Annotated in this window: 46 protein-coding genes, 1 tRNA gene, 1 other RNA gene and 1 pseudogene (1 of these 49 running past the window's edge); 36 read left to right on the top strand and 13 right to left on the bottom strand. The window is 72.8% G+C overall.

What is annotated here, in order from left to right; all coding sequences use genetic code 11:
• Both ADK52_RS19150 and ADK52_RS19145 read right to left on the bottom strand, forming a co-directional pair.
• Nucleotides 1-1,405: the 5' portion of an ABC transporter substrate-binding protein gene (locus ADK52_RS19150; RefSeq protein ID WP_078988446.1), read on the bottom strand. The gene continues 5 nt to the left of window position 1, outside the view; the window shows 1,405 of its 1,410 coding nt (coding positions 1-1,405); it begins with the start codon at nt 1,403-1,405; its stop codon lies beyond the left edge, outside the window.
• Between the two features lie 118 nt (nt 1,406-1,523).
• Entirely contained in the window at nt 1,524-5,024 is a 3,501-nt protein-coding gene (locus ADK52_RS19145) for an FHA domain-containing protein (protein ID WP_053691053.1), read from the bottom strand.
• Between the two features lie 447 nt (nt 5,025-5,471).
• Between ADK52_RS19145 and ADK52_RS19140 the strand changes: the two genes are divergently transcribed.
• Nucleotides 5,472-7,247, top strand: coding sequence for a serine/threonine-protein kinase (locus ADK52_RS19140; RefSeq protein WP_053691052.1), 1,776 nt, complete (start codon nt 5,472-5,474; stop codon nt 7,245-7,247).
• A 186-nt stretch (nt 7,248-7,433) separates the two neighbouring features.
• Nucleotides 7,434-8,696 carry a serine/threonine-protein kinase gene (locus ADK52_RS19135; RefSeq protein WP_053691051.1) on the top strand — a complete coding sequence of 421 codons (1,263 nt, stop codon included), beginning with the start codon at nt 7,434-7,436 and terminating at the stop codon, nt 8,694-8,696.
• 148 nt (nt 8,697-8,844) lie between these two features.
• Here ADK52_RS19135 and ADK52_RS19130 read toward each other — a convergent pair whose 3' ends face one another.
• Nucleotides 8,845-9,876, bottom strand: a complete 1,032-nt coding sequence (locus tag ADK52_RS19130; RefSeq protein WP_053691050.1) for an isopenicillin N synthase family dioxygenase — start codon at nt 9,874-9,876, stop codon at nt 8,845-8,847.
• 313 nt (nt 9,877-10,189) lie between these two features.
• On the opposite strand from ADK52_RS19130, the gene prfB reads away from it, so the two are divergent.
• Nucleotides 10,190-11,299, top strand: a complete 1,110-nt coding sequence (prfB, locus tag ADK52_RS19125) for a peptide chain release factor 2 (RefSeq protein ID WP_053691049.1) — start codon at nt 10,190-10,192, stop codon at nt 11,297-11,299.
• 173 nt (nt 11,300-11,472) lie between these two features.
• Here prfB and ADK52_RS19120 read toward each other — a convergent pair whose 3' ends face one another.
• Entirely contained in the window at nt 11,473-11,667 is a 195-nt protein-coding gene (locus tag ADK52_RS19120; RefSeq protein WP_053691048.1) for a hypothetical protein, read from the bottom strand.
• Nucleotides 11,668-11,930: 263 nt separating this feature from the next.
• On the opposite strand from ADK52_RS19120, the gene ftsE reads away from it, so the two are divergent.
• The 5 genes from ftsE (at nt 11,931) to ssrA (ending at nt 15,823) form a co-directional block, all read left to right on the top strand.
• Nucleotides 11,931-12,620, top strand: a complete 690-nt coding sequence (gene ftsE / locus ADK52_RS19115; protein ID WP_048476194.1) for a cell division ATP-binding protein FtsE — start codon at nt 11,931-11,933, stop codon at nt 12,618-12,620.
• Nucleotides 12,621-12,637: 17 nt separating this feature from the next.
• A complete protein-coding gene (ftsX, locus tag ADK52_RS19110) occupies nt 12,638-13,570 on the top strand; it encodes a permease-like cell division protein FtsX (protein WP_053691047.1) in 933 nt (310 codons plus the stop codon).
• A gap of 67 nt (nt 13,571-13,637) precedes the next feature.
• Nucleotides 13,638-14,846, top strand: coding sequence for a S41 family peptidase (locus tag ADK52_RS19105; protein ID WP_053691046.1), 1,209 nt, complete (start codon nt 13,638-13,640; stop codon nt 14,844-14,846).
• Nucleotides 14,847-14,864: 18 nt separating this feature from the next.
• Entirely contained in the window at nt 14,865-15,350 is a 486-nt protein-coding gene (smpB, locus tag ADK52_RS19100; protein WP_030866646.1) for an SsrA-binding protein SmpB, read from the top strand.
• Between the two features lie 84 nt (nt 15,351-15,434).
• Nucleotides 15,435-15,823, top strand: a transfer-messenger RNA (tmRNA) gene (ssrA, locus tag ADK52_RS39300).
• Between the two features lie 67 nt (nt 15,824-15,890).
• Here ssrA and ADK52_RS19095 read toward each other — a convergent pair.
• Genes ADK52_RS19095 through ADK52_RS19085 form a run of 3 tightly spaced genes read right to left on the bottom strand, consistent with a single transcriptional unit; the run spans nt 15,891 to nt 17,690 of the window.
• Nucleotides 15,891-16,148: a Txe/YoeB family addiction module toxin gene (locus ADK52_RS19095; protein WP_053691045.1), complete on the bottom strand. Its 258-nt coding sequence runs from the start codon at nt 16,146-16,148 to the stop codon at nt 15,891-15,893.
• A complete protein-coding gene (locus ADK52_RS19090) occupies nt 16,145-16,420 on the bottom strand; it encodes a type II toxin-antitoxin system Phd/YefM family antitoxin (protein ID WP_053691044.1) in 276 nt (91 codons plus the stop codon). Before ADK52_RS19090 ends, ADK52_RS19095 begins: the two co-directional genes overlap by 4 nt.
• A 28-nt stretch (nt 16,421-16,448) precedes the next feature.
• Nucleotides 16,449-17,690, bottom strand: coding sequence for an MFS transporter (locus tag ADK52_RS19085; RefSeq protein ID WP_063783891.1), 1,242 nt, complete (start codon nt 17,688-17,690; stop codon nt 16,449-16,451).
• Between the two features lie 84 nt (nt 17,691-17,774).
• Here ADK52_RS19085 and ADK52_RS19080 point away from each other — a divergent pair, with 84 nt between their 5' ends.
• From ADK52_RS19080 to ADK52_RS19045, 8 genes are all read left to right on the top strand, one after another.
• Nucleotides 17,775-18,746, top strand: a complete 972-nt coding sequence (locus ADK52_RS19080) for a LysR family transcriptional regulator (RefSeq protein ID WP_053691043.1) — start codon at nt 17,775-17,777, stop codon at nt 18,744-18,746.
• 97 nt (nt 18,747-18,843) lie between these two features.
• Complete coding sequence (locus ADK52_RS19075; protein WP_053691042.1) at nt 18,844-20,214, top strand: nitrate/nitrite transporter; 1,371 nt, start codon at nt 18,844-18,846, stop codon at nt 20,212-20,214.
• A gap of 126 nt (nt 20,215-20,340) precedes the next feature.
• Nucleotides 20,341-21,504: a uroporphyrinogen-III synthase gene (locus ADK52_RS19070; protein WP_053691041.1), complete on the top strand. Its 1,164-nt coding sequence runs from the start codon at nt 20,341-20,343 to the stop codon at nt 21,502-21,504.
• An 83-nt stretch (nt 21,505-21,587) separates the two neighbouring features.
• Complete coding sequence (locus ADK52_RS19065) at nt 21,588-22,112, top strand: GNAT family N-acetyltransferase (RefSeq protein WP_053691040.1); 525 nt, start codon at nt 21,588-21,590, stop codon at nt 22,110-22,112.
• Between the two features lie 115 nt (nt 22,113-22,227).
• Entirely contained in the window at nt 22,228-22,797 is a 570-nt protein-coding gene (locus ADK52_RS19060) for a CGNR zinc finger domain-containing protein (protein WP_053691039.1), read from the top strand.
• A 126-nt stretch (nt 22,798-22,923) separates the two neighbouring features.
• The gene (locus tag ADK52_RS19055) at nt 22,924-25,242 is read left to right on the top strand and encodes a HelD family protein (RefSeq protein WP_053691038.1); all 2,319 of its coding nucleotides are present in this window, start codon (nt 22,924-22,926) and stop codon (nt 25,240-25,242) included.
• A gap of 454 nt (nt 25,243-25,696) precedes the next feature.
• Nucleotides 25,697-27,100, top strand: a complete 1,404-nt coding sequence (locus ADK52_RS19050; protein ID WP_053691037.1) for an NAD-dependent malic enzyme — start codon at nt 25,697-25,699, stop codon at nt 27,098-27,100.
• Between the two features lie 363 nt (nt 27,101-27,463).
• A complete protein-coding gene (locus ADK52_RS19045; RefSeq protein ID WP_030161324.1) occupies nt 27,464-27,745 on the top strand; it encodes an HU family DNA-binding protein in 282 nt (93 codons plus the stop codon).
• A gap of 366 nt (nt 27,746-28,111) precedes the next feature.
• Here the strand turns inward: ADK52_RS19045 and murA are convergent, their stop codons facing one another.
• Nucleotides 28,112-29,458 carry a UDP-N-acetylglucosamine 1-carboxyvinyltransferase gene (gene murA, locus ADK52_RS19040; protein ID WP_053691036.1) on the bottom strand — a complete coding sequence of 449 codons (1,347 nt, stop codon included), beginning with the start codon at nt 29,456-29,458 and terminating at the stop codon, nt 28,112-28,114.
• Between the two features lie 288 nt (nt 29,459-29,746).
• Here murA and ADK52_RS19035 point away from each other — a divergent pair, with 288 nt between their 5' ends.
• From ADK52_RS19035 to ADK52_RS18975, 13 genes are all read left to right on the top strand, one after another.
• Entirely contained in the window at nt 29,747-30,307 is a 561-nt protein-coding gene (locus tag ADK52_RS19035; protein ID WP_053691035.1) for a YqgE/AlgH family protein, read from the top strand.
• A 29-nt stretch (nt 30,308-30,336) separates the two neighbouring features.
• A complete protein-coding gene (locus ADK52_RS19030; RefSeq protein ID WP_030161320.1) occupies nt 30,337-30,621 on the top strand; it encodes a DUF3039 domain-containing protein in 285 nt (94 codons plus the stop codon).
• 197 nt (nt 30,622-30,818) lie between these two features.
• A complete protein-coding gene (locus ADK52_RS19025) occupies nt 30,819-32,471 on the top strand; it encodes a beta-N-acetylhexosaminidase (protein ID WP_053691034.1) in 1,653 nt (550 codons plus the stop codon).
• A 585-nt stretch (nt 32,472-33,056) separates the two neighbouring features.
• Complete coding sequence (locus ADK52_RS19020) at nt 33,057-33,959, top strand: FAD binding domain-containing protein (RefSeq protein ID WP_078622453.1); 903 nt, start codon at nt 33,057-33,059, stop codon at nt 33,957-33,959.
• Nucleotides 33,956-36,079 (top strand): 2Fe-2S iron-sulfur cluster-binding protein, encoded by a 2,124-nt coding sequence (locus ADK52_RS19015; RefSeq protein WP_053691033.1) that lies wholly within the window; start codon nt 33,956-33,958, stop codon nt 36,077-36,079. The genes ADK52_RS19020 and ADK52_RS19015 overlap by 4 nt, the downstream gene beginning before the upstream one ends.
• A complete protein-coding gene (locus ADK52_RS19010) occupies nt 36,076-38,421 on the top strand; it encodes a xanthine dehydrogenase family protein molybdopterin-binding subunit (protein WP_053691032.1) in 2,346 nt (781 codons plus the stop codon). Before ADK52_RS19015 ends, ADK52_RS19010 begins: the two co-directional genes overlap by 4 nt.
• Nucleotides 38,422-38,589: 168 nt before the next feature.
• A complete protein-coding gene (locus ADK52_RS19005) occupies nt 38,590-39,135 on the top strand; it encodes a hypothetical protein (RefSeq protein ID WP_234344017.1) in 546 nt (181 codons plus the stop codon).
• A gap of 44 nt (nt 39,136-39,179) precedes the next feature.
• Nucleotides 39,180-40,562, top strand: coding sequence for a WXG100 family type VII secretion target (locus tag ADK52_RS19000; RefSeq protein ID WP_053691031.1), 1,383 nt, complete (start codon nt 39,180-39,182; stop codon nt 40,560-40,562).
• Between the two features lie 21 nt (nt 40,563-40,583).
• Nucleotides 40,584-41,759, top strand: coding sequence for a type VII secretion-associated serine protease mycosin (gene mycP / locus ADK52_RS18995; RefSeq protein WP_053691030.1), 1,176 nt, complete (start codon nt 40,584-40,586; stop codon nt 41,757-41,759).
• 123 nt (nt 41,760-41,882) lie between these two features.
• Nucleotides 41,883-43,025 (top strand): S8 family serine peptidase, encoded by a 1,143-nt coding sequence (locus ADK52_RS18990; protein WP_234344014.1) that lies wholly within the window; start codon nt 41,883-41,885, stop codon nt 43,023-43,025.
• Between the two features lie 25 nt (nt 43,026-43,050).
• Complete coding sequence (locus ADK52_RS18985; protein WP_053691028.1) at nt 43,051-43,479, top strand: hypothetical protein; 429 nt, start codon at nt 43,051-43,053, stop codon at nt 43,477-43,479.
• 10 nt (nt 43,480-43,489) lie between these two features.
• Nucleotides 43,490-45,802: a hypothetical protein gene (locus tag ADK52_RS18980; protein ID WP_053691027.1), complete on the top strand. Its 2,313-nt coding sequence runs from the start codon at nt 43,490-43,492 to the stop codon at nt 45,800-45,802.
• Entirely contained in the window at nt 45,802-46,350 is a 549-nt protein-coding gene (locus ADK52_RS18975; protein ID WP_159045980.1) for a hypothetical protein, read from the top strand. The genes ADK52_RS18980 and ADK52_RS18975 overlap by 1 nt, the downstream gene beginning before the upstream one ends.
• Before the next feature lie 60 nt (nt 46,351-46,410).
• Here ADK52_RS18975 and ADK52_RS18970 read toward each other — a convergent pair.
• Nucleotides 46,411-46,482, bottom strand: a tRNA-Cys gene (locus tag ADK52_RS18970).
• Nucleotides 46,483-46,661: 179 nt separating this feature from the next.
• Here ADK52_RS18970 and ADK52_RS18965 point away from each other — a divergent pair.
• The 6 genes from ADK52_RS18965 (at nt 46,662) to ADK52_RS18940 (ending at nt 52,971) form a co-directional block, all read left to right on the top strand.
• Nucleotides 46,662-48,140 carry an MFS transporter gene (locus ADK52_RS18965; protein ID WP_053691025.1) on the top strand — a complete coding sequence of 493 codons (1,479 nt, stop codon included), beginning with the start codon at nt 46,662-46,664 and terminating at the stop codon, nt 48,138-48,140.
• Nucleotides 48,141-48,268: 128 nt separating this feature from the next.
• Complete coding sequence (locus tag ADK52_RS18960; RefSeq protein ID WP_053691068.1) at nt 48,269-48,460, top strand: hypothetical protein; 192 nt, start codon at nt 48,269-48,271, stop codon at nt 48,458-48,460.
• A gap of 206 nt (nt 48,461-48,666) precedes the next feature.
• The gene (locus ADK52_RS18955; protein WP_053691067.1) at nt 48,667-49,038 is read left to right on the top strand and encodes a type II toxin-antitoxin system death-on-curing family toxin; all 372 of its coding nucleotides are present in this window, start codon (nt 48,667-48,669) and stop codon (nt 49,036-49,038) included.
• Nucleotides 49,039-49,155: 117 nt separating this feature from the next.
• Nucleotides 49,156-50,940 carry a DEAD/DEAH box helicase gene (locus ADK52_RS18950; RefSeq protein WP_053691024.1) on the top strand — a complete coding sequence of 595 codons (1,785 nt, stop codon included), beginning with the start codon at nt 49,156-49,158 and terminating at the stop codon, nt 50,938-50,940.
• 500 nt (nt 50,941-51,440) lie between these two features.
• Nucleotides 51,441-52,082 (top strand): IclR family transcriptional regulator, encoded by a 642-nt coding sequence (locus tag ADK52_RS18945; protein WP_008742627.1) that lies wholly within the window; start codon nt 51,441-51,443, stop codon nt 52,080-52,082.
• Between the two features lie 91 nt (nt 52,083-52,173).
• Complete coding sequence (locus ADK52_RS18940; protein WP_107090110.1) at nt 52,174-52,971, top strand: PDZ domain-containing protein; 798 nt, start codon at nt 52,174-52,176, stop codon at nt 52,969-52,971.
• Here ADK52_RS18940 and ADK52_RS18935 read toward each other — a convergent pair.
• The 3 genes from ADK52_RS18935 to ADK52_RS18925 form a co-directional block, all read right to left on the bottom strand.
• Nucleotides 52,901-54,271 (bottom strand): MFS transporter, encoded by a 1,371-nt coding sequence (locus tag ADK52_RS18935; protein WP_053691023.1) that lies wholly within the window; start codon nt 54,269-54,271, stop codon nt 52,901-52,903. The genes ADK52_RS18940 and ADK52_RS18935 overlap by 71 nt on opposite strands.
• Before the next feature lie 201 nt (nt 54,272-54,472).
• Nucleotides 54,473-55,072, bottom strand: a complete 600-nt coding sequence (locus ADK52_RS18930) for an ArsR/SmtB family transcription factor (protein ID WP_053691022.1) — start codon at nt 55,070-55,072, stop codon at nt 54,473-54,475.
• A gap of 113 nt (nt 55,073-55,185) precedes the next feature.
• Nucleotides 55,186-55,656 (bottom strand): Lrp/AsnC family transcriptional regulator, encoded by a 471-nt coding sequence (locus ADK52_RS18925; RefSeq protein WP_048476218.1) that lies wholly within the window; start codon nt 55,654-55,656, stop codon nt 55,186-55,188.
• 130 nt (nt 55,657-55,786) lie between these two features.
• Here ADK52_RS18925 and hppD point away from each other — a divergent pair, with 130 nt between their 5' ends.
• Entirely contained in the window at nt 55,787-56,944 is a 1,158-nt protein-coding gene (gene hppD / locus ADK52_RS18920; protein ID WP_053691021.1) for a 4-hydroxyphenylpyruvate dioxygenase, read from the top strand.
• 78 nt (nt 56,945-57,022) lie between these two features.
• Here hppD and ADK52_RS18915 read toward each other — a convergent pair.
• Nucleotides 57,023-57,671 (bottom strand): annotated as a pseudogene (locus ADK52_RS18915) (hypothetical protein); the annotation flags it as partial.

The raw sequence follows: 57,671 nt of genomic DNA, 5'->3' as shown, positions 1-57,671 counted from the left end.
TCCCGTAGGCCTTGGCCGCGTCCGCCTCCAGTCTGGCCTGGGTGCCCGCCACGTCCGACGGGTTCGCCAGGAAGTCCTGGAGCGCCTTCCACTCGCCGGCGCCGGGGGTCCCGCCGAACGCCGCCGGGGCCTGGTCCGACATGTCGAAGCGGAAGTCGTCGCCCGCCGCGATCAGGGCCTTGGCGATGTCCCGCTGGATGGGGTTCGGATAGGCGGCCGGATTCACCGCCTTGTTCGGGGAGATGAACCCGCCCTCGCGGGCCTGGATCTCCGCCGCGTCCGGGGACGCCAGGAAGGTCAGCAGCGCCTGCGCGCCCTTCGACGGCTTCAGCGCGACCGCCACGTCACCGCCCGAGATGACGGGCGGCTTGGCGCCGACCGCCGGGAAGTCGAAGACGAGGGCGTCCTCGCCCACCTTCGCCTCCGTCTGCGCGATGTTCACCGCCACGAAGTCGCCCTCGAAGACCATCGCGGCCGCCGGGCGGTCGCCGCCGGTGAACGTCTGCGTCACCGACTTCGGGAACTCGGTGGCCAGCGCCCCGCTCGCCCCGCCCGCCAGGAAGTCCTTGCGCCCGAACAGCTCGCCGAGCGTGGTCAGCGCCTGCTTGACGCTGTCGTCCGTCCACTTGATCTCGTGCTTGGCCAGCTGGTCGTACTTCTGCGGACCCGCCTGGGAGAGGTAGACGTTCTCGAACCAGTCGGTGAGCGTCCAGCCGTCCGCGCCGGCCACCGACACCGCCGGGGTGCCGGAGGCGGAGAGGGTGTCGGCCGCCTCCACCAGTTCCTTCCACGTCTTCGGGGGCTGGACCCCCGCCGCCTTGAAGGCCTTCGCGTTGTACCAGATCAGCGACTTGTTGGCGGCCTTGTAGTACACGCCGTACTGGGTGCCGTCGACCGCGCCCAGCTTCTTCCAGCCGTCCGCGTAGTTCGCGTCGAGCTGCGCCTTGGCCTCCGGGCCGACCGGCTGCACCCACTTGTTCTGCACGGCCGCGGTCAGGGCCCCGACCTGCGGGAGCAGCGCCACGTCCGGCGGCTGGCCGCCCGCGATCTTCGTACCGAGGAAGGTGACGATCGGGTCCTGGGCCGGGACGAAGGTGACCGTGGCACCCGTCCGCTTCTCGAACTCCTTCAGGACCTTCGTGAAGTTCGCCTGCTCCGGACCCGTCCAGACCGCCGCGACCTCCAGCTTCTCGCCGGTCAGCTTCGGTAATGCGACCGGCGGCCGGGCCTGCGGGGACGACTCCCCGCCCTGCGGCGGGTCGGCCTTCTTCTCCCCGCCGTCCCCGCAGCCGCCGAGGGCCAGCGCGCCCGCGGCCGCGAGGGCCGTCCAGGCGGCGGCACGGCTCCTTCTCCGGCCGCCCGTACGGCTACGGTTCTTCGTACGGCTCGTTCCCTGCCTTCGCATGGCTCTGCCCCCGATGCCCGTGGTGTGCCCGTGGTGTGACTCGTCCCACAAGGTCTACGCCGAGCCGCGCACCCCCGCAATACCGCGTCGGACCGCCGCGCGGCGTTTGCGGGCCGTCTCAGGGGGAGGGCGGGAACAGCACGGGTATCGCCGAGACCAGGTGCGAGGCCCGGTCCAGGGCGCTCGCCAGCAGCGCCAGGTCGGTGGGGCCGTTGCCCAACTCGCGCACGGGCCGGCGGGCCGGGGGATCACCCATCCGCTCCCATTCCACCGGCACCACGGTCGGCCGCTGCGTCGCCGTCCGGGGGATCCGGCCGGTCACCCGGCCGCCCTGGAACGGGACCGTCCGCCCGTCGGCGTGGCGCAGCCGGCCGCGGCCGGGGCCCGGCTGGTCGGGAGCGTCCAGCTCGATCCGCAGCGGGTTCGTACGGGCCAGCTCGGTGTCGGCCGTACGGTCGGGGCGGGCGCTGGTGGCCACCAGGTGCACCCCGAGCCGGGCGCCGTCGCGGGCCACCGCCTCCAGCGCCCGTACGACGGACCCGGCGGCGGGGCGGCCCGTACTGCCGAGCCCCGGCGCGACCAGCGCGTCGAAGTCGTCCACCAGCACCACCAGACGGGGCAGCGGGCTCGGCCCCGCCGGGTCGGTGCGCACGGCGGAGGCGCGCAGCCGGAGCGTGCCGGTGCGCTGCGGGTCGAGGTCGCCGAGCGCCTCGCCGGGGCTGGGCTGGCGGGGCGCCACCATCCGGTCGGAGACCTCCCGCCGGGCGTGCCACTCGGCGAACGGGACCCCCTCCAGGAGCTCGGCCCGGCGCTTCAGCTCGGAGCCGAGGGCCTGGGCGAACTCCCGCATGCGGACGGGGTCGGAGGCGACGAGGTGGGCGGAGACGTGCGGGAGCTCGGTGCAGGGCTGGAGCCCGTCGCCGCGCTCGCCGCCGGCCCCGTCGAGGAGGAGCAGCCCGAGCCGGTCGGGCCGGGCGGCCGCGGCGAGCGAGGCCGCCACCGAGCGCAGCAGCTCCGTACGACCGCTGCCTGCGGGCCCCTCGATCAGCAGGTGCGGGCCGTCCTGGACCAGCTCGGCGCCGACCGGGCCGCGCCGGCCGCTGCCGAGCACGAGCTCGGCCCGGCCGCCGACGCCCTGCCCCTGGTCGGTGGCGGCCGCCCAACGGGCCATCAGGGAGGCCGGGGTGGCCCGGGCGAGGCCCAACTCGTCGAGCAGGCGGGCGGTGGTGGGGAGCGCGGCGGCGAGGGCCGGGCGGGGCCCGGCGGGGGAGGGCTCGGCCCGCAGCGGCGCCAGAGCCCGGGCGAAGCGCTCGGCCCAGGCGGCGGAGACGGCGTCGGCGGTGGCGGTGGTTCCGGGCGGGGACGGCTTGCCGCCGGTCACCGTGAACGCCCGCACGGTGGTGGCCACATCACCGCTGAGCAGGGCGGCGGCGCCGCAGCCGCGGAAGGCGGGGTTGCTCGCGCAGGCGGCCTCGTACGTCTCCGTGAGCGGGGAGGCGGGCGTGGCGGGCGGCGTCTCGGCGAGCACGAGGAGGTGGATCCCGGCGGCCGGGCCGTGGGCGATGAGCCGGCCGGTGATGTCGTGCAGCGCGCCGGAGCCGGGATCGCCGTCGATGACGAGGAGCGTGTACGGGCCCTGGTGGGCCTCGCCGGCGGGGCTCCCGCCGACGCCGCCGACGGGGCTCTCGTCGAGGCGGCGGGTCAGCTCGGCGGTGCGGGCGGCGGCCTGGTCGCGGTCGTACGCGAGGAGCAGCCGGCAGTCCTGGCCGTGCGCGGGCCGTACGTGCGGCAGCCAGCCGAGCCAGCCCCAGTCGGCGCGCCGCTCGGCGAGGCCGCGGGCGCGGTCGGCGGCGAGGAGCACGATCTCCAGCTCGCCCGGCCCGTGCAGGCCGGCGAGCTGGGCGACGACGGACCGGGCGACCCCGGTCAGCCGGGCGCGGGGCCCGGCGATGCCGAGCGAGCCGACCTCCTGGAACGCGACCCGGCTCCCGGCCCCGAGCCCGACGTCGAGCCGCCCCCGGCCACGGGACCAGAGCCGCCGGGTGGGCCCCAGCGCGGCGAGCAGCAGTGCGGCCGGATCATCGGCGTCGGGCGCGGCGGCCACGACGGCTTCGGCGGCGGCACTCCCGTACCCGGGGCCCTCGTCCCCCCGCACCCACTTCCGGGCCCAGGCCCCGAGCCCCCGCTTCCGCGCCCGCTGCCCGCCGCCGCTGCCGCCCTCGGCCAGGCCCGCCCCGGGCGCCCCGATCCGCATGCCGCCATCCGAAACGACCCCGGCGCCGCCGGACCCGACCCCCCGCCTCCCGGACCCCGATCCGGCCGCGCCGCTCTCGCTGCCCGTGCCGGGTACCGCCCCGGTTGCACCGGCCTCCGTGCCCCTACGGGGTGCGGCTGCGCCGCCCCATCCGGCCCCGGCTGCGCCGGGCGCCGAGCCCGAGCCTGCCGCGGCCGCGCTGTTCCATCCGGCTCCGCCGGTACGACCGGCCCCGGCTGCGCCGGCGTCGGGTTCGGCGGTCCACCCGGCGCCCGAGGCGCCGGGGTGGGACGGCGAACCCGCGTCGGGGCGCAGCCCCGGGCGGTGCTCGTCGGGGTCGGGGGCGGAGCCCCCGTTTCGGGAAGGGGCGGGGTGGGGGAACGACCCCTGCGCGCCGCCGGGCCCACCGCTCCACCCCGCGCCGGAGGCGCCCGCGGCACCGGGCCCCCGGCCGGAGCCGGCTCCCCGACGCCCGTCGCCCTCGCCGGTCCACCCCGCGCCGGGACCGGCCTCGCCGTGGTGCCCAGGGCCAAGGCCCGCGCCGGGACCGGCCTCGCCGTGGTGCCCAGGGCCAAGGCCCGCGCCGGGACCGGCCTCGCCGGGGTGACGCGTGCCCGGGCCGGCCTCGCCGGGGCGGACCGCGCCGGCACCGGGCGCCCGGCCCGAGCCGGCCTCGCCGTAGTGCCCGGCGGCAGAGCCGGTACCGGGGTCGGCCGGGAGGGACAGGTGGCCCTCCAGGTCCGGGACCACCCGCAGGGGGGCCGGGGTGTCGGGGGCCAGGCGGAGCGTCGATTCGCCGATGCGGAGCAGCGCCCCCGGCACCAGCGGCACCGGCCGCGCGCCCACCACGGCGCCGTCCACCGTCGTGCCGTTCGTCGAGTCCAGGTCGGCCACGGCCACCCGCCCGTCCGGCATCACCGTCACGGCGCAGTGCAGCCGCGAGACGTCCGGATCGTCCAGCGGGACGTCCGCGTCGGCCGAGCGCCCGATCCGGATCGCCCCCGGGTGCAGCAGGTGCACCCCGCCCGCGTCCGGCCCCGCCACGACGTGCAGCTGCGCGCCGTCCGTCCCGTCCGGCAGGACGTCCCCGTCCGGCAGGACGCCCGGCACCGGCGCGTGCAGCCCCAGCACCGCCCCGTCCACCAGCGGCGGCTCCCCGAGCACCCGCCGCTGGAGGTCGAGCCGCTCCGTACCGGCGTACAGCACGACCGTGCCGCCGGTGTCGGGGCCGCCGACGGTCGCCGCCAGCCCGGAGGCCACGGCGGCGAGCGCGGTGCCCACGGGCGCGGTGACGAGCACGTCACAGCCGGCGGGCGCGGTCTGGTGGCCGCTGCGCGACCCAAGGACGGTCAGCCGGATCTGCATCGCCGTCAGCGGTCCCTTCTGCGCGGTGCGCGGTGCGTGCGCCCGGCAGGGGTACGACGGGGCATGGCTGCCCGATCAACCCCCCACCCGGCACGGCGCGTCGTCCGGTCAGGTCTGCCCGGAACGCGGGCTCCCGTCCCGGCCGTTCCGTACGGGTGCATCCTCGCACCTGTCACTGACAACACGCCCGGCACCCGCCAACAAATGATCTTGAATGATCACACCCTTGCGCGTGTCGCGTACACGCCCGGGCGCGGAGCCCGGCCGAAAGTGGAGCAAGGCCGGGGAAAATCGCCCCCGGCATACCCCCCAAACGTCACCCTTCGTACAAATGTGCGGCAACCAACCTCCGCCACCCCGCGTCTTCCCCCGCGACACCCCCTAGAGTGGGCCGGAAAAACGAACCACAAACGAACCACAGCAGGACGACAGCAGGGAGCGCGAGACGTGCGGCCAGTCGGCAGCAAGTACCTGCTCGAGGAGCCGCTCGGACGCGGCGCCACGGGCACCGTCTGGCGTGCCCGCCAGCGGGAGACCGCCGGCGCGGAGGCAGCCGTCGCCGGGCAGCCCGGCGAGACCGTGGCCATCAAGGTCCTCAAGGAGGAGCTGGCCCAGGACGCGGACATCGTCATGCGCTTCCTGCGCGAGCGCTCGGTCCTGCTGCGCCTGACGCACCCCAACATCGTGCGCACCCGGGACCTCGTCGTCGAGGGCGACCTGCTCGCCCTCGTCATGGACCTGATCGACGGCCCGGACCTGCACAAGTACATCCGGCAGAACGGCCCCTTCACGCCGGTCGCCGCGAGCCTGCTGACCGCCCAGATCGCGGACGCGCTCGCCGCCAGCCACGCCGACGGCGTGGTCCACCGCGACCTGAAGCCCGCCAACGTCCTGCTCGACGAGCGCGGCGGCCAGATGAAGCCGATGCTCACCGACTTCGGCATCGCCCGCCTCGCCGACTCCCCGGGCCTGACGCGCACGCACGAGTTCGTCGGCACCCCCGCCTACGTGGCCCCCGAGTCCGCCGAGGGCCGCCCGCAGACCTCCGCCGTCGACATCTACGGCGCCGGCATCCTGCTGTACGAACTGGTCACCGGCCGCCCGCCGTTCGCCGGCGGCACCGCCCTCGAAGTCCTCCACCGCCACCTCAGCGAGGACCCGCAGCGGCCGCCGAACGTGCCCGAGCCGCTCTGGATCGTCATCGAGCGCTGCCTGCGCAAGGAGCCGAACGAACGCCCCAGCGCCGAGAACCTGGCCCGCGGACTGCGCGTGGTCGCCTCCGGCATCGGCGTGCACAGCGCCCCCTCCGAGGTGGAGGCCGCCCTCGGCGTCGGCGCGCTGCTCGCCCCCGACCCCTCGCCGGCGCCCGTCCCCGAGACCCCGGGCGGCGCCGCCGACCCGACCCAGATGCTGCCCGGCCGCGCCGCCGCGGCGTCGCCGATGGGCGCGTACGACCCGAACGGCATGACCAGCGTGCTCCCGCCGGTCGGCGCGGCCGACGCCACCTCGGTGCTGCCCAGCACGGGCGGCCCGGGCGGCCCCGGCGCGGACCCGACCTCGGTCATGCCCCCGGTGCAGCAGCCGGACGCGCCGCACCCGTGGCAGTCGCAGATGCGGGCCGCGCGCGACCGCAACGAGCAGACGCAGATGCAGTACCTCGACCCGGGCGAGGACCCCCTGCGCCGGCGTCCGCAGCGGCAGGCGCCCCCGCCCCCGCAGCAGCGGCCCCAGCAGCCCCCGCAGTACCGCCAGTCCCCGCCGCCGCCCCAGCAGTACCAGCAGCAGCCCCAGTACCAGCAGCCCCCGCAGCAGCCGTACTACCAGCAGCAGCCGCCGCCCCAGCAGTACCAGCAGCCGCAGCAGGCTCCGTACCAGCAGCAGCCCCAGCGGCAGCCCCAGCCCCAGCGGCAGGCGCCCCCGCAGCAGCAGCCCCCGCAGGCCCCGCCGCCGCGCGCCCCCCGGGAGCCGCGCGAGCCGCGGCCCCGCAGCGCCAACCCGGTCAAGATCCCGGGCCTGGGCTGCCTCAAGGGCTGCCTGGTCCTGATCCTGCTGTTCGTGGTGGCGGGCTGGCTCGTCTGGGAGCTCACCCCGCTCCAGGAGTGGGTCGGCACCGGCAAGGGCTGGTGGGACCAGCTGTGGACCTGGGGTTCCGACGTCGTCGACTGGGTCTCCGCGATCGGCGACTCCACGGGCGGCGGCGGCTCGGGCGGCGGCACGCCCTGAACCAGGGCCCCGTAGCGCCGACTTCGGGGACCGGTCCGCGGCCCCGTTCGTAGACTGGGTTGTGGATTTGTCGACTTCTGGGACGTGATTTCGCCCCCAGAAGTGAAGGTCGCCGTGTTCCGGGGCGTTCAACCCCCATCCGGCCGCGTAGCTTTGGTGCGTACGCCAGCCGCTGAGGGAGCAGTCGTGGCACGGAAGATCGGCAGCCGGTACACCGCGCACCAGATCCTGGGGCGCGGCAGCGCGGGCACGGTGTGGCTGGGCGAGGGGCCTGACGGGCCCGTCGCCGTCAAACTGCTGCGCGAGGACCTCGCGTCCGACCAGGAGCTGGTCGGACGCTTCGTCCAGGAGCGCAGCGCGCTGCTCGGCCTGGACCACCCGCACATCGTCTCCGTCCGCGACCTCGTCGTCGACGGCAACGACCTGGCCCTGGTCATGGACCTCGTACGCGGTACGGACCTGCGCACGCGCCTCGACCGGGAGCGGCGGCTCGCCCCCGAGGCGGCCGTGGCGATCGTCGCGGACGTCGCGGACGCGCTGGCGGCCGCGCACGCGGCGGGGGTCGTGCACCGGGACGTGAAGCCGGAGAACGTCCTGCTGGACATGCAGGGGCCGCTCGGACCCGGAGGCTCGCATCCGGCGCTGCTGACCGACTTCGGCGTGGCCAAGCTGATCGACTCGCCGCGGCGGGCGTCCGGGGCGCCGGGCGCGCGGGCCTCGGCCCCGACGACCCGGATCATCGGCACGCCGGACTACCTGGCTCCGGAGATCGTCGAGGGGCTGCCGCCGCGGGCGGCGGTGGACATATACGCCCTGGCCACCGTGTTGTACGAGCTGCTGGCGGGTTTCACGCCGTTCGGCGGCGGCCACCCGGGCGCGGTGCTGCGGCGGCACGTGACGGAGACCGTGGTCCCGCTCCCCGGGATCCCGGACGAGCTGTGGCAGCTGATCGTGCAGTGCCTGGCGAAGGCGCCGGCCTCACGGCTGCGGGCTTCGGAGCTCTCGGCCCGGCTGCGGGACCTGCTCCCGCTCCTGGCCGGGATGCCGCCGCTGGACGTGGACGAGCCGTACGAACCGGACCCGGATCCGGAGCCGGCGGAGTCCGTCTCGGAGGCCGATCCGGTCCGGCGGCGGGGCGTGGTCCCGCTGGTGCCGGGTTCCGCGACGGACTCGAACCGGGACACGCACACCTCGATGCGGGTTCCGGGACCGGACGAGCTGGCCGGGGGCGCACTGGGCACGGCCCGGGTGCCGCGCCCTGCGGGCGGCCACCGGCCGGGGTCGGCCCGCCACCGGGCGGAGACGGCCCGCAAGCGGCGGCTCGCCCTGACGGCGGGGGCCGTGGTGCTGGCCGCCGCACTGGGCGTGGGTACCTGGCTGGCCGCCTCCGGCGACGAGCCGCCGCCCCAGGACACGAAGCACTCGACCCCGTCGAAGCCGAAGCCGTAGCCGAAGGCCGTAGCCGTACCCGGCCCGCAGCCGTACCCGGTCCGCCGCGCGGGGCCGGGTCTCCTACCCGCCCTTCGCCCGTTCCCCGGAGCTCCGTCCCCCGGACCCCGTGCCGGTGCGGGGGCGGGCCCCCGCACCCCGGCCGGGGTTACGCCTCGACCAGTTCCGGGTGCCAGCGGCGGGCCACCGCCGGGTGGGCCCGGGTCCAGCCCTTGAGCTCGTTGCGGCCGTACTCCGCGTGCAGCGGGTTCGACGCGTCGTGCGCGACCCCCGGCGCGGACCGCAGGTACTCGCCCGGCACCGTCTCGATCACCGCGTCCAGCCGCGGGTTGTAGAAGAACGGCACCGAGTACCGCTCCACCGCCCCCGGCGGGCTGACCACCCGGTGGTCCGTGGCCACCAGGTACCCCTCCGTCGCGATCTCCAGCAGCTCGCCCAGGTTGACCACGAAGGCCCCCGGCAGCGGCGGGATGTCCAGGAACCCGTCCCCCTGCCGTACCTGGAGCCCGCCCACCCCGTCCTGCAGCAGCAGCGTCAGGAACCCGTAGTCCTTGTGCGCCCCGACCCCCTGGTCGGCTCCGGACGGTGCGGATCCCGGGTAGCGGATCAGCTTCGTGTGCAGGTGCGGCCGGTCCGCGAACGCCTCGTCGAAGAAGTCGGACGGCGCTCCGATCGAGGTCAGCAGCTCCCGCAGCAGCCGGTGGGCCACCGCCGCCAGCCGGGCCTGCCACTCCAGTACCACCGGCCGCAGCTCCGGCAGGGCCTCCGGCCACTGGTTCGGGCCCTCCAGCCACAGGTACGCCGGGTCGCCCGGCCCCAGTGCGGGCGCCGGGCGCTCGGCGCCCACGTCCAGCTGGTCGCGCCAGTCGGAGGCGCCGCCGGTCAGCTCGTGGCCGATGCGGGTGTACCCGCGGAAGTGCGGTGAGTTCAGATTGCTCACCGCGAGCCGGTCGGCCTCCGGCAGGGCGAAGAAGGCCCTGGTCAGTTCGAGGATCCGGGCGGTCTCCGCCTCGGTGATCCCGTGCCCGGTGAGGTACAGGAAGCCCGTGTCCCGGGCCACGGCGTGCAGCTTCTTGAGGAAGTCGCCCCGCTGGGCCGGGTCGTCGGCCTGGGACAGGTCGATGACGGGAAGGGCGGGAACCGCGGGATCGGCAGAAAGATCGTTGTGCGCGGACGGCATGACTGCTCCGTTTCGGATGTCACGGGGTCCTGTTCCCCAGAGGTGTCGGGGCAGCGGATGGGGAGGGCCGCCGGCAGGGATGGCGCCGGAGCCGCTTGGGCCGCGTACAGGACCAAGTCGGATCGGGGTGGATCAGGCTTGGGGATGGTCCGGCGGCAGACAGCTCGTCGTCGTGACACGCATGTGGTCCACATGGCGGCGCTTGACGAGGAGCAGAGTCATACCGTGAGCGTACGCCCGTTCGTCCACTCATCAGAACGGGTGATCCGGCCTGCCCGGACAGTGCCGCCCGCGGACCGGCTACGCTGGACCCGTGGCAGTCGTCGATGTTTCCGAAGAGCTGAAGTCCCTCTCCTCGACCATGGGGTCGATCGAGGCCGTCCTGGACCTCGACAAGCTGAGGGCAGAAATCGCCGTGCTCGAGGAGCAGGCCGCCGCGCCGTCCCTGTGGGACGACCCGGAGGCCGCTCAGAAGATCACGAGCAAGCTTTCGCACCTCCAGGCCGAGGTCCGCAAGACCGAGACCCTGCGCGGGCGCATCGACGACCTCGCGGTGCTGTTCGACCTCGCCCAGGAGATGGACGACGCGGACACCCTCGTGGAGGCGGAGGCCGAGCTGGTCTCCGTGCGCAAGGCGCTGGACGAGATGGAGGTCCGCACCCTGCTCTCCGGCGAGTACGCCGAGCGCGAGGCGCTGGTCAACATCCGCGCCGAGGCCGGCGGCGTGGACGCCTCCGACTTCGCCGAGCGCCTCCAGCGCATGTACCTGCGCTGGGCCGAGCGCCACGGCTACCCCACCGAGATCTACGAGACCTCGTACGCGGAAGAGGCCGGCATCAAGTCGACCACCTTCGTCGTCAAGGCCCCGTACGCCTACGGCACGCTCTCGGTCGAGCAGGGCACCCACCGCCTCGTGCGCATCTCGCCCTTCGACAACCAGGGCCGCCGCCAGACCTCCTTCGCGGGCGTCGAGGTGCTGCCGGTCGTCGAGACCAGCGACCACGTCGAGATCGACGAGGCCGAGCTGCGCGTCGACGTGTACCGCGCCTCCGGCCCCGGTGGCCAGGGCGTCAACACGACCGACTCGGCCGTGCGCATCACGCACCTGCCGACCGGCATCGTCGTCTCCTGCCAGAACGAGCGCTCGCAGATCCAGAACAAGGCCAGCGCGATGAACGTGCTCCAGGCCAAGCTGCTGGAGCGGCGCCGCCAGGAGGAGAAGGACAAGATGGACGCCCTCAAGGACGGCGGAAGCTCCTGGGGCAACCAGATGCGCTCCTACGTCCTGCACCCGTACCAGATGGTCAAGGACCTGCGGACGGAGTTCGAGGTCGGCAACCCGCAGGCGGTGCTCGACGGCGAGATCGACGGCTTCCTGGAGGCCGGCATCCGCTGGCGCAAGCAGCAGGAGCAGACCGCGTAAGCACGCCACCGCGTGAGCGCGCCACCGCGTGAGCGCGCCACCGCGTGAGCGCGCCACCGCGTGAGCGCGCGCATTGACGCAGGAAGGGCCCGGACACCTGAGGTGTCCGGGCCCTTCCTTTGCCTGCTGTCTTGGTTTCCGTCTCGCGTCGATGATCGGGACGCGGCGGGGAGCTACACCGTCTGCTGGGCCACCAGGGCCAGAGCCGCGACGAGGACCACCAGGAGCACGATGAGCGTCAGGGGGTTCAGGCCGCCGAAGGGGCCTTCCTGCTGCTGGAGGCGCTCCCGGTTCGCCCGGCACACCGGGCAGCGGCCCTGGCTGACGGGCGCGGCGCAGTTCGCGCACACGAGCCGGTCATACGTCATGCGCTCTCCTCCTCTCGTCCCCTGGAACAACGAACACAATGAACAACGCCTGAAGGAACGACTGCGTTCCCCTACCACTGTGCCAGCTCTGGCGACATTCGGCGCGGCCCGTCCGGGCAATCACGGTCGGTCCGGGACGATCCCCTCCCGGACCAGGGGATATATCGGGCAACTCCGGACGCCGGGCCCCCACCCCCCGCCCGTTCGCGTATGGTCACGCACACCGACTCCGCACACCTACTCCCGGCGACCGTGGTGCACCCGTGATCCGATTCGACAACGTCTCCAAGTCCTACCCGAAGCAGAACCGCCCCGCACTCAGAGATGTCTCCCTGGAGATCGCGAAGGGCGAGTTCGTCTTCCTGGTCGGCTCCTCCGGCTCCGGCAAGTCCACCTTCCTGCGGCTGGTGCTGCGCGAGGAACGGGCGAGCCACGGCCAGGTCCACGTCCTCGGCAAGGACCTCGCCAAGCTCTCCAACTGGAAGGTCCCGCAGATGCGGCGCCAGCTGGGGACCGTGTTCCAGGACTTCCGCCTGCTCCCCAACAAGACGGTGGCCGAAAACGTCGCCTTCGCCCAGGAGGTCATCGGCAAGCCGAGGGGCGAGATCCGCAAGGCCGTCCCGCAGGTCCTGGAGCTCGTGGGCCTCGGTGGCAAGGAGGACCGCATGCCCGGCGAGCTCTCCGGCGGTGAGCAGCAGCGCGTGGCCATCGCCCGTGCCTTCGTCAACCGGCCGGCCCTCCTCATCGCGGACGAGCCCACCGGCAACCTCGACCCGCAGACCTCGGTCGGCATCATGAAGCTGCTGGACCGGATCAACCGGACCGGCACCACCGTGATCATGGCCACGCACGACCAGCAGATCGTGGACCAGATGCGCAAGCGCGTCATCGAACTCGAACAGGGCCGACTCGTGCGCGACCAGTCGCGCGGCGTCTACGGCTACCAGCACTGAAAGGCCCTTGAGACGTCATGCGCGCCCAGTTCGTCATGTCGGAGATCGGCGTCGGCCTCCGCCGCAATCTCACCATGACCTTCGCGGTCATCATCTCCGTGGCCCTGTCGCTGGCCCTGTTCGGCGGCTCCCTGCTCATGCGCGACCAGGTGAGCAAGATGAAGGGCTACTGGTACGACAAGGTCAACGTCTCGATCTACCTCTGCAACAAGAGCGACGCGGAGGACAACGGCGAGAGCGGGAGCAAGGCCTGCGCCAAGGGCGCGGTCACTCCCGAGCAGAAGCAGCAGATCGAGACCGACCTGAAGAAGATGGACCTCGTCGAGACGGTCCACTACGAGTCCTCCGACGAGGCCTACAAGCACTACAAGGAGCGCTTCGGGCACACCGCGCTCGCCTCGGTGATCACTCCGGACCAGATGCCCGACTCCTTCCGGGTGAAGCTCAAGCAGCCCGAGAAGTACAAGGTCATCACGACCGCCTTCGCGGGCCGCGACGGCGTCCAGTCGGTCGCCGACCAGCACACCGAGCTCGACAACCTGTTCACGATGCTCGGCTATCTCAACGTGGCCGCCCTCGTCATCATGTTGATCATGCTGATCGTGGCCCTGCTGCTGATCGTCAACACCGTGCGCGTCTCCGCCTTCAGCCGGCGGCGGGAGACGGGGATCATGCGGCTCGTGGGCGCCTCCAGCTTCTACATCCAGGTGCCGTTCATCATGGAGGCCGCTTTCGCGGGTCTCGTCGGCGCCGTCCTGGCCTGCGTGATGCTCGGCGCAGGCCAGTACTTCGTCATCGACCACGGCGCCTCGCTGCGGGCGAAGATGGAGCTGATCAACTTCATCGGCTGGGACTCCGTGTTGACGAAGCTGCCGTTGGTGCTGGTCATCGGGGTGCTGATGCCCTCGCTGGCCGCCTTCATCGCATTGCGCAAGTACCTGAAGGTGTGACAAGCGCCCCGTGTGAGGTCCGCCCAACCCGCCGTTCCTCCACGGGGCTTGTCCTAGACTCGGCGCCATGCCGGGACTGCCCGCCTTCTGTCTCCGGCCCCGCGACCTGCGTCGCGGGGCCGCTTTGACGTTGGCCTTCGTCGCGGCCGTGGGCGCCGCGGCGGGCACCGGCTGCTGGGACCGCGCGGACGCCGTCAGCGCCGCGGGCGGCGCCTTAACGGCCGCCGGTACGCAGAACCCCGCGGCCGCGCCCGGGCCCGAGGCCCCCCGGGACACCGGAACCGCCGACCGCGAGGCCGTCGCCCGCGCCGCGGCCGAGGCCGCCGCCGAGGGCAAGTCCGGCAAGAAGGCCGCCCAGGAGGTGGTCAGCCGCAGCGGCGACCGCTGGGGCATGGTCTACGACCAGGGCGAGTACGCGGCCTTCACCGACGACCTCGACGGCCGCTGGACCGGCGTCGGGCTCTGGATCGAGAGCCGCCGGGACGACCGCATCGCCGTCGAGAAGGTCCAGCCCGGCAGCCCCGCCGCCCGCTCCGGCCTGCGCGCCGGGGACCGGCTGCTGAGCGTCGACGGCCACGCCGTCACCGGCCTGCGCGTCTGCGACGTGGTCGCCCTGCTGCGCGGAGACGCCGGCACCCCGGTCGTCCTGCACCTCACCCGGGACGGCGCCGACCTCACCGAGACCCTGCGCCGCGAGCAGCTGCACACCGAGCCCGTGACCGTACGGCAGCTCCCGGGCGGGATCACCGTCATCAAGGTCGCCTCCTTCAGCCGCGGCTCGGGCGAACAGGTCCGGGCCGCCGTCCGCGCGGCCCCGCCCGGCGCCGGCTTCATGCTCGACCTGCGGGGCAACCCGGGCGGCCTGGTCACCGAGGCCGTGACGGCCGCCTCGGCGTTCCTGGACGGCGGACTGGTGGCCACGTACGACGTACGGGGGGCCCAGCGCTCCCTGTACGCGAGCCCGGGCGGGGACACCGCGAGGCCCCTGGTGGCGCTGGTCGACGGCGGCACGATGAGCGCGGCCGAGCTGGTGACGGGCGCCCTCCAGGACCGCGGCCGCGCGGTGGCGGTGGGCACGAGGACCTTCGGCAAGGGCTCGGTGCAGATGCCGACGCCGCTCCCGGACGGCTCGGTCGCGGAGCTGACGGTGGGTACGTACCGCACCCCGGCGGGCCGCAGCCTCGACGGCAGCGGCATCACCCCGGACCTGGCGGCGGGCGACGGGGTCGAGGAACGGGCCCGCACGGTATTGGGTGGCCTCGGGGTGGGTCCGTAGTGCGAAAATGACCGCACTATGGCTAAGGAAACAGGGCGCAAGCTGATCGCCCAGAACAAGAAGGCGCGGCACGACTACACGATCATCGACACCTACGAGTGCGGCCTCGTGCTCACGGGCACCGAGGTCAAGTCCCTGCGCCAGGGCCGTGCCTCGCTGGTGGACGGCTTCGTGTCGGTGGAGAGCGGCGAGGCCTGGCTCTACAACGTGCACGTGCCGGAGTACAGCCAGGGCACCTGGACCAACCACAGCGCCCGCCGCAAGCGCAAGCTCCTCCTGCACCGCGAGGAGATCGACAAGCTGGACTCGAAGACCGGCGAGACGGGCAACACGATCGTGCCGCTCTCGCTGTACTTCAAGGACGGCCGGGCGAAGGTCGAGATCGCGCTGGCGAAGGGCAAGAAGGAGTACGACAAGCGCCAGGCCCTGCGCGAGAAGCAGGACACGCGCGAGACGAACCGGGTGATCTCGGCCGTGAAGCGCAAGGAGCGCGGTCAGCTGTAATCTCCTGGCATCCCGTGGTCCACTTCGCGTACCATGGCGTCAGCACCCGCCGCTTGCGGTGGGCGCAGCTTGAAAAAACAACATGGGGATGATCGGTTTCGACAGCGGATGTCGATGCAGGGGAAGCGAGCCGAGGAAGCGGCAATGATCTCGCTAACCACATGTCGCAAAAAATAATCGCCAACTCCAAGAGCGATAACTCCCGCTTCACCCTCGCTGCCTAATAACAGTGAGCTGAAGCCTCTGTGAGGAGCGTCAGCCCGGAAGTGGTCCCGGTCCGGATCCTGGCGTCAATTAGGGATCTAAACCTCTAGCCCCGGTCACGGGGGTTGGAGGGAAACCAAACAGTGACTGAGCCCGTCGGAGACTTGTCCGTGTGATCTCCGGGGCCGAGAAAAGCGCAGCGGACTGCGCTCGGAGAAGCCCTGCTTCTGCACCGTTGGACGCGGGTTCGATTCCCGCCATCTCCACTCATCCCATGTGGGCGAAGGCCCCGCAGCCGCCAGGCTGCGGGGCCTTCGTCATGCCCGGGTCCCGGCATCAGTAGTGGTACCGGGCCTTGAGCACCTTCACTTCCTTGTCGTCCGCCCGGTACACGAGGCGGTGTTCGTCGTCGATGCGGCGAGACCAGTAGCCGGACAGTTCGCCTTTCAGCGGTTCGGGCTTACCGATCCCGGCGAACGGGTCGCGCTGGATCTCGCCGATCAAGCGGGTGATCCGACGGGCCATCTTCCGGTCGGAGGAGAGCCGGAACAGGAAGTCCTCCCAGGCGGCCGGATCGAAGTGGACGCTCCTCACTCCTCCCCTCCGGCCAACTGCCTCAGCTCGTCCATGCTCTTGGCGACCGATGAGGCGCCCTCGCGGTCGCGCGCGACGGCTTCCATCAGCCGCTGGGCGTTGGCGGGGGAGCGCAGCAGGTAGACGGTCTCCTGCCACGAGTCGTAGTCGTCGGCGGACATGAGAACGGCGTCACCGTTCTTGGAGGTGATCCGCACCGGGTCGTGGTCGGTGTTGACGCGTTCGATCAGGGGGAACAGGGTCGCCCTGGCTTCACTGGCACTTATGGACACGGTCCGCTCCTCCGGTTGTGGTACGAGTTCACGGTACCTGAGTCGTACCGGAAAGTCGTACCGTCGGGAGGATCGACAGGGCCAGGAGGGCCGCGGCGGTCGGGAGGGCGTAGGGGGTGGTGGGGCCCAGGTGGTCGATCAGGGTGCCCGCCGTGGCCGAGCCCAGGGCTATGCCCGCCAGGATGGCCGTCACCGCCAGGGTCATCGACTCGTTGAGGCGGCCCTCGGGGGCGAGGGCGTGGACGCGGGACATCGCCGTGACCATCGTCGGGGCCGTGGCCATGCCCGCCAGGAGGAGGGCGCCGGCCAGCAGGGGGAGGGAGCCCGTGGCCGCCGCCGCCCAGGGGAGGGCCATCGCCGCGGTCAGGGTGATCAGGCAGGTCCGCAGGGACCGCGGGCGCAGGGTGCCGTAGAGCAGGCCGGCCGCGCAGGAGCCCGCCGCCTGAAGGGCCAGGACCAGGCCGGTGGCGGCGCCCAGGCCGCGGGCGCCGAGGTGGGCGATCGACGTCACCTCCATCGAGCCGAACAGCAGGCCCAGGGGGAGGAACAGCGCCAGCAGCGGCATCAGCCCGCGCAGCGGGGCGCGGGCGCCGCCGGGCCGCGTCGGCGGCGGTTCCGTGGCGCGTTGCGACGTGAAGACCAGCATCCCCGTCAGCAGCAGGGCGGCCGCCGTGAGGGTGCCCGCCTCCGGGAAGGCGGCCGAGCAGAGGAACGCCGCCACCACCGGGCCGAGCATGTAGCAGAGCTCGTCGGCGGCCTGCTCGAACGACATCGCCGTGTGGTGCGCGGCGGGGGAGTCGCGCAGCAGGTGGGTCCAGCGGGCCCGGGACATGCCGCCGATGTTGGGGGTGGTCGCGGTGGCGGCGTACGAGGCGAACAGGGTCCAGGCGGGGGCGTGCGCACGGACGGAGGCGACCAGCGCCACCGAGCCGAGCACCGCGATCAGTGTCGCGGGGACGGCGATCCGGGCCTGGCCGTACCGGTCGACCAGGCGGGCGGTCCACGGCGCGACCAGTGCGGTGGCGGCCAGCCCGGTGGCGGTGACCGCACCGGCGAGGGCGTACGAGCCGCGCTGGCCGGCGATCATCATGACCGCGCTGATGCCGAACATGCCCATGGGCAGGCGCGCCAGCAGGTTCCCGGCCGTGAAGGCCCGGGTCCCGGGACGGGAGAAGAGGCGGGCGTACGGGCCCTGCGGGCGGGGTCGGGGGGGGTGCGGTGCGGGGGCGATCACGAGCGTGGAGCCCGTCACGGTCATCAGCGGCGGCATGATCCAAGGCTCCGCCGCGGGGTGCGGCGGCGTCCAACACCTGTTCCGGAGCCATTCACCCGCTTCCGTTGTTAGTCTCCCCGGGTGATACCCCGTGATGTGGAACCCCGGCTGCTGCGCGGGTTCGTCGCCGTGGCCGAGGAACTGCACTTCACCCGCGCCGCCGCCCGCCTGTACGTCGCCCAGCAGGCGCTGAGCCGCGACGTGCGGCGGCTCGAAACCGTGCTGGGCGCGGTGCTGTTCGTACGGACGACCCGCGCCGTCGAGCTGACCGCCGACGGGGAGCGGCTGCTGCCCCTGGCCCGGCGGGTGCTGGCCGCGCACGAGGCGCTCGCCGCCGCCTTCGCCTCCGCGAGCCCCCGGGCGCTGCTCGTCGACCTCAACACCGACGGGCCGAGCACCGCCCGCACCGTGCTGGAGCGGGCCCGCGAACTCGCCCCGGACTGCGAGCTGATGGCCCGCTTCGAGAGCGGGCTGACGTACGCCGCCGCGGAGGTAGCCGCCGGCCGCCTCGACGTGTCCTTCGGCTACGCCCACGGGCTGGACCCGGCGCTGCGGGCCCGCCTCGCGCACCGGCCCGTACGGTACGAGCCGCTCGCGGTGCTGCTGCCCGAGGGGCATCCGCTGGCCGCGCGGGCCGACGTACCGCTGGACGCGCTGGCCGGGGAGAGCGTGTACGCGGGGGCCGGCAATCCGCGCACCCTGGAGTGGACCGGGCTCGCCCGCGAGCTGCTGGAGGGCCGCGGGATCGCGCTCGCGCCGCCCGCGCCCGTGGCCATCGGGAAGGACGAGTTCAGCCGGGTCATGGCCAAGACGCGCAACCCGGTCCTGGTGACCGTGGACTTCCTCGACCTGCCCGGGTCCGTGAAGCGGCCGCTGGTCGACCCGGTGCCGCTGTCCCCGCTGTCGATGGTGTGGCGCAAGGGTTTCAGCCACCCCGGCCTTGACGCGCTGCACCAGGCCGCGGCCGCCCTCGCCGCCGGGCACGGCTGGTTCGACGTGCCCCCGGCGAGCTGGCGCCCCGCCGCGCTCACAGGCGGCCCCGGCGCCGGGTGAGTGCAAGGTTTCCCACCGGTCATCCGGCGGGGACCGGGGCCGAAACGCGCCGTTCCTACGGTCGTCACCACGGACGCGACAGCTGTGGAGGCGTGTGATGACCGGAACGACCGCACCGCGCAAGGGGGCCCGCTGGATCGAGCGGTGGGAACCCGAGGACGAGACCTTCTGGAAGGAGTCCGGGGAGCGCATCGCCCGCCGGAACCTGCTCTACTCGGTGCTCTCCGAGCACATCGGGTTCTCCGTCTGGACCCTGTGGTCGGTGATGGTGCTGTTCATGGGCCCCGCCTACGGGATCGACCCGGCCGGGAAGTTCTTCCTCATCGCGACGGCCACGTTCGTAGGCGCCTTCGTCCGGGTGCCGTACACCTTCGCCGTCGCCCGCTTCGGCGGCCGCAACTGGACCGTCGTCAGCGCCCTGCTGCTGCTCGCGCCCACCGCGGCCGCGCTGGTCGTCATGGAGCCGGGGACCTCGTACGGCACCTTCCTGGCCGTCGCCGCGCTGACGGGCGTCGGCGGCGGGAACTTCGCCTCCTCCATGACCAACATCAACGCCTTCTTCCCGCTGCGGAAGAAGGGCTGGGCGCTCGGCCTGAACGCCGGCGGCGGCAACATCGGCGTGCCCGTGGTGCAGCTCGTCGCCCTGCTGGTCATCGGGACCGCCGGGGCCGGGCACCCGCGGCTGCTGCTCGCGGTCTACCTGCCGCTGATCGTGGCCGCGGCCGTGCTGGCCCTGCTGCGGATGGACAACCTGGCGCCCGTACGCAACGACGGCGGAGCCGTCCGCGAGGCGGTCCGGGACGCCCACACCTGGATCATGGCGTTCCTCTACATCGGCACCTTCGGGTCCTTCATCGGCTACAGCTTCGCCTTCGGGCTCGTCCTCCAGACGCAGTTCGGCCGCACCCCGCTCCAGGCCGCCTCGCTCACCTTCGTCGGGCCGCTGCTCGGCTCGCTGATCCGGCCCGTCGGCGGCGCCCTCGCGGACCGGTTCGGCGGCGCCCGGATCACGCTCGGCACGTTCGTGGCGATGGCGGCCGCGACCGGGATCGTCGTATACGCCTCGGGCGAGGAGTCGCTGCCCGTCTTCCTCGTCGGATTCATCGCGCTGTTCGTGCTGAGCGGGCTCGGGAACGGCTCCACGTACAAGATGATCCCCGGCATCTTCCAGGCCAAGGCGCTGGCACGGGGCATGGGCGGCGAGGCGGCGGCCGCGTACGGGCGCCGGCTGTCCGGGGCCGCCATGGGGCTCATCGGCGCGGTCGGCGCACTCGGCGGACTCGGCATCAACCTGGCCTTCCGGGAGGCGTTCTCGACCTCCGGGTCCGGGACGGCCGCCTTCGTCACCTTCCTCGGCTTCTACGCGGCCTGCTGCGCGGTGACGTGGACGGTATACCTTCGCCGGCCGGCCCCCGCGGTGCTCCCGGCGGCCGGTGCCGAGGCGAAGCCGCAGCTCACGTCGGTGTAACGGCGGTTTACGGACACGAAATACGGCGGAACCGAGTCTGACACGCCGACTTGACAGGCTCGGTTCCGTTCTCGCGACACGTGATCGCGCGAAGTGACGACGACCCACTGGGCAAGGCAGGTCACCATGGACGACACCCGCACAGCCGCCGCCCCGACGGCCGCACCCGCGGCCGGTCCGCTCGCCGGGTTCACCGTGGGGGTCACCGCGGCCCGGCGGGCGGACGAGCTGATCGCCCTGCTGCGCCGGCGGGGGGCCACCGTCGTGCACGCCCCGGCCCTGCGGATCGTGCCGCTGGCCGACGACAGCGAACTGCTCGACGCCACGAAGGAATTGATCGGCTGCGCGCCCGACACCGTGGTCGCCACCACCGCGATCGGGTTCCGCGGGTGGATCGAGGCCGCCGACGGGTGGGGCATCGGCGAGGAGCTGCTGGCGCGGCTGCGGGCCACCGAACTGCTGGCGCGCGGGCCGAAGGTGAAGGGGGCCGTCCGGGCCGCCGGGCTGGTGGAGACGTGGTCCCCGCAGTCGGAGTCCCTCGCCGAGGTGCTCGACCGGATGCTGGCCGGCGGGGTCGCCGGGCGGCGCATCGCCCTCCAGCTGCACGGGGAGCCGCTGCCCGGGTTCGTCGAGGCGCTGCGGGCCGGCGGGGCCGAGGTGGTCGTGGTCCCGGTGTACCGGTGGATGGCCCCGGAGGACCTCGCGCCGATGGACCGGCTGCTGGACGCGGTGGCCGGCGGCGGGCTCGACGCCGTGAGCTTCACCTCGGCTCCGGCGGCGGCCTCGCTGCTGTCGCGGGCGGAGCAGCGGGGGATGCGCGAGGCGGTGCTGGCGGGGCTGCGGGGGGAGGTGCTGGCGGCGTGCGTGGGTCCGGTGACGGCGCTGCCGTTGCAGGCGCACGGGGTGGACACCGTGCAGCCGGAGCGGTTCCGGCTGGGGCCGCTGGTGCAGCTGCTGTGCCAGGAGCTGCCGGGACGGGCCCGGGTGCTGCCGGTGGCGGGGCACCGGGTGGAGATCCGGGGGCACGCGGTGCTGGTGGACGCGGAGCTGCGGCCGGTGCCGCCGGCGGGGATGGCGCTGCTGCGGGCGCTGGCGCGCCGGCCGGGGTGGGTCGTGGGGCGGCCGGAGCTGCTGCGGGCGCTGCCGGGGGCGGGGCGGGACGAGCACGCCGTGGAGACGGCGATGGCGCGGCTGCGGGGGGCGCTGGGGGCGCCGAACCTGATCCAGACGGTGGTGAAGCGGGGGTACCGGCTGGCGCTGGACGCGGGTGAATGCGTACCGGAGGGCTGACGGGCTGGCTCCGGAGGGCTGACGGGCTGGCTGTGGCGGCCGGGGTTGGTTAGCGTGCCCTGGTGATCATTGACGGGGTGGAAATGCGGGGCGTCGAGGCCGGGGACGCCGCCGGGCTGGCCGACACGCTGACCCGGAACCGGGCGTACATGGCGCCCTTCGAGCCGTGGCGGTCCGAGGTGTTCTACACGGAGGCGGGGCAGGCCGCCCGGATCGATGCGCTGCTCGCCGAGCGCGACGGCGGGCGCGTCGCGCCCTACGTGCTCGTCGAGACCGGATCCGGCGCCCCCGTCGGGATGATCAACCTCGGCAGCATCGCCCTCGGGCCCTTCCGCAGCGGCGGCCTCGGCTACTGGGTCGACCGGGCCTGGCACGGCAGGGGACTGGCCACCGCCGCCGTCGAGGAGGTCTGCCGGATCGCCCGCGACGAGATCGGGCTGCACCGCGTCGAGGCCGGGACCCTGGTCGACAACACCGCCTCGCAGCGGGTGCTGGCGAAGGCCGGGTTCGAGCAGTACGGGCTCGCGCCCCGCTACCTGCACATCAACGGCGCCTGGCGCGACCACCGCCTCTTCCAGCGCCTCCTCCACGACGACCCGCCCCTGTGAGCCGGGCCCCGGAGAGCCCTGGCCCCCGTACGGGGGGTTCCGCATCGCAGCGGCGCGCGGCACTCTGAGAGGCACGCACCCCCGCGGGGCCCCTAGGCAAGAGGCGGTGACGGGCATGTGGTTCGAATCCGGGCGGGTGTGCCTGGACCTGGTGGCCACGTTCGCCGCCCCCGCGGGCACCGAGCAGATCCAAGACGGCGACGAGCTGCGGCTGTGGCTCGCCGGAGCCGGGCTCGTGCCCGACCGGACGCCGATCGCCCGGGTGGGCCCCGACTGGGTGGAGGCCTTCCGGGCGCTGCGCCGCGACGTGGGCAGCCTCGTACGGGCGGAGCTCGCCGGGGCCGGTCCCGACGAGGGCGCGCTGGCCCGGGTCAACGCGCTGGCCGCCGGTCCACCCCCGGGACTGTGTGCCGTACAGGACCAAGAGGGGCACCTCGTGCGGGAGTTGTGCGGCGGCGTGGAATGCGGTGCGCTGCTCGCCGCCGTCGCCCGGGACGCCGTGGAACTGCTCACCGATCCCGGCGAGCGGGACCTGCTGCGCTCCTGCGAGGGAGACGGCTGCACCCGGGTCTACCTGGACACTTCGCGCGGGCACCGCCGCCGCTGGTGCTCCAGTGAGCTGTGCGGCAACCGCGAGCGGGTCGCCCGGCACCGCCGCAGGGTCCTCGCGGCCCGTCCCGGGTAGCGATCGGGTGGTGACGGGGAGGCGGCCGGGCAGTGATCTTCGCCCGGTCACCGGAACGGGCGTGCGGACAGGGCGCCGCTTCGCGTACGGTTGACGGTCGCCCATGCACGTCAGAAGGGGGCCTTGGTGGCCGCGCAGAATGCCGCTGTCGACAGCACGGCGGATTCCGTCCGCGATCGGGAGATCGCGGTCGAGCAGACGCATCTGGACCAGGTGTACCGCCGCCTCGAAGAGAAGATCGACGAGGCCGAGTTCCTGATGAACGACGCGGCCAAGCGCGGTCAGGTCGGCACGCCCGGCGCGCTCGCCGAGCGCGACGCGCAGGTCTTCCGGGCGGGCATCCACCTGAACCGGCTGAACAACGAGTTCGAGGACTTCCTCTTCGGCCGGATCGACCTGGTCCTCGGCAAGGACGGGGAGCGCGGGCCCGACGGCGCGTACACCTCCGTCGAGCCCGCCGACGACGCGATCCGCGCGGACCTCACCGCCGACATCGCCGAGACGCTCCACATCGGGCGCATCGGCGTGCTCGACGCCGACTACGCGCCGCTGGTCATCGACTGGCGCGCGCCGGCCGCCGCGCCGTTCTACCGCTCCACGCCCAAGGACCCGGGCCGCGTCGTACGGCGCCGCGTCATCCGCTCCAAGGGCCGCAAGGTGCTCGGCGTCGAGGACGACCTGATGCGCCCCGAGATCACCGCCTCCCTCGACGGCCGGGAGCTGCCCGCCATCGGCGACGGCGCCCTGATGGCCGCGCTCGGGCGGGCCCGCACGCACTCGATGCGGGACATCGTCTCCTCCATCCAGGCCGAGCAGGACATGGTGATCCGGGCCCCCGCCGCCTCGGTCGCCGAGGTCGCGGGCGGGCCCGGCACCGGCAAGACCGCCGTCGCCCTGCACCGCGCCGCCTACCTGCTCTACCAGGACCGGCGCCGCTACTCCGGCGGCATCCTGATCGTCTCGCCGACCCCGCTGCTCGTCGCGTACACCGAGGGCGTGCTGCCCTCGCTCGGCGAGGAGGGCCAGGTCGCCATCCGGGCGCTCGGCTCGCTCGTCGACGGCGCCGAGGCGACCACGTACGACGAACCGGCCGTGGCCCGCGTCAAGGGCTCCTCGCGCATGCGCAAGGTCCTCCACAAGGCCGTACGGGGCGCACTGGAACTCGGCGGCGCCGGTGGCGGCGCACCCGAGCGGCTGCGCGTCGTGGCCTTCGGGCGGCGCCAGGAGCTGGAGGCCGACGAGCTGAACCGGATCCGGCAGAACGTGCTCAGCGGCACCGCGCCCGTGAACCTGCTGCGTCCGCGCGCCCGCAAGCTGCTCCTCGACGCCCTGTACGCGAGATCGGGCGGCGCCGGCCGGCACAGCGACCCGGAGCTGGCGGCCGAGCTGCGCTCCGCGTTCGACGAGGACATCTCCACCGAGGACGCGTTCATCGACTTCCTGAACGCCTGGTGGCCCGAGCTGACCCCGCGCGGGGTGCTCGCCGCGATGGCCGACGAGCGCCGGCTCGGCCGCTGGTCGCGGCGGGTCCTCAACCCGCGCGAGACGCGCCAGCTGGCGCGCTCGCTGCGCCGGGTGGGCCCGGACGGCAAGGGCCCGCTGTCGGTGCACGACGTGGCGCTGCTGGACGAGCTCCAGCTGCTGCTCGGCGCTCCGGCCCGGCCCAAGCGCAAGCGGCAGCTCGACCCGCTCGACCAGCTCAGCGGGCTGGAGGAGCTGATGCCGACCCGTGAGGAGACCCAGTGGGAGCGGGCGGAGCGGATCGCGGCGGAGCGCACCGAGTACGCGCACGTGATCGTGGACGAGGCGCAGGACCTGACGCCGATGCAGTGGCGGATGGTGGGCCGCCGCGGCCGGCACGGCACGTGGACCGTGGTCGGCGACCCCGCGCAGTCCTCGTGGACGGACCCGGAGGAGGCGGCCGCCGCGCGTGACGAGGCCCTGGGCTCCCGGCCGCGCCGCCGGTTCACCCTGACGGTGAACTACCGCAACCCGGCGGAGGTCGCGGAGGTCGCGGCCCGGGTGCTGAGGCTGGCGATGCCCGGCATGGAGCCGCCGACGGCGGTCCGCTCGACGGGCCTGGAGCCCCGCTTCACGGCCGCCGGCGGCGATCTGGGCGCGGCGGTCCGCGAGGAGACGCGCAGGCTGCTGGAGCAGGTCGACGGCACGGTCGGCGTGGTCGTGGCCATGGACCGGCGGGCGGAGGCCGCGGGCTGGCTGGCGGACCTCGGGGAGCGGGCGGTCGCGCTCGGCAGCCTGGAGGCCAAGGGGCTGGAGTACGACGCCACGGTGGTCGTCTCCCCGGCGGAGATCGCCGACGAGTCACCGGCGGGCCTGCGGGTGCTGTACGTGGCGCTGACCCGCGCGACGCAGCAGCTGACGGTGGTCTCCGCGGGCCGCGACGAGCCCGACGCGGACGGGGTGCCGGCGCTGCTGAAGCCGTAGGGCCGCGCGGGTCCGCGCTCCGTGGGAGCGCGGAGCACGGATGGCTCGCGGCCACACGCGTGGTGCGACGAGGTCGACCCCCTGGAGGGGGATCGCTTCCGGCGATCCTTTGTTAGCCTGGGTACGGCACCGACTCGATCCAAGCCCCCGGGCCCAACCTTCGTCGCTTAGAGCGACCACTTGCCGCGAGGCGAGCATGGCGGGTCGGTGTCATAGACGTTCATACAGGTCCGCGCCCCTCGGATACCGAGGGGCGCGGACCTTTTTCGTACGGGCCTACGCTTCCGAACGCCTGATCTATCTCGTATGGTGGAAGTGTCTTTCCGAAATTTGTAGCTGGTTACCTTGTACTGGCTGGTAGGTGGGACGATCGGACAACAGGTCCTGCCGCGCCTGCCGTGCAGCGGGGCCCGTGTGTGTACAAAAAAACCAGGGACAGAAGAGGAACACGGCCATGGCAACGGCGCCCAGCGTCTCGTACTCGATGACGGTCCGCCTGGAAGTGCCCGCGAGCGGAACCGCGGTCTCCCAGCTGACCACCGCCGTGGAGTCTTCCGGTGGGTCGGTCACCGGCCTCGACGTGACCGCCTCCGGTCACGAGAAGCTCCGTATCGACGTCACCATCGCCGCGACCTCCACCGCGCACGCCGACGAGATCGTCGGCAAGCTGCGCGGCATCGAGGGCGTCAGCCTCGGCAAGGTCTCCGACCGAACCTTCCTGATGCACCTCGGCGGCAAGATCGAGATGGCGTCCAAGCACCCCATCCGCAACCGAGACGACCTCTCGATGATCTACACCCCGGGCGTCGCCCGCGTGTGCATGGCCATCGCCGAGAACCCCGAGGACGCGCGCCGCCTCACCATCAAGCGCAACTCCGTCGCAGTCGTGACGGACGGCTCCGCCGTACTGGGCCTCGGCAACATCGGCCCGATGGCCGCGCTGCCCGTCATGGAGGGCAAGGCGGCCCTCTTCAAGCGCTTCGCCGGCATCGACGCCTGGCCGATCTGCCTCGACACCCAGGACACCGACGCGATCGTCGAGATCGTCAAGGCCATCGCCCCGGGCTTCGCCGGCATCAACCTGGAGGACATCTCCGCGCCGCGCTGCTTCGAGATCGAGGCCCGCCTGCGCGAGGCCCTCGACATCCCCGTCTTCCACGACGACCAGCACGGCACGGCCATTGTCGTCCTCGCCGCCCTCACCAACGCACTTCGCGTGGTGGGCAAGGCAGTTGGCGACGTCAAGGTCGTCATGTCGGGCGCCGGCGCGGCCGGTACGGCCATCCTCAAGCTGCTCCTCGCGGCCGGCGTGAAGAACGTCGTCAGCGCCGACATCCACGGTGTCGTGCACGCGGGCCGCACCGACCTGGTCGACGCCGCAGCCGACTCCCCGCTGCGCTGGATCGCCGACAACACCAACCCCGAGGGCTACACGGGCACTCTGAAGGAGGCCGTGGTCGGCGCCGACGTGTTCATCGGCGTCTCCGCCCCCAACGTGCTGTCCGGCGAGGACGTCGCCGCCATGGCCGAGGGTGCGATCGTGTTCGCGCTCGCGAACCCGGACCCCGAGGTGGACCCGGCCGTCGCCCGCCAGACCGCCGCCGTCGTGGCCACCGGCCGCTCCGACTTCCCGAACCAGATCAACAACGTGCTGGTCTTCCCGGGTGTCTTCCGCGGCCTGCTGGACGCCCAGTCCCGCACGGTGAACACGGACATGATGCTGGCCGCCGCGACCGCGCTCGCCGACGTCGTCGGCGAGGACGAGCTCAACGCCAACTACATCATCCCGTCGGTGTTCAACGACAAGGTGGCCGGCGCGGTCGCCGGAGCCGTCCGCAAGGCCGCCTCGGCGAACTGACGCGGAGTCGGGCGAAGCCGCGCCGGGTCCGGCCGCCGCTGTGACCGCCCTCACGGCGCGCCGATCCCGGCGCGTCGCGAGATGCGGGCCCGGCGGGCCGCCTCTAGGGTTGCGGGGATGCCCGCGAGGTCCGCGGTCCGCATCCACCAAGTGCGGACGGAGCGTCACCGCGGCGTGACTGTGGCGCTTTTCGTGTGACCCTGGCGGGTGCCGGATTGGCTTTCCCGCCGCTGGTGGGGGCAGGATGCGTAACCGGGCGAGAGGGTCTGACGTTCAGACCCGGGTCCGGGGACTGTCCGAGGGCCCTGGCAGCATCGGCTTCGATCTCACGCCTCTAAGGCAAGTTGAACACGGGAGTACAACATGAACCGCAGTGAGCTGGTGGCCGCTCTGTCCGAGCGCGCCGAGGTGACCCGCAAGGACGCCGACGCCGTTCTGGCCGCGCTCGCCGAGACCGTCGGCGAGATTGTCGCCAAGGGCGACGAGAAGGTCACCATCCCCGGCTTCCTGACCTTCGAGCGCACCCACCGTGCCGCTCGCACCGCGCGCAACCCGCAGACCGGCGACCCCATCCAGATCCCGGCCGGCTTCAGCGTGAAGGTCTCCGCGGGCTCCAAGCTCAAGGAAGCCGCCAAGGGCAAGTAAGTCCTGCCCGTACCGGGGCCCGTGCGGGCCCTCGGAGCGGCAGAGCAGTACGCAGTACTGGCGAAGGGCGGCCATCCCCGGGCGGGGAGGCCGCCCTTCGGCCTGTCCGGGGCCCTGCCGGGCCCGCCGGGCTCCCTCCGGGGCCCTCCCCGGTCCCGCGGCGCCGTACGGGCCCTCCCGGGCCCCGCTGCCCCGTACGGGCCGAGAAGGGCCTCGTACGGGCCGGTGAACGTACGGGCCGGCGAACGGCCGCGTACGGGCCGGTGGGCGCATGCGAAAGCCCCCCGGGCCCTGGTGGGGGCCCGGGGGGCTTTCGAGCGGCCGTCAGACGCCGTCAGGCGGCCGTACGTCTCGCCGCCGTACGGCTCAGACGAGGTCGCCGCCCGGGAGTTCGACCTTCGCGCCCAGCTCCACGAGCTTCTCCATGAAGTTCTCGTAGCCGCGGTTGATGAGGTCGATGCCGTGGACCCGCGAGGTGCCCTCGGCCGCCAGCGCCGCGATCAGGTACGAGAACCCGCCGCGCAGGTCGGGGATGACCAGGTCGGCGCCCTGCAGCTTCGTCGGGCCGGACACGACCGCCGAGTGCAGGAAGTTGCGCTGCCCGAACCGGCAGGCGCTGCCGCCCAGGCACTCCCGGTACAGCTGGATGTGTGCACCCATCTGGTTGAGCGCCGAGGTGAATCCCAGACGGGACTCGTAGACCGTCTCGTGGACGATCGAGAGGCCCGCGGCCTGGGTCAGGGCGACCACCAGCGGCTGCTGCCAGTCGGTCTGGAAACCGGGGTGCACGTCCGTTTCGAGCGCGATCGCGTTGAGCGGGCCGCCCGGGTGCCAGAAGCGGATGCCCTCGTCGTCGATCTCGAACGCGCCGCCGACGCGGCGGTACGTGTTCAGGAACGTCATCATCGAGCGCTGCTGCGCGCCGCGGACGTAGATGTTGCCGCCGGTCGCCAGCGCCGCGGAAGCCCAGGAGGCAGCCTCCAGGCGGTCCGGGAGCGCCTTGTGGTTGTAGCCGCCGAGGCGGTCGACACCGGTGATCCGGATGGTCCGGTCGGTGTCCATGGAGATGATGGCGCCCATCTTCTGCAGGACGCAGATGAGGTCCTCGATCTCCGGCTCCACCGCGGCGTTGCTCAGTTCGGTGACGCCCTCGGCCAGGACGGCCGTCAGGAGCACCTGTTCGGTCGAGCCGACCGAGGGGTAGGGCAGGCGGATCTTGCAGCCGCGAAGGCGCTGCGGAGCCTCCAGGTACTGGCCGCCCTCGCGCTTCTCGATGGTCGCGCCGAACTGGCGGAGCACGTCGAAGTGGAAGTCGATCGGCCGGCCGCCGATGTCGCAGCCGCCGAGGCCCGGGATGAAGGCGTGGCCGAGGCGGTGCAGCAGCGGGCCGCAGAACAGGATCGGGATGCGCGACGAACCCGCGTGCGCGTCGATGTCCGCGACGTTCGCGCTCTCGACGTGCGTCGGGTCGAGTACGAGCTCACCCGGCTCCTCGCCGGGGCGGACGGTCACCCCGTGCAGCTGGAGCAGCCCGCGCACGACCCGGACGTCGCGGATGTCGGGAACGTTGCGGAGCCGGCTGGGTCCGCTGCCGAGCAGAGCGGCGACCATGGCCTTGGGCACGAGGTTCTTCGCACCGCGGACACGGATCTCGCCCTCGAGCGGGGTACCGCCATGGACAAGTAGTACGTCGTCTCTGTCTGTGCCGGTCATGAATCTCGCGTTCCGGAGAGGGGCTCCCCCGGCGAGGCCAGAGGAGGGTGGGCAGGGGGCCAGGGAAAAGGGTAAGGGGCACCACCCCCTTGTTCGTAAGGCTGACGCGGCCGTAGGACTGTCATGAATTAGCCACAACACCCACAGTGCCCACCTCATGGCGGAGCGTCGCATTCCGCCATCGTCGGCGGCGCGCGCTCCTCCCTGCTGCGGTGCGCCCTGAGCCGCGCGCGATCCGATGCCCCCGCCCGCTCCCCCTGAAGGGCGAATGTGCGAGATCATGTCGGCATGACCGAGGTGTCCTCCCTCACAGGGCGGCTGCTCGTGGCCACCCCCACCCTCGCGGACCCGAACTTCGACCGCGCGGTGGTGCTCCTGCTCGACCACGACGAGCAGGGGTCGCTCGGCGTGGTCCTCAACCGGCCCACCCCCGTGGGGGTGGGCGACATCCTGCTGCCCTGGGCGACCCTGGCCGGTGATCCCGGAGTCGTCTTCCAGGGCGGGCCGGTGGGCCTGGACTCGGCGCTCGGCGTGGCGGTCATCCCCGGTGAGGAGGGGCCGCTCGGGTGGCGCCGCGTGTACGGGGCGATCGGCCTGGTCGACCTGGAGGCCCCGCCGGAGCTGCTGGCCGCGGCCCTCGGTTCGCTGCGGATCTTCGCCGGATACTCGGGCTGGGGCCCGGGCCAGCTGGAGGTGGAGCTCGGCGACGGCGCCTGGTACGTCGTGGAATCGGAGCCCGGGGACGTGTCGTACCCGGATCCCGAAAGGCTCTGGCGGGCGGTGCTGCGCCGCCAGCGCAGCGAGCTCGCGATGGTCGCCACGTATCCCGACGACCCGTCGCTCAACTGACCCGCGCACGGGTCGGTACCCTGGCTTTTATGAGCACTCTTGAGCCCGAGCGCGGGACTGGTACGGGGACCCTCGTAGAGCCGACGCCGCAGGTGTCCCACGGCGACGGCGACCACGAGCGCTTCGCCCACTACGTCCAGAAGGACAAGATCATGGAGAGCGCGCTCGGCGGGACCCCCGTCGTCGCGCTGTGCGGCAAGGTGTGGGTACCGGGCCGGGACCCGAAGAAGTACCCGGTCTGCCCCATGTGCAAGGAGATCTACGAGTCCATGGGCCCCGGCGGGGACAAGGACAAGGGCGGCAAGGACAAGTAGGCCGGTCCGATCGGCCCCTCCTCCGGCGGGACCGAAGCCCTCGAAGGCCCTCGAAGGCCCCTTGGCGCGCTGATGCGCGTCCGGGGGCCTTTGCCGTGCGCGGGGGGCGGACTAGGGTCGGCCGCACGGGCGCCGGGCGCCCTGTGAAACGCGCGTTGCGCGTCGCGCAACGGCTGGACGGTGGAGGGGTCGAGGCCATGCCCGAGTTGATTCCGGAGCCGCGGTACGCGCGATTCGCCCGCGACGGCGGCGAGTGCGTACTGGACGATCCGCTCCTCCACGTCGGCCCCGGCGCCGAGGGCACCGCCCGCTGGCTGCGGCGCGAGCTCGGCGCGGCCACCGGCTGGGAGCTGCCCGCGCCGGCTCCGGGGCAGGAGCACGGCGGGCGCGCGGTGATCCGGCTGGTCCTCCGCCCCGAGCGCGCGCGGAGCGTCGGCGCCGAGTCGTACGAGCTGCACGTCACCCAGCGGTGGGTGCAGCTGGAGGGCGCCGACCCGGCCGGCCTCTTCTACGCCGCGCAGACGCTGCGCCAGCTGCTCGGGCCCGAGGCCCACCGGCGCGCGCCCACGGCGCCGGGCCGCGCCTGGCGGCTGCCGGTGGGAGGGATCCAGGACGGGCCCCGCTTCGGCTGGCGCGGCATGATGCTCGACGTGGCCCGGCACTTCATGCCGAAGGACGGGGTGCTGCGGTACATCGACCTGCTGGCCGCGCACAAGCTCAACGTGCTGCACCTGCACCTGACGGACGACCAGGGCTGGCGGGTCGAGATCAAGCGCCACCCGCGGCTCACCGAGGTCGGCGCGTGGCGGCCGCGCAGCCGCTGGGGGCACCGGGCCTCGCCGCTGTGGAACGAGACCCCGCACGGCGGCTTCTACACGCAGGACGACATCCGCGAGATCGTCGCGTACGCCGCCGAGCGGCACGTACGGGTGGTTCCGGAGATCGACGTACCGGGGCATTCGCAGGCCGCGATCGCCGCGTACCCGGAGCTCGGCAACACCGACGTCGTGGACACCGGCGCGCTGGAGGTGTGGGACGACTGGGGGATCAACGAGAACGTGCTCGCGCCGACCGAGACCGTACTGCGCTTCTACGAGGGGGTCTTCGAGGAGCTGCTGGAGCTGTTCCCGGCGGAGGTCGCGCCGTTCGTGCACGTGGGCGGCGACGAGTGCCCCAAGGAGCAGTGGCGCGCGTCGGCGCTCGCGCAGGAGCGGATCCGGGAGTTGGGGGTGGACGGGGAGGACGGACTCCAGTCCTGGTTCATCCGCCACTTCGACGGCTGGCTCGCGGAGCGCGGGCGGCGGCTGATCGGGTGGGACGAGATCCTGGAGGGCGGCCTCGCGCCGGGGGCCGCGGTCTCCTCGTGGCGCGGGTACGCGGGCGGGATCGCCGCCGCCGAGGCCGGGCACGACGTGGTGATGTGCCCCGAGCAGCAGGTGTACCTGGACCACCGTCAGGCGGGCGGCGGGGACGAGCCGATGCCGATCGGGTACGTGCGCTCGCTGGAGGACGTGTACCGCTTCGAGCCGGTGCCGCCGAAGCTGTCGCCGGAGGCCGCGTCCCGCGTACTGGGCGCGCAGGCCAACGTGTGGACCGAGGTGATGGAGAACCAGAGCCGGGTCGACTACCAGGTGTTCCCGCGGCTGGCGGCCTTCGCGGAGGTGGTGTGGTCGCGGCTGCCGGAGCCGGGCGAGCGGGACTACGCGGGCTTCGAGGCGCGGATGGGCGCGCACTACCGGCGGCTCGACGCGCTCGGCGTCGACTACCGGCCACCGGGCGGGCCGTTGCCGTGGCAGCGGCGGCCGGGGGTGCTCGGACGGCCGATCGAGGGGGAGCCCCCGAACGTGTGATGCGGGTGGGGCGGTCGGAGGGTCGACGGGGGACGGACGGGGGACGGACGGAGGACGGACGGGGGACGGGCGGGGGACGGTTGGAGGGCTGCCGGAGGGCGGTGGGCGGGGGCGGCAGGAGGGCCGAAGGGGTGGGGTGGAAGTGGCCGGAACCTTTCCGCGCCCTCGTGCGCCCTCTCGCTCCCTTTCGCGCCCGGTGCGTGCCCTTTGCGTGCCCGTGCGTGCCCGTGCGTGCCCTTCCCGGGCATCCGGGCGGGTCCGGCGGCCCTGCGGACTGTTCGGCACCGATCGGAATCCTTCGGACTTCTGCGGAACTCCAGAGGGTTCCGGGACGTCCTTCGTTCTTGGGGGCGGTCGGGAACTCTTGCTCGATTTCGGGGAATTCGGCGGATCCGAATCGATTCGGTTGATTCGGTGAATACGGGGGAAACCGGACGTCCGGAAGCTCCAGGGGGCGCCCGCCGGACCCTCGCGCCGGGCGGTGGGGAAGATGTGCCAGAGTTGCCACGTCCCGGCGGTGAGCACGTACCGTACGGCGGACAGGCGTGAGCGCCGGGACCGGGACATCGGGAAGGGGCAGCTGGGTTGACCACGCACGCACCGCATGCACTGCATTCATCTCAGGGGCCGCAGGCGGCGCAGTCCGTGACGCTGCCGGCCTCGCTCGACGAGGCCGTGGCGGCACTCGCAGCCATGCCCGCCGCCGTGCCCGTCGCCGGCGGCACCGACCTCATGGCCTCCGTCAACGCCGGGCTGCTGCGGCCCGCCGCACTCGTGGGCCTGGGCCGGATCAACGAGATCCGCGGCTGGCAGTACCAGGACGGGCACGCGCTGCTCGGTGCCGGACTCACCCACGCACGGATGGGACGGCCGGATTTCGCCGCTCTGATCCCCGCGCTGGCGGCGGCCGCGCGGGCCGCCGGGCCCCCGCAGATCCGCAACGCCGGCACCCTCGGCGGCAACATCGCCACCGCCGCGCCGACGGGCGACGCCCTGCCCGTACTGGCCGCGCTGGAAGCGGTCCTCGTCATCCACGGCCCGGGCGGCTCGCGCCGGGAGATCCCGGTCTCGCACCTGCTGGCCGGCCGCGAGATGCTGCGGCCCGGCGAGCTGATCGGCTTCGTACGGGTGCCGCTGCTGCACGCGCCGCAGGTCTTCCTGAAGGCCACGGGGCGCACGGGTCCGGGGCGCGCGGTGGCGTCCGTGGGGCTCGTACTGGATCCGGCGCGCCGGGGTGTGCGCTGTGCGATCGGCGCGGTCGCGCCTATGCCGCTGCGGCCGCTGGAGGCCGAGCAGTGGGTGGCCTCGCTGATCGACTGGGACGGGGAGCGGACCCTGGCTCCCGAGGCGCTGGAGGCCTTCGGCGAGTACGTCGCGGCCGCCTGCGTCCCCGACCAGGGCGAACCGGTGGCACCCGGGGTACTGCATCTGCGGCGGACGGTCGCCGTGCTGGCACGGAGGGCCCTGGGGAGGGCGCTGACCTCATGAGTGAGAACGAGAACGTGAGCGGAACGACGGGGGACGCGGGTCCCGCGGGCCACACCGGCACCGGCTGGGGCTGGGAGCCGGTCCCGCAGGGCGGCGAGTACGACTCTGACGCGACGGCCTTCGTGAAGCTGCCGCAGGACATGCTGGACGCGCTCGGCACCGGGGAGCCGCTTGCGGCGCCCGGGCACGGCTACGTGCCGCCGCCGATGATCGTGCCGCTGGGTTCGGCGAGTGCGGATCCGGCGGCGACGGGGACGTGGACGATTCCGGTGCAGTGGCCGGAGGCGGGGACGGCGCCGCACGCCGGTGGCGGTGTTTCCGGAGGCGCGGGTGCTTCCGGTGGTGCGGGTGTTTCCGGTGGTGCGCCGACGCCCGCGCCGGTCGGCGGGCCGATCCCGGCTTCGATCCCGATCCCGGCGTCCGTGGCGGCCGCCTTCGAGGGCGCGGTGCAGGACCCCGTCCGGGTTGCGGGCGGCGAGCAGGGGCGGGCGCCGGGTCAGGCGTCGGCTCAGGCGTCGGCTTCGGCCGAGGGGGCGCACGATTCCGGTGCGACCGCCGAGTGGCGGTTCCCGGAGGCGGTCCAGGACTCCGAGCCCGTGACCACCGGCCAGTGGACCCTCCCGGAACTGCCCGAGCAGACCGGGGAGTTCCGGCTCGGCGCCCCGGCGGCCGACTGGAGCCAGGCCCCGGCGACGCTGCCGGGCGGCGCGGCCGCCCCCTGGGCGACCCATCCCGACTTCGAGGCGGCGGCGGCCGCGCGTCCGGGTCCGGGTCCGGATGCCGTGATGAGCGCGGGCGTGCTGCCCGAGGCGCGGCCCGACGCGGGCGACACCGGCACCTCGGGCGCGGGCCTGCGGCGGCTCGGCGGCCCCGGCGTCGGCGGCCCCGGGCGCGGACCCCGCGTACTGGGCGGACCCGGCGTGGGCACGCTCCCGGAGCCGGCGGAGCCGGAGCAGGTGCAGCCGGCTCCGCACGACATCGAGGCCGCCCACGGCCCGGCGCCGACGCCGGTCCTGGCGGAACGACCGCATCCGGGGGCGGAGGCCGCCGGGGCGGCTTCGCCCGCCGACGTGGAAGCGGAGCGCGAGGCGGTGCCCGTCGCGGCTGCCGAGTACGTGCTGTCGGGCGGTCCCGGGGTCGGCGGCGTGGCCGGCGGCTACGCGGAGCCCGGGGACAGCGACGGGCACGGGTTCACGGCATCCGGCCACGGGCACGGCGCCGGCCATGACCACGGCGCCGGCCACGGCCCCGCCGGGGCGGAGCCCGGGCCGGGCGGTGAGCACGGGTTCACGGCGGAGCCCGCCGCGCAGCCCGCCGACACGGACGGGCGCGGTCTCGGGGGCGGCTTCGGCTTCGGCGAAGCCGGGGCTCCGGGAACGCCGGGTGCGGACACCACGGACATCGCTGTGGCGACGCCGGACGCGGGAACCCCCGAAGGTTTCCCGGCCGAGGAGCCGACGTACGAAGAAAACGCGACTGCTGAGGCCGTCGCCCATCACGAGCATCCGCTGGCTTCCTACGTCCTGCGCGTCAACGGCGCCGACCGGCCCGTCACCGGTGCGTGGATCGGCGAGTCCCTGCTCTACGTGCTGCGCGAGCGCCTCGGCCTCGCCGGCGCCAAGGACGGCTGCTCGCAGGGCGAATGCGGGGCGTGCGCCGTGCAGGTCGACGGCCGGCTCGTCGCCTCCTGCCTGGTGCCGGCCGCGACGGCGGCGAGCAGCGAGGTCAGGACCGTGGAGGGGCTCGCCGGGGGCGGGGAACTCTCGGACGTGCAGCAGGCGTTGTGCAGGTCGGGTGCGGTGCAGTGCGGGTTTTGCGTGCCCGGCATGGCCATGACCATCCACGACCTGCTGGAGGGCAACCACGCCCCCAGCGAGCTGGAGACGCGGCAGGCCCTGTGCGGGAACCTGTGCCGCTGCTCCGGCTACAAGGGCGTCATCGAGGCCGTCCGCGAGGTCGTCGCCGAGCGCGAGGCTTCGGCCGCGGCCGACGGGCCTGCGCCCGGGACCGGGAACGGGGCCGTGAACGGGACCGGGACGGGCTCTGGCGTGGAGGCGCGTATTCCGCACCAGGCGCCGCCCGGCGAGGGCGGGATCCACCACAACGGAGGCATGGCGTGAGCGGGCACGACGCGGCCACGGCCACGACGACGGTATCGGTCTCCACGGGCGCTTCGCCCGCCGCGGCGCCCGAGGCGGGCGAGCAGGAGGTGCCGCGCGGAATCGGGGCCTCCGTACCTGCCGCCGACACGCGCGCCAAGAGCGAGGGCACCTTCCCGTACGCGGCCGACCTGTGGGCCGAGGGCCTCCTCTGGGCCGCCGTCCTGCGCTCCCCGCACGCCCACGCCCGCATCCTCTCCGTCGACACCTCCGCGGCCGCCGCCATGCCCGGCGTGCGCGCCGTCGTCACCCACGCCGACGTCCCCGGCGCCACCACGCACGGCCGCCGCATCGCCGACCGGCCCGTCTTCGCCCACGACGTCGTCCGCCACCACGGCGAGCCCATCGCCGCCGTCGCCGCCGACCACCCGGACACCGCCCGCCTCGCCGCCGCCGCGATCGCCGTCGAGTACGAGCTGCTCGACGCGGTGACGGACCCCGAGCAGTCCTTCGGCGCCCCGGCCCTGCACCCCGACGGCAACCTGATCCGGCACATCCCGCTCCGCTACGGCGACCCGGAGGCCACCGGCGAGGTCGTCGTCGAGGGCCTGTACCGGATCGGCCGCCAGGACCCCGCGCCCATCGGCGCCGAGGCCGGGCTGGCCGTGCCGCGGCCCGACGGCGGCGTGGAGATCTACACCGCCTCCACCGACCCGCACCTGGACCGCGACCTGGCGGCGGCCTGCTTCGGCCTCGAACCCGACCGGGTGCGCGTCGTCGTCACGGGCGTCCCGGGCGCCACGGCCGACCGTGAGGACGCGGCCTTCCAGCTGCCGCTGGGCCTGCTGGCGCTGCGCACCGGCTACCCGGTCAAGCTGGCCGCCACCCGCGAGGAGTCCTTCCTCGGCCACACCCACCGCCACCCGACGCTGCTGCGTTACCGCCACCACGCGGACGCGGAGGGCCGGCTGGTCAAGGTCGAGGCCCAGATCCTGATGGACGCGGGCGCGTACGCGGACTCGTCCTCCGAATCGCTGGCCGCGGCGGTGGCGTTCGCCTGCGGCCCGTACGTCGTGCCGCACGCCTTCGTCGAGGGCTGGGCGGTCCGTACGAACAACCCGCCGTCGGGCCACGTACGGGGCGAGGGCGCGATGCAGGTCTGCGCCGCGTACGAGGGCCAGATGGACAAGCTCGCGGCCGCCCTCGGCATCGACGGCGCGGAGCTGCGCCTGCGCAACGTACTGGCGACGGGCGACCTGCTCCCGACGGGCCAGACTGTCACCTGCCCGGCGCCCGTGGCGGAACTCCTGCGCGCGGTACGCGATTACCCGCTCCCCTCCCTCCCGAAGGACACCCCGGAGGAGGAGTGGCTGCTGCCGGGCGGCCTGGAGGGCGCGGGCGAGCCGGGCGCGGTGCGGCGCGGGGTCGGGTACGGCGTGGGCATGGTCCACATGCTCGGCGCGGAGGGCACGGACGAGGTCTCGACGGCGACGGTCAAGGTCGTCGACGGGGCGGCGACGGTGATCTGCGCGGCGGTGGACACCGGGCAGGGCTTCGCCACGCTGGCCCGCCAGATCGTGCAGGAGACGCTGGGCGTGGACGAGGTCGTCACGGCCCCGGTCGACACGGACCAGCCACCGGCGGGCCCGGCGGCGCACGGCCGCCACACCTGGGTCTCGGGTGGCGCGGTGGAGCGCGCGGCAAAAATGGTCCGCACGCAACTCCTCCAGCCGATGGCCCACAAACTGGGCATGTCGACGGAACTCCTCCAGATCCAGGACGGCCGCATCACCTCGTACGACGGGGCCTTCTCCACGACGGTCTCCGAGGCCATGGCGGGCAAGGAACTCTGGGCGACGGCCCAATGCCGCCCCCACCCGACGGAACCCCTGGACGGCGACGGCCAGGGCGACGCCTTCGTGGGCCTCGCGTTCTGCGCGATCCGCGCGGTGGTGGACGTGGACATCGAGCTGGGCTCGGTGCGGGTGGTGGAGCTGGCGGTGGCCCAGGACGTGGGCCGCGTCCTCAACCCCCGGCAGCTGGAGGCCCGTATCGAGGCGGGCGTCACGCAGGGCGTGGGCGCGGCGCTCTCGGAGAACCTCCGCTCGGTGTCGGGCCTGGTCCGCCACCCCGACCTGACGGGCTACGCGCTGCCGACGTCGCTGGACGCGCCGGTGGTCCGGATCGTCAAGCTGGTCGAAGAGCGGGACGTGGTGGCCCCGTTCGGCGCGAAGGCGGCGAGCGCGATCCCTGTGGTGACGGCCCCGGCGGCGGTAGCCTCGGCGGTACGCTCGGCCACGGGCCGCCCGGTGAACAGGCTCCCGATCCGCCCCTCGGCGGCGGTCGCGGCGCCCAACTCGTGACCGTGTGACCCGCATTGCACGTGCAACCCCGAGGTTGGGACTGTCGGTACCGGTCGCTAGAGTGATCGGTAAGACGTAGTACGTGCGCGATCGAACGGGTGCGAACGGGGAGGGGCCGCGGCGTATGCGCCGCGACCCCGGGGATTTCGGGGAGTCGGGGAGGCCATCGTGGCAGAGGAGCAACCGTCGGGCCTGGCGGGGCTGGCCGGCATCGGCACGGGCGTGGCGGACGCGATCCGGGCGCAAGCCGCGTCGCAGTCGAAAGCGGCAGCGCTGAAGGTCGAATACGACACGCTGACGGAATATCAGACCATGGTGAAGGATCTGCTGGACGACCTCACCGGGTCGCACGCGGACCACAAGAAGCTGGCGGACGACACCCTGCCGGCAGGCAAGCTCGGCACCGGCTTCCCCGAGGCGGACGCGCTGTTCAAGTCGTACGGCACGGTCATCACGGAGCTGCAGAAGCTCTCGAAGGGCTTGGCGGGGCTGATCGAGGGCTTGGGGATCGCGATCTTGACGGGTGGCAACGGCTTTGCGGGGGTGGACGAGGAGACCAGGCGTCGCATGGCCTCCATCGCCAAGCAAGCAGACGCAGAGTACGTGCCGGAGCGCGACCCGTGGCTCGAGGAGCAGCGCAAGCTGGCGGCTTCGAAGCACCCTGGCACTACGACTCCTGGCACCGGCGGCAACGCGACGGGGGGCAACTACTAATGGCAACGAATTTCGAGGGCTACTCACACCAGAAGCTGCGTGAGATGCGGGCCTCGCTGGACCCGACGGCGGTCAAGGACCGCGCCGACCGCCTGCAGAAGGCCTCCGAGGACATCGCGAAGATCGCGGAGAAGCTCAAGAACCACCGGGTCACCGGCTGGGAGGGCGAAGCGGCAACAAGGTTCCAGGAATGGGTGGGCCGGGCGGGCAACGCGACGCTGCGGCTGAGCGAGTACAGCGCGACGGGCTCGAAGTGGATGGGCGACACCGTCCAGAAGATGATCGAGGCGCGGGACATGCCCGCCTACGACACGAAGGCCGCCGAGAACCTGGAAGCGGCCCGCAAGGCCCACAACGACCCGGACGCGCAGCAAATTGCCAGCCAGGAGCGGAGCAAACTCGACGCGGACCACCGCGAGTCGATCAGGTTGATGAACAACCTGGCGCAGTCGTATGAGCTGTCGTACGGCGAGATCAACAAGGCGGAGATCCCGACGCTCCCGCCGCCGCCGGGTGTGTTCGTGCCGGAGGGTTACGGCGGCGGTCGGCAAGAGCTTGCGCGGCCTGGAGAAACATCCAGCGGGGACACCGGTGCGTCCAAGGCCTCGTACGCGCCGTCTGGAACGCCCTCGAACGAACCGGGATGGGTGCCGGGCCACCAGCCGAAGGCGGACGGAACCCCGCCCCAGACGTCAGTGCCCACGCATCTGCCCGGGGTCCCGGACCGTGACGTGGACGTGGATCTCGACCACGTTGCGACCCTGCCGCCGCCCACGACCTTGCCCCCGACGACGGGGACGCCGGTCCCCAACTTCCCGGTGGGTCCCGGACCGGGCCCCGTTACCCCCATCCCGCCCGTGGGACTCCCGCCGATCACCGGCAAGGCAGGACCCGGCATCGGGCCCGGCCTCGGTCAGCTGCCGAATCTCGGGCCTGGCGGCAACGGGCTCAGCAAGGTAGGCCCGATTGCCGGTCTGCCCCCGCGGGATTCCGGCATCATGGGCGGCCGCCAGGTGCCGACCAGCGGACCCAACGCGGGCATCCCGCGCGGCACGGTCATCGGCAACGAAGGCACGCAGACCGGTCGCGGCATGATGGGCGGCGGTGGCCCTCACGGCGGTGGCGGTGGCCACGCGGGCGGCGTGAGTGGCGCCCCGGCGCGTCGGCTGGCCTCGGAGCCGGGCGGCATCATGGGCGGCCGTCAGTCTGTGGCGGGCGGACGTCTGGCCACCGGCGGTCAGCCGTTCACTCAGGGCGGCTCGGGGCTCGTACGCAACGGTGGCGGCGCCATGGGACACGCGGGTGCGGGGACAGGTGCCGCAGGCAAGCGTCGGGAGGACCAGGGCGGCGAGCGCCCTGACTACCTGGTCGAGGACGAAGAGACCTGGCAAGGCGACCGTCGTGTTGCTCCGCCGGTGATCGACTGAGAAGAACGGACGTTGCACGGGATGCACATGCGCAAGGCGACCTCGGCCCTCGTCGGCCTGCTGTTGGCCGGGGTAGCCGCGACCCCGGCCCACGCGGAGACCATTCGCTCGCAGCAATGGCATCTCGACACCATGAAGGCGGATGATCTTTGGAAGACCAGCACGGGCAAGGGCGTCACTGTCGCCGTCATTGACAGTGGAGTCGAAGTCCTTCCCGAGCTGGAAGGCCAGCTAGTCCCTGGGAAAGACCTCGCTCCGGATGATCTCGCCGGTGATGAGCGCACCGACTACGACGGTCACGGCACTGAGATGGCGGCCGTGATTGCTGGCACGGGAAAGCACCCGACGGGTGACGGAGCTTACGGGCTTGCCCCTGGCGCCAAGATTCTTCCGATCCGCGTGCCCCACGAGATGAATGAAGCCACCCCTTCCTGGGCGGCCGCCATCCGCTACGCTGCGGACTCCGACGCCAAGATCATCAACATGTCCCTGGGTCTGCCTACCAAACCAGAGGATGACCGAGGGCGGGCTGAGGCCGTGAAGTATGCCCTCTCAAAAGGCAAGCTGATCTTTGCGGCTGTCGGAAATAGCGGTGAAGGGCGGCTCAACCCTGTGGCATACCCCGCCGCGACACCCGGCGTTGTCGGGGTCGCGGCGGTGGATGCCAAGGGTGAGCCCACCAAGGAGTCGTCGCACGGTCCTCATGTGGACATGGCGGCCCCGGGCATCGACATCGTCACGGCATGCAAGGGAAAGACGGGCCTGTGCACGAGCCACGGAACCAGTGACGCGTCCGCCCTCGCCTCCGCCTCCGCCGCCCTCCTCTGGTCCGCGCACCCCGACTGGACCAACAACCAGGTCCTCCGGGTCCTCCTGAACACCGCCGGCAAGCCGACGGACGGCGCTCAGCGCAACGACTACATCGGCTACGGCATCGTCCGGCCCCGGATCGCCGTGCCCACGCCCGGTGACCCCGGTCCGGCGGATGTCTACCCGCTCCCCGATCTGGCGGCTGCGGATGGGAAGAATTCCCCCGCCCCGTCAGCTGACGGCAAGAAGCCGGAATCCGCTGCTCCCCAGGCCGAAGCCGAGAAGGACGGGGGCAGCAGCCTCCCCTGGATCGGGCTCGGGCTGGGGGCCTGCGTCCTGATCGGCGGAGCCGTGACGGCCGTCGTCGTGCGGCGCAGGAACGCCTGACGGCGGTCTGTGCGGCTGCGTCGGACGACCTCGGCCCTGGCCGGCCTCCTGCTGGCCGGGGTCGCTGCGGCCCCGGCCGTTCACGCCCACACCGCTCGGCCAGAGCAGTGGCATCTCGGTGCCATGCAAGCCGACGACATCTGGAAGGTCAGTACCGGCCAAGGCGTCATCGTCGCCGTCATCGACACCGGCGTCGGCCGGATCCCCGAGCTCGACGGCCAAGTGGTCCAGGGCAAGGACTTCTCCCACGGCTACGAGGGCGACGAACGTACCGACTACGGCGACCACGGCACCGGGATCGCCGCCCTGATCGCCGGTACGGGCAAGCGCCCGTCCGGCGGGGGAGCGTTCGGCTTGGCCCCGGGCGCCAAGATTCTTCCCCTCCGCGTCTCCGAAGGTGGCGGGAACCTCCGACTCCATCAGTCGATCGCCGAGGCGATCCGCTTCGCGGCGGACTCGGAGGCCAAGGTCCTGAACATTTCCTTCGGCGGGCCGGGCAGGAGCCCGGAACTCGACGCCGCCGTCCGGTACGCCCTGGACAGAGGCAAGCTCGTCTTCTCCTCCGTCGGCAATGACGGAGAGGGGCCCAACGAGGTCATGTACCCCTCCGGCTCACCCGGAGTCGTCGGCGTCTCCGCCGTCGGCCCGGACGGTGTGGCGACCAAGGAGTCCCAGCACGGCCCTCAGGTGGACCTGTCAGCCCCCGGCGTCGACATCGCCACCGGATGCGCCAGCGATTCCCCTGAGTCCCCTGAGCCCCCTGAGTCGCCTGATTCCCCTGACTCCCTTGACTCCGGCGACTCCTGGGCGCCCGACTCCGGTCTCTGCGTCAACCACGGCACCAGCGAAGCCGCCGCCCTCGCCTCCGCCTCCGCCGCCCTGCTCTGGTCCGCGCACCCCGACTGGACCAACAACCAGGTGCTCCGCGTCCTGCTGGACACGGCCGAGAAGCCGGACCCCGTCCACGGCATCGAGCGCAACGACCGCCTCGGCTACGGAGTCGTCCACCCCGTCATCGCGCTGACCACCCCCGGCGACCCCGGCCCCGCGGACGTCTACCCGCTCCCCGACCTCGCCTCGGCGGACGGGATATCATCCCCAGCCCCGGGCCAGCCCAAACCCGTACCGGCCCCGGCAGCCGCATCCCACGTACAGAACCGGACAACCGGCAACAGGCTACTTCCCTGGGCCGTCCTCGGGATGGGAGCCTGCCTGCTCGCTGCGGGAGCCGTAACCACACGCGCACATCAGCGTGTTAGACGGTGATGTGACACAAGGAGAAAAGCACGCGATGTCGTTCGACGAGGAATGGTCCGCCGCGCGCGCCACGGCCGCCGCCAACGTCTCCATGCGGCTCAACCACGTACCCGTCGACCCCGGCGGCAGCGGTGGCGGCAGTGGAGACCTGGAGCTCAACCAGGACCACATCGGAGCCATCGGCACCGAGGCGTACAAGCTGCACTCGCGGCTCCAGACGGACGGCAAGCACGCCGCCACCGCCACCGGCGAGGCCGCCGGAGCGCTCACGAAGGAGGCCTTCGTCAGCGGGGCGGCGCTGCTGAAGGTCAACACCATGTGGGAGAGCCAGGTGAAGACCCTCGTGGCCGCCTGCGCGAACATCTCCAACGGGCTCGACTACTCGCTCTCCTCCCACGCCAAGGACGAGGAGCAGTTGCACGCCGACTTCACCACGTCCGCGATCGACAAGTACCTGAAGTAGGCGGCGCCCCATGCTGACGTACGAGAACGTGATGAACGCGCCCCTGGACAAACTCCAGACGGCGGCCACGGACTGGAAGGCCATGTCCGACAAGCTGGACGAGATGGCCGAGGCAGCTCGCAACGGCATGAAGGCCAAGGCCGACAAGGCCGAGTGGAGCGGGGTCACCGCGGGAGTCGGGCGGGCGTTCGTCGACAAGACGGCCAAGGAGTTCGAGGACGCGGCCAAGGAGGCCAAGGGCGTCCACCAGCTCCTCAGCGACGGCCACACCACCATCAAGACGGCCCGGGACGCGCTCAAGAAGGCCGCCGACGAGGAGGCCCCGGCCGCCGGTTTCCGGGTGGACGCGGCCGGCAAGGTCTCGGCCGTCCCGATGGACCCGAAGACCGAGTTCGCGGCCCGGCACGACCCGGACTACCCCGAGTTCAAGCGCAAGCAGGAGGAGAACCGCAAAGCCTGGCAGGCGAGGGTGGACCGGCTCGTCGAGGACTGCGCGGACGCCGACGACTCCCTGGCCCGCGCGCTGCGCGCGAACGTCTCCGACGACCACGACTTCACCGCGCCGAAGTACACCACCCTGGACGGCGAACAGGCCGACCGGGCGGCCGAGCTGATGAAGAAGCTCAGCAAGGAGCAGGGCGGCGTGGCCCGCCACCCCGAGCAGCTGCGCGAGCTGGAGGACCTGCTCGACGACAACCGCAACGACGCCGAGTTCGCGCCGGACTTCTACCGCAAGCTCGGCCCCGACGGCACGCTCGAGGCGTACGCGAAGCTGTCCATCGACGCGTCGACCCTGGGCGAGGCGGGCAAGGACCGCCTGGCGATGGTCGGCAACATCCAGGACGACATGGGCGCGATGCTGGGACTCGCCACGCAGAAGAGCTCGCCGAACCACCTGGATGCGGCGTGGACGACCGGCCTGATGAAGGCCGGTCGCAAGGAGATGCAGGTCACCGGCGATCTGACCAGCAAGATCTACGGTTACCAGGCGCTGGGCGCGCTGCTCCACGAGGGCAAGTACGACAAGGACTTCCTGACCTCGGTCGGGCGGGACATGGTCGCGTTCGACCGCGAGAACCCGAAGGCCTGGGAGCACGGCTCTCCGTACGACCCGAAGACGGTGCTCAGCCAGGGCAAGGACGGCAGCCGGGGCTTCTACCCGCTGACGGGTCTGATGGACGCGATGTCCCACAACCCGGACGCGGCGACGGCGTTCTTCAACGAGCCGGTCCGCCAGGACAGCAACGGCGACGGCATCGTCACGACGGCCGACAAGGCCGTGTCCGGCCAGCACGGCAAGGCCCGTGGCATGGTCGACTACATGCTCGACAAGGAGTCGTGGGCCGACGCCTTCGACCGGACGCCCAGCCACCCCTACGGCGAAGCGGGCCCGGCCCAGGACGCACTGGGCAACGCCCTCGAAGCGGCCGTCTCGGGCCGCGTGCCGGGCGACGAGGACGCGAAGTCCATCCCGCACACCAAGGACATGACGGCGGTCATGGAGCGCGTCGTCGAGAAGATCGGCGACAAGCCGGAACTGGTCACAGGGAAGCCCGGCGAAGCCGGCAGTGATCCCTTGAAGGGGCTGTCGGGCCACTTCGGCCAGATGGCCGCCGAGTACATGCCCGACATCCAGGCCTCGGCGGAGAACGGCAGCGGGATGATCAAGGCCAACGGAGCGATGGCCGAGTTCCACAAGGCCGACATGGCGGCCTTCATCGGAGCGGTGGGCCAGGATCCGGATGCGTACGGCGCCATGACCGCCTCCCAGCGGGCCTTCACGACCACGCTCATCAACGACGTCATCGCGCATCGCAGTGAGTACGAAGATGTCGACGCGGCGATCAAGAGTGCCGTACACCCGGGCGGTCAGATCGCGGGCATCCTGTCCGAGGCCAGGGCCGAGGGCACGTTCGGCGAGAACGCCCACACGAAGGAAGAGTACGTAAAGGGCGTCGAGGACAACGCCAAGTGGGTCAACCGCGCCATCAGCGCGGCGGGCGGCAAGTACCTGGAGATGGTCCCCTTGGCCGGGGACGTCGTGGAGTGGCTCCAGGAGGACATCACGGAAGGCGTGGTCGAGCGGGCGACGAAGGACAAGGCCGAGAAGATCGGCGAGATCGACCACAAGGCGGTGATCGACTACACGGACGCCCAGACGGAGGCCGGTTTGTCGGCAGCGCAGTCGGTCCGGAAGGCCGCCGAGGGAACCGGTATGACCCAGCGGACCATCGATGCCCTCGCCGGGGTCGCGTCGACCGAGACCGCGAACGCCCATGCCGTCGGCCGAGGCCAGGTCGCGACGTCCAACGGAGGTTCCTGATGCCCAACCATCGGTCCGCCTTTGTGCTGGCGGCTGCCGCCCCCATAGCCCTGGCCGTACTGACCGGCTGCTCCGAGGACACCGAAACGGCTGCCTCGAAGCTGCCCGAGCGCACCTGCTTCGGAGTGTTCTCCCGATCCGACCTGGGGCCCTTGGTGGGCAACGGCGAGCAGGTGAAGGAGTCGGGACCGGCCGACATGCAGCTGACCGCGGTGCGCCGGGGTGCCACGTGCAGTGTCGACGTGGACGGCAAAGATCGGTTCCAGGCATCGGCAACGCGCCAGCCGCTGGAGCAGAGCTTCTTCTGGAACAGCGAGCTGATCAAGCCGGCCGCGGATCCGCTGCCGTTGGGCGACAAGGGCATCGTCTACAACACGGGGGCCCGGGTACTCCTCGTCTGCAAGGGGAACGACGAGCCCTTTCAGGTCGAGCTGTCGCTCAGCGGATCCACCGACCAAGTCGAGAAGGGCGGGTCCCGCCCGTTGTTCACCCGGCTCATGACGAAGTTCGTCGAGGCGGGCAAGCAGCAGACCCGGTGCGCGAGCTAGCCGACACCGCGGGACGGAAGAGAGAAGGCCGCTCAGAACACTCCTGAGCGGCCTTCGGAGAAGCCGTGGCGGGAATTGAACCCGCGTGCCTCGCTTTGCAGGCGAGTCCCTAGGCCACTCGGGCACACGGCTGAGGTGGTGATGGGTTCGACCGTACGGGCGGGGGTGCGGGGAGGGAAGGGGAGCGCCGTGCGTGCAATGGGACTGGCATGTTGCGTTCACACATGACGTGGTCCTAGGTCTTGGGGAGCACGGCGGGATGGGTCCAATTGACAGGGGCGTAGCCCGGCAGAGGGGCTTACTCTGGGGCGATGAGTGCCCTTGGAGCCCGTGTGTCGCAGCGCAATGTGCCGGTCCCGCCGGAGTCGGAGGGCGGGATCCTGGGTTCCGCGTACCGGGTGCTCAGCATCGGGATCATCTCCGTCATCTTCCTCATCGCCTTCGAGGCGACCGCCGTCGGGACGGCCATGCCCGTCGCCGCGCGGGAGCTGGACGGGATCGGGCTCTACGCCTTCGGTTTTTCCGCGTACTTCACCACCAGCCTGTTCGCGATGGTCCTGTCCGGGCAGTGGGCCGACCGGGAGGGGCCGTTGCGGCCGCTGACCGTCGGGATCGCCGCCTTCGCCGCGGGGCTCCTCCTCGCCGGGACCGCCGGGGCCATGTGGGTGTTCGTCATCGGGCGGGCCGTGCAGGGGTTCGGGGGCGGCCTCGTCATCGTCGCGCTGTACGTCGTGGTGAGCCGGGCCTACCCGGAGCGGCTGCGGGCCGCGATCATGGCCGCCTTCGCGGCGAGCTGGGTGGTGCCGTCCATCGTCGGGCCGCTGGCCTCGGGGGCCGTGACCGAGCACCTCGGCTGGCGCTGGGTGTTCGTCGGGATACCCGTGCTGGTCGTCGTACCGCTGGTCGTGGCCCTGCCGGCGATACGGCGCACCGCGTCCGGGCCGGTGGATCCGGACGCGCCGCCCGCCGCCTTCGACGGGCGGCGGATCCGGCTGGCGCTCGGGATCTCCGTCGGGGCGGCGCTGTTGCAGTACGCCGCGCAGGACCTGCGGTGGCTGTCGCTGCTGCCGGCCGCCGCGGGTGCGTGGCTGCTGGTGCCGGCGGTACGGGGGCTGCTGCCGCGCGGTACGTACCTGGCCCGGCGCGGGCTGCCTTCGGTGGTGCTGCTGCGCGGGGTGGCGGCGGGGGCGTTCATCTCGGCGGAGAGCTTCGTGCCGCTGATGCTGGTCACCCAGCGGGGACTGAGCCCGACGCTGGCCGGGTTCTCGCTGGCGGCGGGCGGGCTGACCTGGGCGGGCGGCTCGTGGATCCAGTCGAAGGGGAGGATGGCGCCGTACCGGGAGCGGCTCATGGTGGTGGGGATGGTGCTGGTGGCCTTCGCCATCGCCGCCGCGCCGGCGGTGCTGATCGAGTCCGTCCCGGTGTGGACGGTGGCGGCCGCCTGGGCGGTGGGGTGCCTGGGGATGGGGCTGGTGATCGCCGCGACGAGCGTGCTGCTGCTGGAGCTGTCGGCGCCGGAGGAGGCGGGGGCCAATTCCGCCGCGCTGCAGATCTCGGACGCGCTGGCCAACGTGGTGCTGCTGGCGGCGGGGGGCGCGGCGTTCGCCGCGCTGGGCGGGGGAGCGGTGGGGGCCGTGCACTCCGTCGCCGCCGAGGGGGCGGGCCCGGCCTCGCACCCGGCCGCGTTCGTCGTGGTCTTCCTGCCGATGGCGTGCGTGGCGCTGGTGGGGGCGTGGGTGGCGACCCGGCTGCACGGGGAGAGGCCGGAGCCGGTGGCCGTTCCCGCATGACCGTCCGGGCTCCGGCCCGCGCCCCGGGCATCGAACGCCGACAGGGCTGGATGCGGGGTGGTCCTGCGGGCTCGAAAACACGGTGGGGGCGTGGGGGAGCCGGTGCGTACTCTGCCGGGGTGGAGAACTTGATCATTCGGCTTGACGGTGGCGACCGGGCCCAGCTCGCCGATCTTGCCGATGCGAGCGGGCGCGCCCCCGAGGACGTGGCGCGCGAGGCCGTGCGGCGGTACCTGCGGGACGAGCGGGCGCGGGTCGGGGCCGAGGCCGCGCGCCTGGCGCAGCGGCACGACGCGCTGCTGAAGCGGCTCGGCCAGTGAGCGGCCCCGGCAACGGGATCGGCTCCGGCACCGGGATCGGCTCCGGCCCCGGCCCCGACGCCGGTTCCGGCCCCGACGCCGGCCCCGGCAACGCGAGCGGCTCCGGCCCCGGGAATGGCACCGGCAACGCGAGCGGCTCCGGCACCGCGACAGGCTCCGGCAACGCGAGCGGCCCCGACGCCGACGCCGGCTCCGGCTCCGGCGGTGTGCGGCACCTGACGCTCGCCGAGGTGCTCGACCTGGCCCGGCTCGCCTGCCGGGAGCAGGGCGTCGAGCTGCGCGCCCCCGGGCTGCTGGAGTCCGCCGTCCACCGGCCGCGGGCACGCATGTTCGGGACCCCGGCGTACGCGGACCCGTACGAGCAGGCCGCCGCCCTGCTGCACGGGGTCGCGACCAACCACCCCCTCGTCGACGGGAACAAGCGGACGGCCTGGCTCGCCGCCGCGACCTTCCTCGCCGTGAACGGCATCGACCTCGCCGACGTCGACCAGGACACCGCGTACGACCTGGTCATCGACGTCGCCGCCGGCCACGAGTCCGATGTCGCCCGCATCGCCGGGCGGTTGCGCCGGATGTGACGCTCGCCGCACCCGCCGAGGTCACGGGCCTGTCCCTCCCCGAGGGGCCGGCCGGCCCCGGTAGGGTGGCCCGGTTGTCCTACGTACGACCGCCGCCGAGAGCCCGAACCGGAGACCGTGACTACTACCGCCTCCCACCACCTCTCACCCGCCTTCCCCGGCCGTGCCCCCTGGGGTACCGCCAGCAAGCTGCGCGCATGGCAGCAGGGTGCGCTGGACCGGTACATCCAGACCCAGCCCCGCGACTTCCTCGCGGTCGCGACGCCCGGCGCGGGCAAGACGACCTTCGCGCTGACGCTCGCGTCCTGGCTGCTGCACCACCACGTCGTGCAGCAGGTGACCGTCGTCGCGCCGACCGAGCACCTGAAGAAGCAGTGGGCCGAGGCCGCCGCCCGGATAGGCATCCGGCTGGACCCGGAGTACTCCGCCGGGCCGCTGAGCAAGGACTACCACGGGGTCGCCGTGACGTACGCGGGCGTCGGCGTACGCCCGATGCTGCACCGCAACCGCTGCGAGCAGCGCAAGACCCTCGTCATCCTCGACGAGATCCACCACGCCGGTGACTCGAAGTCCTGGGGCGAGGCCTGCCTGGAGGCCTTCGACCCGGCGACCCGGCGGCTCGCGCTGACCGGTACGCCCTTCCGGTCCGACACCAACCCCATCCCCTTCGTCACGTACGAGGAGGGGAACGACGGGATCCGGCGCTCTTCCGCCGACTACACCTACGGGTACGGGAACGCCCTCGGCGACGGTGTCGTGCGCCCCGTGATCTTCCTGTCCTACAGCGGCAACATGCGCTGGCGGACCAAGGCCGGCGACGAGATCGCCGCCCGCCTCGGCGAGCCGATGACCAAGGACGCCATCTCCCAGGCCTGGCGCACGGCACTGGACGCGCGCGGCGACTGGATGCCGAACGTCCTGCGCGCCGCCGACCAGCGCCTGACCGAGGTCCGCAAGGGCATCCCGGACGCGGGCGGGCTCGTCATCGCCTCCGACCAGGACTCGGCACGCGCCTACGCCAAGCTGATCCGCGAGATCACCGGCACCAAGGCCACCCTCGTTCTCTCCGACGACACCGGCGCCTCGAAGAACATCGACACCTTCAGCGGGAACGACGACCGCTGGATGGTCGCCGTCCGCATGGTGTCCGAGGGCGTCGACGTCCCGCGCCTCGCGGTGGGCGTGTACGCGACGACGATCTCGACGCCGCTGTTCTTCGCGCAGGCAGTCGGCCGCTTCGTGCGTTCGCGCAGGCGCGGCGAGACGGCCTCCGTGTTCCTCCCGACCATTCCCTATCTCCTGGGCTTCGCCAACGAGATGGAGGTCGAACGCGACCACGTCCTCGACAAGCCCAAGAAGAAGGGCGAGGAGGACCCGTACGCCGAGTCCGAGAAGGAGATGGACGAGGCGAACCGGCAGGAGGACGAGGACACCGGCGAGGACGAGCAGATGTCCTTCGAGGCGCTGGAGTCCGACGCCGTTTTCGACCGGGTGCTGTACGACGGCGCCGAGTTCGGCATGCAGGCGCACCCGGGCAGCGAGGAGGAGCAGGACTACCTCGGCATCCCGGGGCTGCTGGAGCCGGACCAGGTGCAGATGCTGCTCCAGAAGCGGCAGTCGCGGCAGATCGCGCACAGCCGCCGCAAGCCGGACGCCGATGCGGACCTGCTGGAGCTGCCGGCCGAGCGGCGGCCGGTGGTCTCGCACAAGGAACTGCTGGAGCTGCGGAAGTCGCTGAACACGATGGTGGGCGCGTACGTCCACCAGAGCGGCAAGCCGCACGGGGTGATCCACACCGAGCTGCGGCGCGTGTGCGGCGGGCCGCCGAGCGCGGAGGCGACGGCGGGGCAGCTGCGGGAGCGGATCAAGAAGGTGCAGGAGTGGGCCACCCGGATGCGGTGACCCCCTTCCCGTCCGTGTTCCCCATCCCCGTCCCCGTCCCCATCCCCGTCCCGGTCCCGTTCGTCCGTCCACCCCTTCCCGTTCCTCCGTCCACCGTTCCTACGGACTGAGGGGCGGGCGCCCGGCGGAGTTTCGTACGGGGGCGCCGTCACGTTCCGTGTCCGGGCCCGGGGCGGCTCCGGCCGCGCCCGGGGTACGGGACCCGGGATCCGTGTCGGCCGATCGCACAGGCCCCGCCGGTCGGCCGAGGTAACGAAACGACTCCGGCGGCGATCGTTAATCGGCACAAAGGGGTAGTTGGCGCCCGGATTCTGGACGAGCCCTTCCGCTGAGCGGACCCGCTCGCTAATGTCCCCGCATCGAACGCCCCGTGGCAGAGCCGCCGCGGGAGCGCAGCCGGTGCCATGGCCGCTACCGGCGGCCTCTCGTGCGTCGCCGTGGGACCGGCGCCGTATCCACCCCGAGAGTCACCGCCGCTCACCGAGAGAGGGAGAGGCGTCGTGACCGCGGAAACCTCCCAGACTCTGGACCGGGGACTCAGAGTCCTCAAACTGCTCGCCGACACCGACCACGGTCTGACCGTCACCGAGCTCTCCAACCGCCTCGGTGTGAACCGCACGGTGGTCTACCGCCTGCTGGCCACCCTCGAACAGCACGCACTGGTCCGGCGCGACCTCGGCGGCCGGGCCCGCGTCGGGCTCGGCGTGCTGCGGCTCGGGCGGCAGGTGCACCCGCTCGTACGCGAGGCGGCCTTGCCCGCGCTGCGGTCCCTCGCCGAGGACATAGGCGCCACCGCGCACCTGACCCTCGTCGACGGCACCGAGGCCCTCGCCGTGGCCGTCGTCGAGCCCACCTGGACGGACTACCACGTGGCCTACCGGGCCGGCTTCCGCCACCCGCTGGACCGGGGGGCCGCCGGGCGGGCCATTCTGGCTGCCCGTCAGGGCACGCTCATCGAGCCCGGGTACACGCTGACCCACGGGGAGCTCGAAGCGGGCGCCAGCGGCGCGGCAGCCCCGCTCGTGGGCATCACGGGGCTGGAGGGCAGCGTGGGAGTCGTGATGCTGGCCGACGCCGTGCCGGAGCGGGTCGGCCCGCGCGTCGTGGACGCCGCCCGCGAGGTGGCCGACGCCCTGCGCTGAGCCGTACGGGACGAAGGCTGCCGAAGGCCGTCCCGCCGCGTCCCGCACGGTGGGGCGCGGGGGCGGCGGAGGCGCCCGATACATTGGCCGGGTGCTCTCTCGCCTCACACGTCTGCCGCGTCCCGCCGCCCTGGCCGTCTGCGCCGTGCCCGTGCTCGGGCTGTTCGCCGTCGCCGCCTTCGCGCCGCTGCCCTTCGTGATCGCCCAGCCGGGCCTCACGGCCGACGTGCTCGGCGACCGCGACGGCAAGCCCGTGATCTCCGTGACGGGCGCCCCGACCCGGCAGACCACCGGCCAGCTCCGGATGACCACCATCCAGGCCACCGGCCCCTCCGCCACCGTGACCCTGCCCGAGCTCGTCGACGACTGGTTCGACAGCACCCGGGCGGTCATGCCCAAGGAAGCGGTCTACCCCTCCGGCGGAAGCGACAAGGAGATCGAGGCGCACAACCTGGAGCAAATGGCCGCGTCGCAGTCCACGGCCACCCAGGCCGCCCTCGGCTACCTCCACAAGGACCCGAAGGACGTGAAGGTCCAGCTGAACCTCGCCGACGTGGGCGGCCCGAGCGCCGGCCTGCTCTTCTCCCTCGGCATCGTCGACAAGCTCGACGGCGACGGCAGCGGCGGCGACCTCACCGGCGGCCGCACCATCGCCGGTACGGGCACCATCAGCGCGGACGGCAAGGTCGGCGCCGTCGGCGGCGTGGCCCTGAAGACCCAGGCCGCGCAGCGCGACGGGGCGAGCGTGTTCCTCGTACCGGAGGCGGAGTGCGCCGACGCGCAGTCCGAACTCCCCGAGGGGCTCCGGCTGGTCCCCGTCACTTCGCTGACGGATGCGGTGCAGGCGCTGCGTGCGCTGACCCGGGGGCAGCCGGTCCCGTCCTGCTGAGCTCCGCCGAATCGACCGGCTCCGGTACGACCGGCTGCGGCCCGCCCCGCTCCGGCCCGACCGGGTCCCGGTCGGTCCCCGCCGGGCGCTCCATCGTCCGCCAGGCCGGGAAGACCAGCGGCGAGAGCGTGACCAGCAGGTAGGTGCCGCCGAACAGCAGCAGCGCCCGCGTCGCCCCGAACCCGTCGACCAGCAGGCCCGCCGCGAGCCCGCCCAGCGGCATGGTCAGCTCGCAGCCCGCCGTGGTCACGCCCGAGACGCGGCTGCGCAGCTCCTCCGGGATCCGCTCGTAGAGCACGGTGGTCAGGATCGGGTTGAGCATGCCCGCGCCCAGCCCGGACAGCGCCATCGTCACCGCGAGCGGCAGCGGGGTGTCGGTGAGGGCGGCGGCCGCGTACCGGGGAGCCCCGCACAGCAGGAAGGCCGCCGTGAACACCGCCCTGCGGGAGAACCGTTCCCCCCACACTCCGTAGAGCAGGGCGCCCAGCAGCGCGAAGCCGCCGAAGACGGAGACGAGCAGGCCGACCGCCGTGGCGCCGCCGAGGGCCTCGCGGCCGTGCACAGGCAGCAGGACGGCGGACCAGCCCTGGTCCAGGCCGTTGGTCATCATCACCATCACGGTGATGCCCAGCAGCAGCGGGGCGCGGGTCAGGAAGGTCCAGCCCTCGACCAGTTCGGCCCGGTAGCCGGCGAAGGAGATCTTCCCGGTGACCGGCTGCGGCTCGGCGGCCGGGACCCCGCGCAGGAAGGCGCTGACCAGCAGCGCCGAGACCGCGAAGCTGGCCGCGTCCAGCAGCAGGGCGGACTCCGCCCCGAAGGCGGCGATCAGTACGCCGGCCAGCGCGGCCCCGATCATCCGGGCTCCGCGCGAGACCGCGTCGTACAGGCTCGCCGCCCGGGTCAAGGGGGTGCCGGCGTGCTCGGCGAGGTTCGGCAGCAGGACGCCGCGGGCGGTCAGGCCCGGCGTGTGGACGAGGCCGCCGACGGCCATCAGCGCGCACAGCATCCAGAACTCCAGCACGCCCGCGTAGTGCAGCAGCGGGATCGCGCCGACCGATACGGCGCAGATGAGGTCGGAGACGGCCGAGACCCGGCGGCGGCCCATCCGGTCGATGACGGGGCCGCCGATGAGCGCGGCGATGACGACGGGCAGGGTGGCGCAGAACGCGACGACCCCGGCCCGGCCGGCGCTGCCCGTGGTCTGGAGCACGAACCACGGGACGCCGATCAGGGTGACGGAACTCCCGGCTATGGAGATGGTGTTGGCGGCCAGGACGGCCGCGAAGGGCCGCCGGCTCATGCGGCGTCCGGGGGTTAAGGCGTGCACGGCAGGACTCCTTCTGCGGCGGATACGAGGAGAGCGGGCGGACGCGGAGGCCCGGTGGGTGCGGCGGGGGACCGGCGGGTGCGCAGGCCCGGCGGGTGCGCAGGCCCGGCGGGCCGGGCGGGGGCTGCGGGTGCGGCAGGCCCGGCAGGTGCGGCCGGGCGGCAGGACCGCGGCCTATTCGCCTGCGCGCGGGAGCGCGTGCGTGTGGAAGCGGACCGTCTGCGTGTCCTCCGACGCAGGCAGGTCGCGGTAGCTGTTGATCAACTCGTGGATCTTGTGGATGAGTTCGTGGCTCTGCGCGGCGCTCAGGCGCAGCGTGAAATCGCTGATGTCCGCGCCGCGCCGCCACTCCGGGGACCAGTCGTGGGCCGTACCGAGCCAGGTGCTCATCTCCTGCGTGTGGATCGTCGCGATCTCGTGCAGGAAGAGGTCCGCCGCGCCGCGCGTGGCCGGGTCCTCGTCGTACGCCAGCTGCTCGTCGAACCGGGTGCCGTCGTGGGCGGCCCGCCACCAGCGCTCGCGTCCCTTCCCCTGCTCGGGCGCGTCCTCGACGAAGCCGTGCGCGGCGAGCTGGCGCAGGTGGTAGCTGGTGGAGCCGCTGGACTCGCCGAGCCGCTCTCCCAGTCGGGACGCCGTGGCCGGGCCCTCGTGGCGCAGCGTGGCCAGCAGGCGGATGCGCAGCGGGTGGGCGAGGCCGCGCAGGGAGCGGGCGTCGAGCGTACGGAGCTTGGGCGCTTCGGGGTTCGGCTCTTCGAGGTTCGGCTCGTCGGGCATGGCCCCACCGTAGAGTTGCAAAGACTCCTATGCAAGGATTTATTTGCAACAGGTTCTTTGGATCCACGCGTCGGATGTGGCCCCGGAGCCGCGCGCCGGATCCCGCGAGGGGTTCAGCCCTCCTGCGCCGCCTGCTCCACCAGGGGGATCACCCGCAGCGGCACCGGGTTCTCCATGACGATCGCCGTCGAGGCGCGCACGATCCCCTCGAACCCGACCACCCGGTCGATGACCCGCTGCAGATCGGCGTTGGACCGGGCCACGAGCCGGCACAGCATGTCCCCGTGCCCGGTGGTGGTGTGCAGCTCCAGCACCTCCGGCACCCCGTTCAAGTGCGCCCGTACGTCGGCCCCTTGTCCCTGTTTGATCTCCAGTGTCGCGAACGCGGTCACCGGGTACCCGAGGGCCGCCGGGTCCACCTGGGGGCCGAAGCCGCGGATCACCCCGTTCGACTGGAGCCGGTCGAGCCGGGCCTGCACGGTGCCGCGGGCCACGCCGAGCCGGCGCGAGGCCTCCAGGACCCCGATCCGGGGCTCGCGCGCGAGCAGGACGATCAGCCGGCCGTCGAGTTCGTCGATCCCCATGGGTACCTCCCGGGCGCAGGGGTGGTCATACTGCACAGATCTTTCAGCAATCCTCCTCCTCGACTGGGCAGCCTGTACAGGCAAACAGGAAACTATTGCGCAGCTTGTGGATCGGCGGGACTCTGCGCTCATGACTGAGTCTCTGGCGAACCTCGAAACCACCACCCCCCACACCGCGCGTGAGGCGGACCCCTTCCCGGTCAAGGGCATGGACGCGGTCGTCTTCGCCGTGGGCAACGCCAAGCAGGCCGCGCACTACTACTCCACCGCGTTCGGCATGAAGCTCGTCGCCTACTCCGGACCGGAGAACGGCGTCCGCGAGACGGCCAGCTACGTCCTGACCAACGGCGGCGCGCGCTTCGTCCTGACCTCGGTCATCAAAGCGACGACGGACCGCGGCCGCTTCCTCGCCGAGCACGTCGCCGACCACGGCGACGGCGTGATCGACCTCGCGATCGAGGTCCCGGACGCGCGGGCCGCGTACGCGTACGCCGTCGAGCACGGCGCGCGCGGCCTGGACGAGCCGTACGAGGTGAAGGACGAGCACGGCACGGTCGTGCTCGCCGCCATCGCCACGTACGGCCAGACCCGCCACACGCTGGTCGAGCGCAAGGACTACACCGGCCCCTACCTGCCGGGCTACGTCGCCGTCGACCCGCTGGTCGCGGCCCCGGCCAAGCGCACCTTCCAGGCCATCGACCACTGCGTGGGCAACGTCGAGCTCGGCCGGATGAACGAGTGGGTCGCGTTCTACAACAAGGTCATGGGCTTCACGAACATGAAGGAGTTCGTGGGCGACGACATCGCGACCGAGTACTCGGCGCTGATGTCGAAGGTGGTCGCGGACGGCACCCTGAAGGTGAAGTTCCCGATCAACGAGCCGGCGATCGCGAAGAAGAAGTCGCAGATCGACGAGTACCTGGAGTTCTACGGCGGCGCCGGCGTCCAGCACATCGCGCTCGCCTCGAACGACATCGTGGCGACCGTGCGGTCGATGCGGGCGGCGGGCGTGGCCTTCCTGGACACCCCGGACTCGTACTACGACACGCTCGGCGAGTGGGCGGGCGAGACCCGCGTGCCGGTGGAGACCCTGCGCGAGCTGAAGATCCTCGTCGACCGCGACGAGGACGGCTACCTGCTGCAGATCTTCACCAAGCCGGTGCAGGACCGTCCGACGGTCTTCTTCGAGATCATCGAGCGGCACGGGTCGATGGGCTTCGGCAAGGGCAACTTCAAGGCGCTCTTCGAGGCCATCGAGCGCGAGCAGGAGAAGCGCGGCAACCTGTAGGCCGCGGATTCCGGTTCCGGGGGCTCCGCCCCCGGAACCCGGGCCGGCGCCTCGAACGCCGGCGGGGCCGGATGCGGCTCAGGTGCCGGCGGGGCCGGGCTTGGGCGACGGCTTCGGCTTGGCCGCCTTCGGGAGGTCCGGGGCCACCCACGGCTTGGCCGGCTGCATGTTCTCCGGGCCGCCCGCCGGCGGCTGGCCGATCGAGGCGAGCGCCGCCTTCGCCTGCGCGACCCGGACCGGCGAGAACCGCGGGTTGGTCCGCAGCGCCTCCTGCAAGTGGCGCCGGGCCCCGGCCTCATCGCCCAGGCCCCGCTCGATCATCGCCCGGTGGAAGGCGAACTCCGCGCTCCGCAGCCCCCGGTCCGTCGACTTCTTCGCGTACTCCAGCGCCGCCGTGTCGTCACCCGTCTTGTGCAGCGCCCACGCCAGCGCGTCCGCCACCTCCATGCTCTTGTGCCGCGACCACTCCTGCGTCAGCCGCCGCACGGCCGCCGCCGGATCCCCGTGGTCCGCCTCGAACAGGCCCAGGACCACCGACTCGTTCACCCCGTCCGCCGCGCCCCGCGCAGCGGCCGTACGCAGCACGTCGTACGGCGCCTTCGCCTCGTCCCCGCGCCCCAGCGCGTCCAGCAGCTCGCCCAGCTCCAGCGCCAGCCTCGGCACCTGCGCCCGGCCCAGCGCCATCCGGTAGTCCCGGACCGCCTCCCCGCCCCGGCCCAGCCCCGCC

The organism is Streptomyces sp. WM6372 (assembly GCF_001279655.1).
Classification (GTDB): Bacteria; Actinomycetota; Actinomycetes; order Streptomycetales; family Streptomycetaceae; genus Streptomyces.
This window is presented reverse-complemented; position numbering and strand designations above follow the sequence as displayed.

What these genes read in the sequence shown, in the direction of transcription:
- ADK52_RS19145 (WP_053691053.1), bottom strand. Translation starts at nt 5,024, where the DNA reads ATGCAGATCCGGCTGACCGTCCTTGGGTCGCGCAGCGGCCACCAGACC.
- ADK52_RS19130 (WP_053691050.1), bottom strand. Translation starts at nt 9,876, where the DNA reads ATGCCGTCCGCGCACAACGATCTTTCTGCCGATCCCGCGGTTCCCGCC.
- ADK52_RS19120 (WP_053691048.1), bottom strand. Translation starts at nt 11,667, where the DNA reads ATGACGTATGACCGGCTCGTGTGCGCGAACTGCGCCGCGCCCGTCAGC.
- ftsX (WP_053691047.1), top strand. Translation starts at nt 12,638, where the DNA reads ATGCGCGCCCAGTTCGTCATGTCGGAGATCGGCGTCGGCCTCCGCCGC.
- ADK52_RS19105 (WP_053691046.1), top strand. Translation starts at nt 13,638, where the DNA reads ATGCCGGGACTGCCCGCCTTCTGTCTCCGGCCCCGCGACCTGCGTCGC.
- smpB (WP_030866646.1), top strand. Translation starts at nt 14,865, where the DNA reads ATGGCTAAGGAAACAGGGCGCAAGCTGATCGCCCAGAACAAGAAGGCG.
- ADK52_RS19085 (WP_063783891.1), bottom strand. Translation starts at nt 17,690, where the DNA reads ATGCCGCCGCTGATGACCGTGACGGGCTCCACGCTCGTGATCGCCCCC.
- ADK52_RS19075 (WP_053691042.1), top strand. Translation starts at nt 18,844, where the DNA reads ATGACCGGAACGACCGCACCGCGCAAGGGGGCCCGCTGGATCGAGCGG.
- ADK52_RS19070 (WP_053691041.1), top strand. Translation starts at nt 20,341, where the DNA reads ATGGACGACACCCGCACAGCCGCCGCCCCGACGGCCGCACCCGCGGCC.
- ADK52_RS19065 (WP_053691040.1), top strand. Translation starts at nt 21,588, where the DNA reads ATGCGGGGCGTCGAGGCCGGGGACGCCGCCGGGCTGGCCGACACGCTG.
- ADK52_RS19060 (WP_053691039.1), top strand. Translation starts at nt 22,228, where the DNA reads ATGTGGTTCGAATCCGGGCGGGTGTGCCTGGACCTGGTGGCCACGTTC.
- ADK52_RS19050 (WP_053691037.1), top strand. Translation starts at nt 25,697, where the DNA reads ATGGCAACGGCGCCCAGCGTCTCGTACTCGATGACGGTCCGCCTGGAA.
- ADK52_RS19045 (WP_030161324.1), top strand. Translation starts at nt 27,464, where the DNA reads ATGAACCGCAGTGAGCTGGTGGCCGCTCTGTCCGAGCGCGCCGAGGTG.
- murA (WP_053691036.1), bottom strand. Translation starts at nt 29,458, where the DNA reads ATGACCGGCACAGACAGAGACGACGTACTACTTGTCCATGGCGGTACC.
- ADK52_RS19035 (WP_053691035.1), top strand. Translation starts at nt 29,747, where the DNA reads ATGACCGAGGTGTCCTCCCTCACAGGGCGGCTGCTCGTGGCCACCCCC.
- ADK52_RS19030 (WP_030161320.1), top strand. Translation starts at nt 30,337, where the DNA reads ATGAGCACTCTTGAGCCCGAGCGCGGGACTGGTACGGGGACCCTCGTA.
- ADK52_RS19025 (WP_053691034.1), top strand. Translation starts at nt 30,819, where the DNA reads ATGCCCGAGTTGATTCCGGAGCCGCGGTACGCGCGATTCGCCCGCGAC.
- ADK52_RS19015 (WP_053691033.1), top strand. Translation starts at nt 33,956, where the DNA reads ATGAGTGAGAACGAGAACGTGAGCGGAACGACGGGGGACGCGGGTCCC.
- ADK52_RS19000 (WP_053691031.1), top strand. Translation starts at nt 39,180, where the DNA reads ATGCGGGCCTCGCTGGACCCGACGGCGGTCAAGGACCGCGCCGACCGC.
- mycP (WP_053691030.1), top strand. Translation starts at nt 40,584, where the DNA reads ATGCACATGCGCAAGGCGACCTCGGCCCTCGTCGGCCTGCTGTTGGCC.
- ADK52_RS18990 (WP_234344014.1), top strand. Translation starts at nt 41,883, where the DNA reads ATGCAAGCCGACGACATCTGGAAGGTCAGTACCGGCCAAGGCGTCATC.
- ADK52_RS18985 (WP_053691028.1), top strand. Translation starts at nt 43,051, where the DNA reads ATGTCGTTCGACGAGGAATGGTCCGCCGCGCGCGCCACGGCCGCCGCC.
- ADK52_RS18980 (WP_053691027.1), top strand. Translation starts at nt 43,490, where the DNA reads ATGCTGACGTACGAGAACGTGATGAACGCGCCCCTGGACAAACTCCAG.
- ADK52_RS18975 (WP_159045980.1), top strand. Translation starts at nt 45,802, where the DNA reads ATGCCCAACCATCGGTCCGCCTTTGTGCTGGCGGCTGCCGCCCCCATA.
- ADK52_RS18965 (WP_053691025.1), top strand. Translation starts at nt 46,662, where the DNA reads ATGAGTGCCCTTGGAGCCCGTGTGTCGCAGCGCAATGTGCCGGTCCCG.
- ADK52_RS18935 (WP_053691023.1), bottom strand. Translation starts at nt 54,271, where the DNA reads ATGAGCCGGCGGCCCTTCGCGGCCGTCCTGGCCGCCAACACCATCTCC.
- ADK52_RS18930 (WP_053691022.1), bottom strand. Translation starts at nt 55,072, where the DNA reads ATGCCCGACGAGCCGAACCTCGAAGAGCCGAACCCCGAAGCGCCCAAG.
- ADK52_RS18925 (WP_048476218.1), bottom strand. Translation starts at nt 55,656, where the DNA reads ATGGGGATCGACGAACTCGACGGCCGGCTGATCGTCCTGCTCGCGCGC.
- hppD (WP_053691021.1), top strand. Translation starts at nt 55,787, where the DNA reads ATGACTGAGTCTCTGGCGAACCTCGAAACCACCACCCCCCACACCGCG.